This is a genomic window from Pseudoalteromonas ardens, assembly GCF_030125445.1.
Taxonomy (GTDB): Bacteria; Pseudomonadota; Gammaproteobacteria; order Enterobacterales; family Alteromonadaceae; genus Pseudoalteromonas; species Pseudoalteromonas ardens.
Genome location: NZ_JASJUV010000006.1, coordinates 230,686 through 288,356, shown reverse-complemented (window position 1 = coordinate 288,356; position 57,671 = coordinate 230,686). Strand labels below are relative to the sequence as shown.

Below are 57,671 nucleotides of genomic sequence, written 5' to 3'. Positions count from 1 at the left end.
GGGTTGTGACCGGTTGCTGTGTAAAATGTTCGTGTGACCAGTGCCAGTCTGCAACAAGGAATTTGTAGTCTGGATTCATCGGTACTCCCTCAGCAACCAGGGCCTGACAGTACTCTAGTTTATCGACATTTAATCGTGAAGTATCGACTTTGACTTGGATAAAAAACGGAGAAGGATCACCTTGCCAGGCAGAAATATTGCAAATATCCGAATGACTGTTTATCGCCTCGCGTAATTGCGTCATAGCACGGGTTCTATCTGTGATGGTTTGGTCCAGGCGCTGTAAAGAGGCCAGCGTCACCGCACAGCTGAAATCATTCGTGTTCCAGTTTAAAGCAGGGAATAAGTGCTGTGCCGGATTACGCTCGACATATTCATCAGACCAGAGCGGTTTGCCACGGTCAGAATGGGCAAGTGCACTATGGTATAAATCCTGGTCGCGACAAAATACCAGACCTCCGCTGCCAGGCGAGGCGATATTTTTTCGGTACATAGTGGATGTAGCCATAATGTCACCAAAGGTGCCGACTAGCTGGCCATTTAATTTGGCACCGGGCGCTTGTGCACAGTCTTCCAGTACTTTTATGCCCCGAGCACGCGCTTGTGCCACAATAACGTCAGTGTCAGCAACAGGCAGGCCGCCACAATGTACCAGCATGATACAACGTGTTTTTTCTGTTAGTTTTTTTTCAATTTGTGGCCAGCTGGTATTGAAGCTATCTGGCGCAGCATCTGCTACAACAGGCACCAAATTCTGCATGATAATTGAATTGAGAGGGCCCGCGTCAGTCACAGGTGAAATAATGACTTCGCTGCCTGCAGGCAGCTCAAGTGCTGCCAATGCAACATAGACGGAAGCAGTGCCTGTCGCTACCGCGACGCTGTAGCCGCCACCCATATAGTCAGAGAAGGCGCTACACAATTGGGCCTCGAACGGACCCCGGTAACAGGGATCTTCATCTCGTTCCCGATAGTAGTCAAGCACCGCCAGTACCGCTTGTTCTTCACCTGGACCAAAGGCTTTCCTCGCAGGAAAGGGGGCGCTAATAGCGGGGCTTCCACCATACAAAGCCAGTTCATTGAGGTTATGACTCACAATTTTACCTCTCTTCGTTCGTCAAGTGCGCGATCTGCGGCTTCCAGAATTTCAATGACCCTGACGCCCTCAGAAAAATCTGTCAGGCTGTTGTTGCCTGTGCGTACTTTGTTGACAAAGTGGGTCAGAGATTTTGCCAGAGGCAGTGTCGGATCGACCGCGATTTCTTTATTATTTTCTTTTAGTGGAACGGCATCTCGGTCAACGAATTCGAACTGCTGATTGGTCGCAGAGACTGTTAGCATGCGCGTTTTGTTGATCATACCGTTACCAGCCTGGATGGTCGCTTGTGCTCCATTTTCGAAGCGGATAGCGACAGTGACCAGCTCCCTTTGCTCCTGGTCTTGTAGCTCAGGCGCTATGTTATCGTAACAGGCTGATATACTTATCGGCCGAGACGCGATAAGTTTGAGGCTGGCGGCAATAAAGTGTGGGGAGTACTCCCAAAGCGGGCGCATAATCGCACGACGCGGATAGGCTGCGCCTATCTTGCCGCTGACAGAAGTGACAGGCGAGTTCAAGCGTGCCGCAATCTCAACCACTGCCGGGTTATACAAATCTATGTGGTCAATATGCACAATGCTCTGATGGCGTGTCGCCAACGACAAAACTGTGTGCGCGTCCTGTGCAGACAATGCGAGCGGCTTCTCCATAAATAGTGGGATACCCAGAGGCAACAGCAACTGCGCGAGCGGCAGATTAAGGTGCGGTGGCAGTGCTGCGACGACACAATCGAATTCATCACTGTAGGTCACCAGCTCATCCCAGCTGGCCAATATCTTAGTCTGCTCCGGGAGCAGGGGGGCAACTTCGCTATTACTGGTAACAACATGGGAAAGCTGGACATCAGACACTTCATTACGCAGTGTTTTTACGATTGCTTTTCCCCAGCTGCCAATCCCAACAACAGCCACTCTAATGGTTTTAAACTCGGAACTCATTTAACTCTCTGATAAATTTATCCACGGCAGCACGGTCTTCCGGAGCAGGTGAAAAAGGCGCTGTCTGGCTTGTATAGTCTGGGACCCACGGGCCTGTCAGTACTTCATGATAAATAACGTATTCGCTCCTGGGTACCACTGTATGATAACAAGGGCTGGTAACTTTATGAAAGAACACTTTATTTTCATCTGAAGCATGTACAGGTGCGAGGGCCGTTTTGCCAATGATGTTTCCTGCATCATCGAACGTAAATACGTCCATCTGACCCTCAATCATGTGATAGGACTCCACGACCCCGGTAGGGTGACGATGAGGAGGAAAGTAACTCATGCCATGCAGGCAGATGATCATCTCCTGAATGGCTGCTTCATGGCTTTCATGAAGGCAATATCTGAAGCGACCATTGTGCGCGTTGGCTGCTAGCGTTTTTAGTTCCGCCAGGTGCTTTGTTGTTAGCTGTATAATGGGAGCCTGAATGTACTGAGCACCGGCGCTGGTCGCAGAGTGTGGTTGTTTCATAGTGTATTTTGCATATATGAGTGACAGGGCAACGTCGCCAGTGGTGAGCGTTCAAACTCGGCCCGGACAACCTCTGACAGGGCATGTACTTTGAGCAACGTAATTGGGGTGTCGCCGTATAGAGCAACTGTTAACGCGTTCATGTTATGCAGTGCGTTACCAAATTGATGAAAATCCCTGACGCTACGTGTGTGACGATGCAAGTTGTACTCAACTACCTCTTCATTTGTTTGTATCAGTCGATAATGCTCAGTCTTACTTTGCAAAAACGCATCAAAGTTAAAGTGTTCTTCAAAGTAATGTATATAGGTGCAGCTCTCAAGCGCTACCCCAATGAGCAAAATATATGCGTCGTCTTTTAGTGTGGAGTTTTCTATCAAGCCATAGGGGCTTGAATCGGAGCAGGGTCCAGGGTTGAGGTGATGTCCCTGCGTTAAATGCTCTGCGTCAGGTCCAGCAATTGCAACTGAATGAGTTGGGTGTAAACTTCGGTGTGTCGCAAACTGTGTTCTGAATAGCTCTGACAATATGCCCGTATGTGACGGGGTTGCTTTAACATCGAAACAATTTTGTGTTTTCGTGACAGTGCGCCAGGTCATTGTTGGCATAATGACGTTGCCCTGATGTATGTAATTGAGCAAAGACTCACATAACGAAGCAGCTTGAACACCTTGTTTACTCAAGCCACTGAATGCGCTGTGTACCATGAGTGTACTTGAGGATTTGACACCCATAGGTTGCAATAGAGTTGTAATTAACCACTGCTCAAACGTCATTGGTATTGCACTCCAACATCTGACATTGGTGATTAAAGGCTTGCTGTATTGACTCGAATGTTTCGACTTCAAAAGGGATCTGGTGAAGCCCATTTTGTGCAAAAAACTGTTCTTCTCCGATTTTAAACCCTGCCGTTTCCAGCGTATTTCTGGCCGTTGCAAAGTGATTATCATCGATCGGTGAGTAACGTATCGAGGAACACCCTTTTAAAAAGTAATACGCAAAACTGGGGCCACCAGAAGAGCTCAGGTTGATGTAAGCTGCATCGTACAAAGCGATACGCAATGCAAAGCTGATTGTTGCTGCTGGCACTTCAAAAGCCAACTGGCTAAGTGGCGTTGCATTGAGACATTCAGAGGTATCTCGTAGCAGCACAGGGAAGTAGGTGTCAGTGTCGAGCGACTGGAGGAATTCAACCCAGGGACCCACAGGGGTATTTCGCTCAGGGTGTGTGGGCGTGTTTCTTAAGGTGAGGGTGACCAGTTTTTTGTTCTGTGCATGACAATGATCCAGCAGTGTTTGGACCATACTCGCCGCTGCGGGTTGCACCTTAAGTTCAGGCATCGGGATCCCATCTTTATAGTATTCCTCAAGCTTAAGCAAGCCATGGGCTACACCTGCTTGGGTGGTCAGAATATCCTCGGGAAACAGGTTTAATTTGCCCGCCATTGTGGGGTTAAGGTCTGCTCGATTGATAATGTCACTGCAACCAATATACGAAGGCAGACTCTCAAAAATGGGCTTGACGATATTGGCGATACGCCAACTTCTGTCATCTTCTGTGTAGTTGGCATCGAAAGATAACTTATTGCCGCCGGGGTTAGCGGACAGCATATAAAAATGAATATACTTGAGTTTACGCTTAATCCTTTCTGCCTCGGCGACTGCGGCAAAGCTCAGCGCGTCATAGCAGGGCAGGTTTACTTTCATATCGTACACGACATGTAGCGTCTGCTCTGTGTCACCCGACTTTCGAATGGTGTTTTCACAGCTCAATACCTTACAGTGAGTGATATTATAAAAATAGATTGCTGAGAGTGAGAACCCATGCTCTACCAGAGCATTGACAATGTCGTCCACAAACATAGAGCAAATGATGATTTGGATGCCCGGGGTGTTGTACTGTGCACTGAGCGCTTCGAGGCTAAGGATAGGCTTGTCGTTATAGGTGCCACCACCCTGAGTGGTTGCAAAAATAGCATCCGGGTAAGACTGTAGTAACGTGTCCGTTACGCTATTGATGCCATACAGGACAACCTGTGGAGAGTTCATAATCAAATGCCTCGAGTAAATGCGTTGTAATGAGTGTGTTTATAGCGGCACTGCATACAGCACCGTTTCTACCAGGCCGCCATCATGTTGTCTTAAATAAAACTGGTAACGACCTGGCGCAATGTCTTCGACTTGCTTTTGTAATGAAAAAATATGTTCAGGCTGGTGGTAGACGGAAATGGCCAGCAGCGGCAAGTTACGCTGGATAGTGTGTGTGGCGCCTTCCAAAGCAAAGGGCTCGAATGCTTCGATGTTCATTTTTATCATGCTTGGCGCGAAGTCAGTTAGTTCACTGTCTAACGTGGTGATATCAATGCTTAATTCGCCCGTTTCTGAAAATAGTGAAGCCCTGTCTTTATTTGCTGAGAAGCCCAGTTTAGTCACCCTGTTGCCGACGCCCTTATTGACACACTCAACAAAGCCAAAGTGGGCCATATTTTCGCTCAGCCGTGCAAATGTGGCGGGGTCGGGTTCAAAGGCATATGCGCCTTTCACTATGTCTGGATAGCGATTGATGTGCAAGGCAACACTGTCGCCGTCGAAAGAACCACAATCTACATAGTGGCTGGCAAAACGAGACAGATCGATCCCCGTTGGCAGATACAACTCCCAATCAATGTGGGGCTCCATGACACTGGGGTCGCCATGCAGGCGATAATCCAAGCAAGAAGCCAGCACGCCAAGAGATAAATCATCAGCCAGTTTGCCTTGCAACGCTTTGAGTGCTGATACATTGTTCAACAGGGTTTCGAGCATGTTTTCATGGAAAAAGTGCGGCTCGAAGGTTTGTGGGTAAAGCAACTGAAGATGCATAAACGTGTTCACTGAGCTGGCATGCATCTCTTTACAGGTGTTGTAGGCTTTACAGGTTCTGTGTGTGGCCAGGATCACGTGGCGCGATTCGATGTTGCTTTTACAAAATGACTGAACCCGATGCTGCTCATGCGCCAGCTGGCCTATCTTTGCCTGGTTCATATCTACAATCTGGACATCTTGTGCATTGAGTGACTCAAAGATACTCAATAATCGGACCCCTTCATCAGCCGCACCTACGATAGTGACAGGCTGAGAGAGGAGTTCATCAAGTGTGACATTCTGCGCTCTGAGTGTTTCACGCAATGTGTCGCTGTGCTTACCATCAAGCTCACACAGTAAGGATTCTAAATATTTCGTATTGTCCATAGTAATCTATTTTTTCCACGTATTTAATCTGTCCAGGCGATTATAAAAAGTAAACTCGGCAGACTTACGTATCAGGAGGTTACCTTCCGTTCGCTCTTCATACTGGCTCGAAGCCCAACGGTCGCAATTTTTGCAAAACGGCACCTTGTCCCAGTCGCCATTCTCGTGGTGTCTACGAATTTCATTGAGCTTCTCGCCTTGCCAGACGTTTTTGACACCTTCCTGGACCGCATTACCGACCACTACATCTTTAAACCCATCAAGGCAGCATATGGAGACATCACCATTGGTGTGGATTGTCATTGTTTCGTATAGTTCAGCACAGGGAATGCGTTTGCTTTGGTCTATTTCTATATTCGGAAATTTACCTTCCTCAAATACTTCTCCAATTCTCACGAAATCAACGATCTGGGTCCACTTTTCAATGAACTCGGCTTCTTCGTGTAGATTTTCAGCCTGCTTTGTAAACGATACCCCAATTCTGGGTGACGGCGCATCTCCTCGGATCGCCAATAATTGTTTAACATGCTGTTCAATCTTTTCTAGTTTCTCGACGCCACGAATCTTGCTAAGTGTCTCATTTGTTGTAGAGTCGACACTGACCGTAATGCTATCAACGTCTATTTCAACCAGGTTTGCGGCCATTTTTTTGTTGAGCAGCAGGCCATTTGAGTTCATTGATATTTTAAAACCCCTGCGTTTCATGCTGTTAAGGTGCATCAAAATATCACGGCCCATGAGGGGCTCACTCCACAGTCCAGGCCCAATAGTTTCTGTATGGCCCTCAATTTCATCGAGAATTTGCTTGGCGTCCGTTACCTTCATATTTTTCTTGATGATTTCCAGTACCTTTGGGTCATCTGTGTTGCCATGAACGACACACATGGGGCACTTTAAGTTACAGTCTGAACTCAAATCCATCAGTACTCTGTTGGGGTAGGGTTTCAGTGGTAGCTTATATTTGCTCATCTTTACCTCCGACACGGATCACGATTAAATCTCTATCAACGCGCGTATGATTTTTTTGTTGTGTAAGTCGTCCAGTGCGATATTGACGTCCTCTAACGGGTATGTGCGCGTTATCAGGTCATCCAGCTCAAGTTTTCCTTCGTTGTACAGTGCAATAAATTTGGGAATATCGACATCCGGTTTGCTGGCTCCGCCCCAACTACCACGAATAGACTTCCCTCGATGGAATGCGTGAGGCTCCAGTGAGATTCTCTCATCATCACGTGGATGAGAAGCGAAAATACACTGTCCGCCACCATCTTTGACCGATTCAAATGCTTGCTCGATTGTGCGGGTTTGGCCAGACGCTTCGATACTGTACTCGACTCCCTGGCCTTCGGTAAGTGACTGAATCGCCGCAACGGGGTCTTGTTCTAATGCATTAATGGTATGTGTTGCGCCAAGTTTCTTCGCCATTGCCAGCTTTTCTTCCGTTACATCAACGGCAATCAGCATGCGAGGCTGACCCAGCTTTGCTGCGATCAACGCGCTCATACCTATCCCGCCGAGACCAAAAACGGCCAGAGTACTGTTTGGCAGAGGCTGCAACTCATTAAAGACTAAGCCTAATCCGGTAGGCAGGGCACAGCCCAGCAGCACAGCTAGCTTTTCCGGGAAGTCGTCTGGTAAGGTCACCAGTCGGTTTTCGGCAACAATGGTTTTTTCGCATAGCGTGGTGGCACTGCCTGAGTTAATCAGGTAGTCCTCATGGGGGTACTTGCCACCAGGTGCATCCAGCCCGTCACCCTTGATCCAGCCAATGACGACTTTGTCGCCGGGTGACACTTTAGTGACACCTTCACCTATGGTTTCGACAATACCCACTCCTTCATGGCCGAGTAAGTGAGGCAAATACTTGTCTTCACCTCTGCCACCTTGCACTTCCATTAGCTGTGAATGACACAGGCCGCTGTATAAGAGTTTAACTTGCACTTGCCCTCGCGTTAGCGCGGGCATTTGAATGCCGTTGATGATTTCCAGAGGTTCACCGGTATTGAATAAAACAGCGGCTTTCATGACTTCCCCTTATTGGCAATTTTTTTAAAATAGTAATAGTTGCTGATTGGCTTGTGTGCCTCGAAGTCTGGGACATCCGGGAAGGCATATTCGAGCAGTTCATAATCGGTAGAAACAAGCTCAAAGCCAAAATCGGATACCAGATCTATAAACTCTTGTTTGGTCCAGGCATTTTGATGATTGAATTGAAAGTCGCTTTCAGTCGCACGGACTTTCTGTGTCAGAATCTTTGAAATCTCATTAATCGATTCTATCTTAAGAATCTCAGCGTATTGCGTACTGGAAAGCTTAGCTGGTCCGCAGTAACCTGCGCGACTGGATGTTTGGTTTTTGTATAGGTGCCCGTAGTCAGCATCCCAGAAACTGGTAATGACATTGGCAGCATGAGAGAGCGCGCATTCAGGATCAACACCATACTTTTGCCAGCACTGCAATAGCGCTTTTGACTGTGAGAATTGCTCGAAATATCCCATATTGCCATTGAGACCTGCCTCCCTTGCTGAATCAAAGTCCGGGATCTTGATTAACAGATCGCCATCGTGTTGCAGGATCCGCCAGCTTTCTGTCAGCAAATTGGTCAGTGTTTCATGGTTGATATGCTCAAAGAAGTGTGACGAGTAGACTAAGCTACAACTGTGATCTGAGTTGGGCAAACGGGTGTCTGGTGTAAAGCTAATTGGCTCAATGTTGGCTCCGTCGCATTCGTCGTAGCAAATCCAGTTTTCACCATTAAAGTTAGCGCCGCCCCCCAGGTTGACTTTGTATGCCCCGCATCGTTGCCAGGGTTTGTAAGGAAACTCAGACACCAAACCGACTTTACGGACCTGAGTATCTTTGTATTGATTGGTCGCCACAGTGAGTTCGCACACCAGTCTGTTCAGTTTATCTGTAGACAGTCCACGGTGCTTGAGACGACTGTTTTGGAAGAGTAAGAAGGTCCCTTGTGGACCCTCAACCGTCACCTGACTACCATCCTCCAGTTCCATCATGGTTGAGCCTGTGTCAGCAGATGGAGGGGTAATATAAAGCAAAATCTTTTTCACTGGCTTTGGCATGTTGTCCAGGTGTAGTTTGTTTGAGCCGACATTGGAATTTAATACTTTGGCAAGTTTAGTGATACGGCTATTGACTACTTTCCAGTGGCTTCCGAGTTGTTCTGCGATTTCATCATAATGTTGTTCCAGAAACTGTTGGATCAAGGTTTGTGCTTCAGTGGTGATCTCAAGCCGTTGTAAATCTGAGTTTTGCTCTCCTAACGCGTTAGAGAAGTAGTCAAAATCTTGTCGGCTTGACTCCAGGGTATGATGTTGTTGCGGCAATGTGTCACATAAAACGCGAAAGTTGTCGGCAAATGCTTTGTCTGATACCCCGATATAGAACCCCTGTTGCTGCAATTGAGAACCTGTCCAGGCCTGCTTTTTTCTGTATGAGGATTCTGCTAATGATTGATATTCAGTCCAGGCAGACTCTGAAATATAGAGCCTGTTCGTCACATTCTCGCTGTAGGGCATGAGTGGGATCAACTGAGATTTAAACTGCGCGTTGTGCTTAACAAGGGCATGTTTAATCTCGCTGTAAAAAGAAATGGAAGATACCACAACAGGGTGTGTGACTTCTTTTAACTCATAAGCACTAAGTACTTCTAGTGGCTCAGTTTTTGCCTCTCTGTCGAGGACTGCAAGCGGGGCTCTCAGGCCTTTTTCTTCTACATAACGCAGGATATCCAAGCCGCCGCCGCCCGATCCGTAAACATAATAGTCTTTGTCTGATAAATTGTTTTCTCGATAGACGATTTCAAATCTCGTGGTAATTTCAGACATAGTGTTCCTCATTTTCTCGATAGGGCAAGTATCAATGCCTTTGCGCACGCTCAGTACTGTGACGCATAGCTTGATGCATTTCAGTCACACAAGCTGGCTGCTGACTCGATGTTTGATGCAATTGATGTAAAGTATTTTTGGCTTTTAATCAATTGCATGGCCTTTATTTCTTCTAGTTCACTAGGTTTTAAGCAATTTCTGTTCCATGAAAACTGACGGCGACTTTGCACATCGCCAAGAAACTCATTTAACATGATTAAACACCATTTCAATTGAGTCAGTTCTAATATTGTCAGGAAAGTATCCTTTTGGTTCGGGACATGTTCAAACAAACGACTGGCGAAGAAGACATCCAGGGAAGTCATATCTACAGGCACTGCTGGCTGTGAGAAAAAATCACACAAGAGTTTCCAGCTGGTATCTATGCCTGCATATTCAAAGTCGAAGAAGACTAAGCCCTGGTTCGTTTGCAATGCATTATGAAAGCCGAAGTCAGAAGGAGATAAGACCTTTCTTGTTTGCTTGTTTTTCGCATCAGCGGGCAAGCGACAGAGCAGCTTGTTCGCCCGAGTCTGGATTTGCAGCAGCAGAGTGTTCAGGGCCTGGTTATCTTGCTGTGGCTGAAATCTGGCCAGTCGTTTCTCAATGATGCTATAAAACCCATACAGGGAGTCAGGACTCTCCGAGGCGATATTCAAGTGTTCTCGGGACTGAGGAATGGCATTAATGCGCTCAAGAAATTGCAGAGCGCTTTTGACTGAATCCGGTTTGGCCTCAGCGATGGGCTCACCGTGAATAAAACTAAAAAGGCTGACGTACGCTTGTGGGTTGTAAGCAATGGGCTCTGGCACAGATGTGACAGCGTTTTGCCAAAGGTATTGCGAAAAGCCAAACTCGTTAGCGAGTTTGTGAGCTGAGTGCGAGTGGTTGGGCGAAAAAGACTTCAAAAACCAACTTGCGTCATGCGACACAATCTTATAGCCGCGATTATTTGCACCGCCAGAGAGTGCCGAAATAGTAAAGTTTTCCGTACCTAACTCGTCTTTTATCCAGTAGCGAACAGCATCATTTATCATAGCTTATCCGGAATATCAGACCAGAGCTGAACGGGTACCAGAGTCGGATCATTAGACCTGGTATTAAACAGCACCTTTTTACACTGAGCAGGGAACAAAGCATGATTGAATATGGATTCAAGATCATCGACAAATATTTCACAGTCAAGTGTACTAATGCGTAAAAGCTTGTCTTCTTTGGTCTCGTTGAAAAATAGGTCTGTTTTTTCGAACGGAGCATCGATTTTACCGACAAAGCCATTGGCCTCTAACCAACCGGTGGCAGCGACATGAAAATCTACGCGTTCGCCTATGATAGGGTAGCGTGTTTTGTGTGAAATCAGCTTGAGAGTATGCCCCTGTTTTCGCCATTGTTTGAGTGTGTCGAGGCAATCCGGGTAAGGCCGTGCCTGAGTAATTTCTTTACCGTAAACGATGCCTTGTAGCTCAGTCCATTTGGCTTCGTTACCCAGGTCAATAAAGTACTGTTTTACTTCATTTTTGCTTTGACCTACAGACTCTGGTAACCAGCCCAGTGCACAGCCGACGCGATAAAACACGCCGGTGTAATCGGCAATGGTGTTATCAAAATCAATACCGATGATCACACCACACCTCGCTCTGATAAGGTACCCATAATATCAGCCACAGTCAGGCCTGCTTTCGCTCTGGCATCCGCAGTGGAATGCACCTGATCAATAAAGCGGTCAGGGATCCCGAAACGGTGAACCCGTGGCCAGTTTGCTTGTTCGCTGAAGTATTCCAAAACAGCGCTACCAAAGCCCCCGCTGACATTGTGCTCTTCAAGAGTGATCACATGGTCAAACCGTGTCATTGCGTCGTTCAGGTATTCTTCGTCGAGCGGTTTTACGGTGTGGAAGCTCACCAGTTCCGGTGACACACCACGTTCGTTCAATGTTGTAACTAACTCTTGCGCCAGTGGCATAATGGTACCGGTACTGAGTACCGCAATGCGTTCACCGGGGTGCATGATATGCACTTTGCCAAAGGTAAGGGCTGGTTTACCCTCGTGCACTGCTGGCTCATTCTTTTTCCCAATTCTGAAGTAACAGGGGGCATTGAGCTCGATCAACTGTGGCATGAGTTGCTCTAGTTCGTAGGCATCAGCCGGGCAGATCACGTGCATATTTGGCAAGGCGCGCATCAGGGCAATGTCTTCGAACGAGTGATGCGTCGGGCCCAGGTTAGCATATGATAAACCGGATCCTGTGCCGACGATGATCACGGGCTGATTTTGATAGGCGATATCAATTTTGATCTGTTCAAAGTTCCGTGATGTGGTAAACGGGGTAATAGTATAAATAAAGGGTTTATGGCCCATCATCGCACTGCCGGCGGCCATTGAGGCCATATTGGCTTCGGCTATCCCGGCATTGATGGTACGATCTTCGGCAAACTCCTTTAAGGGGTTAAATAACCTATTGCCGATATCAGCGTAATAGAGCAATAGCGATTCGTCGTCTTTAGCAAGCTCAGTCAGGACTCGTGCAAATGCGTTTCTCATAATACTCCAAGCTCCTGTTTAGCTTCAGCAACTTCCTCTGCTGTTGGAATACGGTAGTGCCAGTTGTTGTCGTTTTCCATGAATGACACGCCTTTTCCTTTGACTGTGTCGGCGACAATGCACACAGGTTGTTGAATGGGTTTTGCCGCTTCGAGTGCCTGCTCCAGCGCATTGAGATCATGACCATCGACGCGTATTGTGTGCCAGCCAAACGCGCGCCATTTCTCTTCAAGTGGTTCAAGGTGCATTATTTCAGTACTTTCACCTGTGCCTTGTAGCTTGTTAAAGTCAACAATCGCTACCAGGTTACTTAAGCGCTTACCGGCTGCAAACATCGCAGCTTCCCAAACAGTACCTTCATTGAGCTCACCGTCACCTATAAGCACGTAAAAGCGGTTTTTAGCGCCCTTGAGCCGGGTGCTCAGTGCCATTCCGGTTGCCAAAGATAATGCATGACCCAAAGAGCCAGAGACCGTTTCTACACCAGCGGGGGCATGTATTCCCGGGTGCTCTTCAAACTGACTGTCAGTCTGGCCATGTTCATACAGAGCGGCGGGAGAAAAGTAATCACGATAGGCTAGGGTGGTATAAAGTGCACTGGCGGCATGCCCTTTACCGAGTAAAAAGTAATCTCGTTCTGGGTTGTCTGGGTCGCTGGGCGTGATGTGCATTGTACGCCAGTACAATACGGTTAGAATATCAACGCAGGACAAACAACTGCCCAGATGCGGTGTTTTAGTCTGGCTGGACACGTCACACAAGGTGTAACGTATCTGCGCTGCGATGGAGTTCAAAGTCATAATATGCCTAAGGAATAAACCAATAAAAATCGCCAGTGTAACCGTTGTCACGGAAGAACTGCTTCCAGTCATCCACATGCATAATCGTCTTGGCTGTCAGTGCCCATTCCATCATGCGCTCTTTTTCTTCGTCGTTGCGATAAGCATCAACGGTAATAAAAGACTTGCCACGGCTGACGCGCTCAATTTCACGCAGTGCCATGGCGCACTCATTTTCTTCCAGGTTATGAATGGTGTTGATTGACATCACAACGTCAAAGCTATTGTCTTCATAGGGCAGCGCTTTGGCATTGCCCTGCGTCAGCAGATCTTTGACTTCTTCTTTAGCATGTTCCAGTGCGTATTCTGAAATATCCAGTCCGCGCAATGTCATACCTGGGATCAGTTGCTGCAGGTCGTACAGCATAAAGCCTTTTGCACATCCCACGTCTAGCAGGCTAGAGTCTGCATCGAGGCCGAAGTGTGCTTTGAGATCCGGTACCACGGGTTGCCAGAAACGGGGGAAGTAACTAAAGCCACCATAACCATAGGTACGATCGCCATCAAAGAAGTCCTTGCCGTATTGTCTGGCAATTTCACGGTCCGCTTCGGTGATCACGTTGGCGCGGCCTTTGGTGTCGCGCTTAGATTTAGGGTAATTTCTTAATAAATCGATTTCTTGTCCGGACATGGGGATCTCACGCTTTATGAATGTAGTCATGGGGTAATGTGCTAAGTTCGCTCTGATACTGTTTCACCCAGGCGATGGTGCGCTCCAGGCCATTTTCCAGCGAGACTTGATCCTGCCAGTTGAGTTCTGAGCGGACCTTGTTGCTGTCAAGCAGGTAAGCTGCATCTTTGCCGAGGCGGTCTTCTGTGACAGCGCAGACCTGTTCAAAGGGCACTTGCAGCATATCGCAGATAAGCTCAACCAATGCGCGAATGGTGATCATGCGCTCGGTCGAAATATGATAGGTCTCACCCAGTGTGCCTTGATTGCCTATTTTTAGTGTGGCATCTGACACATCATCGATATGAATAAAAGAACGGGTTGAGTGACCGCCGCCGTGCAGGGGTAATACCTTACCTAACAAGGCAAACAAAATGGTTCTGGGGATGATGCGATAGAGTTGCTGACCTTCACCATACACATTCGCTGCGCGGGTAAATAATACCGGGAACTTGTAGACATCAAAAAACGTATGCAAGCTCATGTCTGCCGCAGCACGCGACACCGCATAAGGGGTGCTGGGTTGGTAGTTACGGTGCTCTTGTACCAGGCCTTCGCAGCTACCGTAGACCTCTGGCGTGGAGATATGCACGTACTTGTCCAGGTGGTCCAGATCCTTGAGTTGGTTATGCAGTTTGATGGTTGAGACCGCATTGGTCATAAACCAGTGTTCCGGATATTGCCAGCTTTGTCCCACCATACTCTGTGCAGCAAAGTTATAGACAGTACTGACTTTATGGCGTTTGATGAGCGCCATGATGTCGTCCAGCTGGTGGTTCAGGTCGAGCTGATGAAAGTCTGGCTGGTTTGCCTGCCATTTGTAGGGCAACAGCGCGTTATGGGGTTCTGCTGAGCGGCTGACAGCCAGCACTGAATGTTCTTGTTTTAGTAAATGGGCGCAAAACGATGCGCCCGAAAAGGAGTTACTACCGAGTACAAGGATTGGCGCATTAGCCATGATTGAGCTCCTGATAGAGGGCTTTCATTAATATGTGTCCGATCACCACCTGGGTATCCTCGGAGATTTGCATGTCCTGGATAGAAAAGTGAAATGCCTGGTCGACCAGTGGCTTGGCTTTACCGCCATCAAAACCGAGTATCCCGACTGTATGCATACCCAGCAATTGAGCTTGCTCTATGGCACGAATGATGTTGCCAGAATTGCCGCTACCAGAGAGCACCAGCAGGACATCGTGTTTACTTGCTTTGACTTTGAGCTGATGGGCAAAAATGTTGTCGTAGCCGATGTCATTGCCAAGGCAAGTTAACACTGAACTATTTGCTGCCAGCGCTTCAACTTTGAGGGCATCTCCCTGGGGGTGAACACCAAATGTAAAGTCGTTCGCAAGGTGGATGGCGTTGGCCGCAGACCCGCCATTACCACATAAATACAAGGTACCGCCTTTGGCTTTCATATCCAGTAAAGTACTGACCAGCTGTTTGACTTCATTGCCATCGAGCTGAGTGAGCACCTGACTCAGTGTATGCACATAGTCTTCGGTCAGGGCGACAATGGGATCCCGGCGTGGGATTGGGGCGACGATGCCTTGTTGCTTGCTCATAATACTTCCCGCTGCATCCATTTAAGGTTATAGAAGCGATCTTCATTTTTTAACTGGCCTGCGCGATACGCGGCGATCAGCTCTTCAATCGCAGTGGCGACATTTTTAGTTGGCTTAAAGCCAGTCTCAAGGAGTTTGTCTGAGTTGATGCGGTAACATCTTGGGTCGTTTGAAGGTGTCACTTCAATGTCGCACTCAACCTGAGCTTTTACCATGTTCGCGATATCCATGATGGAGATATTCTCAAAGCCTGCATTGAACACCCCACTGGTTTTCTCTGGGTTTTCCAGCATATAGATATACAGGTCAGTAATATCGTCGATATGAATGTTTGGCCTTACTTGCGCACCACCAAAAACGGTGATTTTACCATTCTCAAGTGCCTGCATTGTCAACATATTGACGGACACATCAAGTCTTTGGCGGGGCGATAAACCACACACAGTGGCAGGGCGAACAATTTGTACAGCCATATCGTCGGCATAGCTTAGTAGCACACGCTCGGCGACCATTTTGGTTTTGTTATATTCTGAGATGGGCTCTAAAGTTAAATCTTCAGTGACCTGCTCTTCATCTTTCACACCATAAACACTGCCTGAAGAGGCGTAAATGAATTGCTTGATACCGGCACGTTTCGCTTTGTCTGCCAGCTGCATTGTGGCCAGTGCGCTTACTTCCCAGGTCAGTTTAGGGTCCAGGTCTCCACAGGGGTCATTGGCAATCGAGGCCAGATGAATAATGCTGTCTACACCACCCAGTTCAATGTCTGAGGTATGACGCACGTCACCTTTAATCACAGTGAGGTTTTCGTGTTCAGGCAGGAAGTTACCGAACCATTGGGTGTCCAGCGCGATAACCTGGTAGCCTTTGGCGAGCAGCTTAGGTACTAATACCGTGCCTTTATATCCGGTGGCACCGGTCACTAAAACGGTTTTATTGCTCATTTTTCTCTCTTTTTGAATATTTTAATCACCCGGTATGACAATGCTAACGCAAATATCGTGCCTAAAGTGCAGATGTCAAAGACCTACTCTGTGCTAAACAGTTTTCTGTTCAACGTGCTTATTTATATCGGCAAGGTGGGGGTAATTCTTTAATGTTTCTAATAACTCGCTGTAACCAAAGTCGAGGCGATTATCCAATTGCTGATAAATTGCCTGAATTGCGGTGTAATCATCCGGCTCATCTAATGTCAGCCGATAATGGCTGTGGTCGTCGCCTGCACTGATGATGTGGCTATTCATGGTATTGAACTTTGCCATACCTAAAGTGACATGCTCTCTGTCTGGTGCGCTGGTGGCGAGCTGGTGCGTGCGTGCCAGCAAGCGAAATGCGAATACACAGGTGTCCAGACCGCGAGGAAAGCCGCTATGTGGGCCGAGGCTGACCATATCTACATCATGATTGTGGTAGTAGGTGATGGCTTGACGAACCAAATCAGCATCAATGAGAGGACAGTCACTGGTTAGGCGTACAATGGCGGTATTGTCTTGTGCACCAAACTGACGGGCTGCCAGATAGTAGCGGCTCAGTACATCTTCCGTACTGCCCTGAAAATACTTCACTCCAAGGCGCTGACACAGAGCAACAATAGGATGTTCGCTGCCATCGTCGGTCGTTGCAACGATCACATTTTCCGTCAAATCTTGAAGTCGCTCCAGCATCACTTGCAGCACAGTGCTATTACACAGAGGCAACAGCACTTTGCCGGGTAGTCGTGTTGAGGTCATTCTTGCCTGAATAATGATCTGAACTTTATTCATTGAAGTCATTGTTATCATTGTAATTGAGATCAATATAGCAAATGATTACACTCAAAGACAGAGACAAAGTGGCGTTGAAGCGCGCGAACCTATTGACTTTGGACAATGTTTACTCATTTTTTCAAAAAGGGCGCACTTTTTGCTTAATTTGATAGAGATGCCAGCGTAAAACAAGAAGGCGCACAGTGAATTTTCAGAAACAGATTACCATAGCAGGCAAGCAAGTCGGTCATGATCAGCCCTGCTACATCATTGCGGAAATGTCTGCAAATCATGGCCAGTCATTAAGTAAGGCCAAAGAGCTGGTGCATGCGGCAAAAGAAGCCGGGGCCGATGCGATAAAGCTGCAAACCTATACGGCAGACACCCTGACCATGGACTGTAAACTGCCGCATTTTGAGGCCACGGGCCCATGGCAGGGGCAATACTTGTACGACTTGTATAAAGGGGCCTATATGCCCTGGGACTTTCATGCCGAGTTATTTGAGTTGGCTGAAAAAATAGGTATTACCTGCTTCTCTTCCCCCTTTGACAAAACGGCAGTTGATTTACTCGCTCAGTTGAATGCGCCGGCCTACAAAATTGCCTCGCCGGAGTTGATTGATCATCAACTTATCCGCGATGTCGCAGCAACCAACAAACCAGTGATTATGTCGACGGGGGGAGCGACTTTGGTTGAGATTGCTGAAGCCGTAAAGGTGGCTGAGGAAGCGGGTATTAAAGAGCTATGCTTGATGAAGTGCACCAGTACTTACCCGGCGCCTGCTGACAGTATTAATCTGCGTACCATTCCGCATATGCGAGAGGCCTTTGGCTGTCCTGTCGGCTTGTCTGATCATACTTTAGGTAATGATGTGCCTTTGGCATCCGTGGCTGTGGGCGCTTGCATGATTGAAAAGCACTTTGTGATGAGCAAAGAGGACGATACCGCCGACAGCTTTTTCTCAATGACACCTGATGAATTAGCCGCTCTGGTGCATGGCGTGCGGCAAATAGAAATGGCAATGGGGCAGGTTCATTACCCGAGTGAAGCGTCCAAAGCACGCCGCTGCGTTTACATCGTTAAGGACATTCAAGCAGGTGAACGGATCACGGCAGAGCATGTGGCACAGATGCGCCCAGGTGGCGGCGAGATCATGCCCAAATCGCTACCAGATGTGATTGGCCGCACGGTAAATAAGGCGATGATACGTGGGATGCAGTTAAGCTGGGGAGATATGCTATGAGCACACAGCGTGAAGCCGTACTGGTTTTGTTAAAAGAATTTTTCGAAGCGCGCGCTGTGGTTGTAAGCGAAGCGGACTTTGAATCCTTCGACTTTATTGCAGCCGGTGTGCTGGACTCTTTCGAAGTATTGTCGATGATCATGCACATTGAAGCGCATTTGGGTTTGTCTGTCCCGCCAGAGTTACTGCTTGAACCACGAAATGCACAAGTGGGTTGTTTTGTTGATGCCATAGTGGCGCTGGCATGATAGCCATTCGTGTGGATACGCGCTGTGGCTTAGGTCACTTTATGCGCATGAAGTGGTTGGCCAAAGCACTGATTGAGCAACAACAGCAAGTGATAATGCTGGTGGATGAGCATACGGTGCCGGTGCGTTTTTATCATGACGTGGATATTGAACTGATCGAAGTCCCGCAACAACCTGATGCTGTTAGTGACGCGCAGTTTGCGCTGGATATGCTGGCGCAGCGAGGCGATAAGGTGAGTGGCTGGGTAGTTGATGGATACGGCTTTGATGTGCAATGGGAAACACATATTCGGCAAAGTGGTGTACCACTATTGGCTATGGATGACTTAGCCCGGGAGCATGTTGCTGATTTGGTGGTTGATGCCAAATGGCAGGGGTCACAAACCACCTTGCGCTATGATGGTAAACTGGCTGGACACAGCCAGACTTTATTGGGGCCGGATTACTGTATTTTGGCACCTGAATACCATAACCCAGAGGCACAAGTGCGTGATGGTGGGCTACTCTTTTCACTGGGTGGGGGTGGCGACTGGCGTGTGCCGGCAAAGTGGATTGCGCGTTTGCTCGACGCACCTCCAGAAGGGCTGGAGACCACAGAAATTCAGGTTGTGATTGGACCTAAAGCGACAAGTACTGAGCAACTGCATATTCTGGCAGCACAACACCCGCGGCTGACTTTAATTGAACAGGCAACTAGTCTCGCACCTTATTATCAGCGCTGTGGCCTGTTTGTGGGGGCGCTCGGGACATCTTTGTATGAACTGGCCGCAACACAAACGCCTGCATTGAGCTTTAGCCTGGCAGTCAATCAGGATAGTGCATTAGCGGACCTTGAGGCGCTGGGGCATTACCTTCATATTCCAGACTTGCTGGCACAAGACACACATAAGGTTATCGAGCTAATTGCAACTTTGTATCATGAGCGTAAACGGGTGCACCAACTTTGTACAAAAGCGGTTATCAGGGTGGATGGACTGGGCGCGCAGCGTATAGCCTCTGCGCTGTTAAATGGAACCGGAGCAGGGTTGACAGAACTTAGAGACGTCATTGAACAGCCACAAATCAGCTGGACACTGGCAAATAATTTGCGATTGACTGCGGTGACAGATGCCCACATCAATCGCTATCTCAGCGCCCGTAACCGCAGTGATAACGCCTGGCGCATGACCATTACCGATCGAATTAATGAAGTGGATCACTATCGCTGGTGGTTCCGCCAAACACGTGACTCATTTGTGCTGTTACAAGACGAAGAACCATTACTTTATGTCTGGCACCAATGTACCACAATAGATGGACAGGCTTATCTGTTTGGTGGCTGGTTTGCAGCCAGTGATGCGGTAAACTTTGTGCATGCTCAGCTTATCTTGCAGTGGCAGCTAACTCATACAGCTGAGGTTTACCCTGACGCTATCTGGGTTGCTGTGATCAACAAGCAAAATCGGTTTGTTAACTTGCTGAATGAGCGCGCCGGCTTTGTAGCACTGGCTGATAATGAGCCCGGTCATGACGCCGCGCGGCGGCTTTTTCCCAATGCCAGTCCTACAGACTTTAACTTTGTTGGCAAATATCCACCGAGGACAAACTGTGAGTAATATCTATCAAATTTTTGCACAGCACGTGCAGTCTCAGCCAGATAAAACCGCATTGGTGTTTGAGCAACAAACCTTGAGTTATCAGGCCCTGAATGTCGAAGTATTAAAGCTTTGTGCGCATTTTAGCCGGTTAGGGTTGCAACCAGGTCAACGGGTGGCGTTGTTTGCCCCGAATGGCCTCGAATATCCGGTTGTGATGCTGGCGGCAGCCCGTCTGGGTCTGGCTATTGTGCCTTTGCCTATCAGTCTGAAAGGGGATGCACTGTCGGTGGCGCTAAAAAAAACGCCTGTTGCGGCAGTGATTGCCTGGCCTTCTATTGGTCGAACCTTACTGGCAGACGCCGTCATTGAGCCCACAAATCTGATTAGCTTGTCACAGCCGGTTGCGGATGAGCCCTGTTGGCAGGATATTATGTCAGAAGAGCTAACCGTGCAGTCGATGAATGCGCCAGAGCAAAAGGTGGATGTTAACAGCCCCTATATACTAACTATGACATCCGGATCCACGGGTCAGCCCAAACCCATAGTGCTTAGCCAGCAGTGTAAAATCAGCCGCGCTTTTGACGCCACGATAAATTACTACGGGTTATCCCCGGATGAAGTGGTGTTGGTCGCTACACCACTGTATCATTCTCTTGCCCAGCGTGGGGTACTGATGCCCCTGATGTTAGGCGCGACCAGTGTGATCCTGCCAAAATTTACCTTATCAAAATGGCTCGCGGCTATAGAGACGCATCGCGTGAGTTTTTTGTTTGCTGTATCAGCTCAATTAGAGAGTTTGCTCAGCAGTAATGAAGAAGCTGATTTGAGCTCATTGCGTTGTGTGGTGTCGTCTTCTGCGGTGCTGTCAGCTGAGTCTAAGCAGGCTTTGTTGAGCAAATTACCCTGTCGCTTTCATGAGTGCTATGGCGCTTCTGAAGTAGGGGTGGTCAGTGACTTTTGTGTTAGCGAGCGGCGTGATAAAAACGGCGCGGTCGGTGAGGCTATGCCGTTTGTGCAGGTTAAAATCCTGGATCAGCAAAGACAGACTATGAGTGCGGGGGAAATTGGCGAAATTGCCTGTCAGACGATAACCGGTTTCAGTGGTTATTTGAAAATGCCCCAGCAAACCCAGGATGCATTTGATCCACAAGGTTACTTTCTGACCGGAGATTTGGGTTATCTGGATGAAGATGGCTTTTTGTATTATGTCGGGCGAAAAAAAGAGGTGATCTCCAGTGGGGGGATCAATATTTTTCCTCAAGACATTGAGGCGGTTTTCAGAAAGCATCCGAAAGTGGTGGATTGTGTGGCCTTTGGTTGTGCAGACAGGCAGTTGGGTGAATACATCAAAGTGGTCTATGAGCAACAGGATGACACGGATATCAGCCGTGAGTTAAGGCTTCTGTGTTTGTCTGAGCTGACGGACTATCAGCAACCGCGCTCGCTCGAACGCATTAGTGCGCTGCCAAGAACGCCAATGGGCAAGGTCCTCAGAAATGACGTGAAAACACGTTTTTCAGATGTGTGATTTGGGTGTCAGGCTTATACCTGACACCAACTGTGTTGCTCATTAGAGGTCACTGCAGCTTCAAAGAGTGCCAGCCCCGCCTGAGCCTGCGCAAATCCAAACACATACTCATTTGTTGGGGCTGTGTCTGTCTGATAAGCACAGAGCGCCTGATGAATATCGGTGTACAGATTCGCAAATGCTTCAACAAATCCGGTCGGGTGACCGGGCTTCATTCGATTGTAACGGAACTGGTTGGCATATTGACACTGACCTGCGCGGTCCAGTATCTCGCGCCTGCCATCACTGTATTGCAATTGTAATTCATCCGGGTTGAGCTGCACCCAGGTGGCACTGCCTGCTGTACCATACACTCGGATCTGCAGGCCGTTACGGTGGCCGATAGCGGTTTTCGACATCCACATACTGCCGTGGATCCCATCGGGGTATTTAAGGAGCATTTGTACATCGTCAATCAACCCCGGATAATCTGAGTGATTGGCAAACTGAGCGCAGGTTTCTGTCGGTTCCCGTTCCAGCAAGTAGCTCGACAAGTGATGTAAATGGACGCCCAAATCAAGGCAGATAGTGGGGACCTGATAGTCCTGAAGTCGCCACGCCTGCGGCTTGGCAGGTTTACCCGCGATATCAGGTGGACGCTTGAAGCCTTCCTGGGGCATCTCCAGATGGATTTTTTGGATCTGACCTAATCTCCCTTTATTAATCAGGTGTTTGAGCTCCCGAACCATAGCGTAACCGCTGTAGTTATAGGTCACAGCCAGGAAGTGTTTGGCAGGATCATACACGGTCGCTAAAGCCTGGGTTTCAGCGGTACCGCAGACCAGTGATTTTTCGCAAATGATCGGAACATTCTCGTTCAGTAACGCCGTCAGTACTTCCAGATGATGAGGCGTGGGTGTGAGCACGACGACAGCGTCTACAAGATCTTTTTCTTGTTTGATAAGCGTCCGCCAGTCGCTGTAGGTCCGCTCAGGAGCGATATCCCACTGCTGTGCGGTCGCTGCGTTGGCATTTTGATCGCGACTGAAGGCACCTGCAACCACTTTGAAGCGATTGTCCAGTTGTGCAGCGGTAAAGTGGACGTAGCCAACGGCCGAGTTCATCCCTCCGCCGATAAAGGCAAGGTTTAAAGGCTTAGTTGTCATGGGCTGCTACTCCTTGTGTGCTGTGTGAGTATGTTGCCAGTCGCTGAGTAGCTGACAAAGGGTTTCAACGACCTGTTGTTGCTGTGGTGCGGTTAAAGACGGAAACAAAGGCAAGGTGATGGCACTATGGTAATACGCCTCACTGGCCGGGCAATATCCGGGCTTAAACCCCTGTTTCTGATAGTAAGGTTGTAAATAGATAGGGATATAATGCACATGCGCAAAGACCCCTTGGGCTCTCAATTGAGTGACCAGATACTCATGTAGTTGCCGGGTACTATGAGCAATTCTGACGACATACAGGTGATAGGCACTGTACTGATCATCAGACTGGGCCAAAGGGGTTACGCCTTCAACCTCTGCAAACAGGGTGTCGTAGCGTTGCGCCAGCTGGTTACGGGTGGCAACAAATTGATCAAGCTGCGTTAGCTGGCTCAAACCCAGCGCTGCATGCAGATCGGTCATACGATAGTTGAATCCCAATGCGTGCTGTTGATAGTACCAGGGACCATGACTGGGCTCAGTCAACAAAGTGGGATCCGCCGTAATGCCATGACTACGCAACGAGCGCATGCGCTGCGCAAGCGCCTCATTTTGCGTGACGGCCATACCGCCTTCCGCCGACGTAATAATTTTAACCGGGTGGAAGCTGAACACACAAATGTCCGAATAGTCGCAGTGACCAACGGGGGTATTCTGATAGCGTCCTCCGATGGCGTGGGACGCATCTTCGATGACTTTAAAGTCATACTGTCTGGCCAATTTCGCGATGGCTTGCATATCACAACACTGACCTGCAAAGTGTACGGGGATCACAACATCTGGCAACCGTCCTGCTTCGTATGCGTGTTGTAACTTTTCAGCTAAGGCTCCGACACACAGGTTGCCTGACGCCTCATCGATATCCACGAAGTCGACGGAGGCACCACAATACAGCGCACAGTTTGCCGAGGCAACAAATGAATTTGGTACCGTCCAGACCAGACTGTTCTGTGTGACATCGAGTGCCATACAGGCAACATGTAAAGCTGACGTAGCGCTATTTACTGCGACGGCATGAGATGCCTGGCAGTATCTGGCAACGGCTTGTTCAAACTGAGGTACAACCGGTCCTTGGGTCAGAAAATCAGACTGTAACACCGCGACTACCGCGTCAATGTCCTGCTGCGCGATGCTCTGTTTGCCATAAGGGATCATGTTATCCTCCTGGCGTATCAAACCAATGCCTGAGCATTGAAGGCTCTAATTTCTTCTACAGAGAGGTATTGCGGGTTACTGAGCGAATTGTATTCAAAGCCAGGTGCCACAGCATGGCCTTGCTCATTCAGTGCATTGGTATCGAAGTCATTACTGCGACTGCTAAACTTGATACCGGGCGCAATCACAAAGTGGTCACTGAATTCATAAGTGTCAAAGCACAAGTCTTCTGGGCACATCACTTCGTGTAATTTTTCTCCCGGGCGGATCCCAATGATTTTATGTGGGAGTTGTGGCGCCATTGCAGTAGCAAGGTCAACGATACGAATGGAAGGGATTTTAGGGACGAAAATCTCGCCTCCCATCATACGTTCGAAATTTTTCAGTACAAAGTCAACACCTTGCTGAAGGCTAATCCAAAACCGGGTCATGTCGGCATGGGTGATAGGGATATGGTCGCATCCTTCATCAATAAAACGCTGAAATACCGGAACGACTGATCCACGAGAACATACTACATTGCCGTACCTGACTACAGAAAATAAGGTTTTGTGGCCACCTGCAATGTTATTTGCAGCAACAAATAATTTGTCAGAAGCCAGTTTGGTTGCACCGTAGAGGTTAATCGGGTTGGCGGCTTTGTCTGTTGACAGGGCAATGACTTTTTCGACATTGTTGTCCAGCGCTGCTTCAATGACGTTTTCAGCCCCATTGATGTTGGTTTTAATACACTCCATGGGATTGTATTCAGCAGCTGGTACTTGCTTGAGTGCCGCAGCATGGATCACATAATCTACACCTTGCATCGCGCGATAAAGGCGGCTTTTGTCTCGCACATCACCAATAAAGTAGCGCATACAGGGATCATTGAATATTTGCTGCATCTCAAACTGCTTTAGTTCATCACGAGAAAAAACAATAATTTTCTTTGGCTTGTAACGGGTTAAAAGCGTTTTGACATACTTTTTACCGAATGAGCCTGTGCCGCCTGTGATGAGAATAGTCTTATTGTCAAACATAAAAGTCCACCTAAAGGTGCATTGAATTCTTTACAGTATAGAAAAAGGTATGACTGTAACAAAATTCGCTTAAAAAGATAAAAAAGCGATTACTCAATACTTTATATCAGATATTGATAATTTGCAGTAAATATACCGAGACTGCTATTCAATTTCTGACAATAGATGACTTTTTGAACACAAAGGAGTAGACTTAGTGCTAATAACACCTGATGGGGAGGCGTTATGCAGATAAATTCTCAAAGTACTAATTTTTTTAACCGGGTTGATCAAACCAATAACAAGCTTAATCAACAGCTTGCAAGTGGTAAAAAGGTCAACTCAGCAGCCGATGATGCAGCGGCCTTGCAGATAATTAACCGTCTGACATCTCAGCAGGAAGGCTACAATCAGTCTATCCGCAATGCCTATGATGGTATTTCTTATTCGCAAACGACCGACTCTGCATTGTCTGGCGTCAATGATGCAGTATCGCGGATCCGCGAATTGTCACTACAGGCTGGCAGCGGTGCGCTGACAGACAGCGACAGGCAAGCTTTGCAAGACGAAGTGTCGCAGCTTCAGTCTCAGATAACAGACACCTTCGCTAATACAACCTTTGGTGGACAGGCACTGTTTGATGGTAACCAGACCAGCTTCCAGGTGGGGCCTGATGCGAATACAACGCAAGGTTTTACGGCGTCTGATGGCAGTTTCGCTAACCCGATCCTGAGTGTAGACATTTCGACTCAGGCTGGTGCACAAACAGCGATTGATGCAGCAGATCAGGTGTCGGAAGATCTCAATACGCAGAGAACTCAATTGGGTGCGTTTGAAAACACACTCAATAGCACGATACGTGGCCTGGGAACACAAAGAGACAATATCGCGGAAAGTCAGAGTCGTATTCAAGATACAGACTACGCAAGTGCGGTTGCCGAGCAAACGGCCAATGATATCTTATCTCAGGCGTCTATCGCATTGCGCGGACAGGCAAATCAGTCTGCTTCATCAGTACTGGGGCTGCTGTAAAAAATTGGTAAGTACAATACGTTAAAAGAGCCAGCAATTTAATGCTGGCTTTTTTATTACCTCCGTTGCGATTGATTCGCTGTCAGCGCTTCTTTGCCTATATTGTTGTATTCAAAAGAGTACCAGGATCCAGACCACAATGTTGCGACGCCACAGGTTATTCTGAAGCGTTAATTTCGTTCCTCATAAAAGTACAGCCCTCTGATTTTTCTAAATTTTAATCCTTAAGTATTGATTTGGCGCATAGGCAGCGGCGTTTTTTTGGCGTTGATGTCAAAAACTTGCCACTTAGGTATTGCATCCCCATGTCACTGACTTACAATCATTACTATTGATATATACGAAGAAGTTGGATCTTGCGGGCATGATTACGATCCTGGATAACAATAATAACAGAGCAGCCGGGCTGGCAGCGGCATTGAGTTTCGTTGGACAGCCGGCACAGGTGATTGCGGAGTCGGAATTTTCCCCCGATCTGTTGAATAACCTACAAGAGCCAGTGGTTATCCTGGGGGCTCTGTCACAACTAAATCATGAGGCGTTGATCAAGTCTTTGCCCGCAGTGCCGTTTTTGCTGATTGGAGAAACCCTAAGGCCGCTACTATCGTTGGCAAACGTGATTGGTCTTATCACGGAGCCATTTAGCCAGGAAGTGACCATGCAGTTATTGCATGATTGCCAGCAATACCAGCGCATGTTGCCGGGGAAATCAACCCAGCTGAATGATGCTAAGTCGTTTGACGGCCTGGTGGGAGATACAAAAGCCGTCAAAGAAGTGCGCTTTTTGATTTCTCAGGTTGCAAAAACAGACGCCAATGTCCTGATCCTGGGCGAATCCGGAACCGGTAAAGAGGTAGTTGCGCGGAATGTACACTTGCTATCTAACCGCAATGCCGGTCCTTTTGTGCCTGTTAACTGTGGCGCCATTCCCGGTGAGCTACTAGAGAGTGAGTTGTTCGGACACGAAAAAGGTGCGTTCACTGGCGCGATTTCTGCGCGTAAAGGGCGTTTTGAGTTAGCGCAAGGTGGCACATTATTCCTTGATGAAATCGGCGATATGCCTTTGCAAATGCAAGTTAAGTTGTTACGTGTCTTGCAGGAGCGCAGTTATGAGCGTGTTGGTGGTACCAAGCCTATCCAGGCGGATGTACGGGTTATTGCAGCAACGCACCGTAACCTGGAAACCATGATCGAAGAGGGCAAATTCCGCGAAGATTTGTTTTACCGTTTAAATGTGTTTCCCATTGAGAACCCCTCTTTGCGTGAACGTGCTGACGATATTCCTTTGCTATTAAAAGAGTTGTTACGTCGTGTTGCAGAGCAGGGCGGCAGTACGGTGAAGTTCACCGATCGCGCGATTGACAGCCTTAAAGCACATAGCTGGCCCGGGAATATTCGTGAGCTGGCGAATTTGGTGGAGCGCATGGCCATCATGTTCCCCGAAAAAGTGGTCGATGTGACCGACTTACCTGGTAAGTATCGTTATATCGAAGTGGAAGCCTATGAGCCGGAATATCCGGAAGAGTTGCTTGAAAAAGACGTCTTTAACGAGCTATTCAGTGATGGCTTCAGTGATTTTGAGGATGAAGAAGACACACTCGATCAGGGTAATGCTGAGTCTGGTCTGGGATTGCTGCCTGATGAGGGGATTGAGCTCAAAGAGTATCTGGCTGAGATGGAGATTAGTCTCATTACTCAGGCTCTGGAACGGTATGACTATGTGGTTGCCAGAGCGGCTGAGATCCTCGGCGTGCGCCGCACGACCCTGGTCGAAAAAATGAAGAAGTACAATCTGAATCGCGATTAGAGTTACTCAATACGTAATTACGGCACCCAGGCGGTGCCGTTTTTTATGGTTGCACAAATGCAACGTGCTACACACTTATGTATTCGTGGGCAAAACGCAAAGTACCTGACTTGCTGTTTTAACGATAAGACGCCAGGCATCACTGCTTGCTAAGTTGCGCTTTAATATCCAGCGTCTTATTTGCTTCTAATATGGGTAACTTGCAAAAACAGTCATCATGATGATCGTTGACCATGCCACAGGCCTGCATATGCGCATAGACTGTGGTGGGCCCAAGAAATTTAAAACCACGCTTTTTTAAATCTTTAGCAAACTGTTCGCTTATCTCTGTGGTTGCCTGATAGTCTTCGGGACTGTGAATGGTGTTTACGATTGGCGTAAAGTTGACAAATTGCCACTGATAGTAAGCAAAGCTGCCAAACTCCTGCTGAAGTTCGATAAATCGTTTTGCGTTATTAATGGTGGCCTGGATCTTCAATTTATTGCGGATGATCCCGGGGTTGTCCATCAGCCTGATCACATCGTCTTCTGTCATTGCAGCAACTTTGTGTGGCTCAAACTGATGAAACGCCGCGCGATAGTTATCACGTTTTTTTAATATGGTATACCAGCTGAGCCCGGCCTGAGCAGATTCCAGGGTAATAAACTCAAACAGCTTATTATCATTCAGCACGGGCTTTCCCCATTCTTCGTCGTGATACGCAACGTAATCAGGTTTGCTTAAATCGACCCAGTGACAACGTGTGGTCATGATATTGTCCTTAATGTGACAGTGATTAGACTTAGTGTAGCGCATTATTTATTGCTGTACAAATAAACAGTGTCAAACTTTTGAATGCGTCTTTATGTTTTTAACCTATTGAATATTATAGCTTTTAAAGTTGGCATGGCAGTTGCATTTTATGAGTATCTAGATTTATGAGAGCAACGTCATGGCATTAGCAAAAGTGATTAATCCACAATTTGTGCCAACCACTCAATACAACCCTTGCTTATTACAAGAAGCGTATATGGGGGAGCTGAGCGATTTGCGGCAACAGGCCAGTTGGCTGAGTCATCTGGTCGATACCATGCCTGCGGGTGTGGTGGTATTAGATGGGCAGGGTATGATAGCCAAGGCCAATCAGATAGCCATTGATATGCTGGGTGAGCCACTGGAAGGTGAAAAGTGGTTTACTATTATCCAGCGTTCCTTTTGTCCGCAGCAGGATGATGGCCATGAAGTGTCTCTCAAAGACGGACGTCTGATCAAACTCGATATTACCGCCCTGACGCCGGAGCCTGGCCAACTGATCCTGATGACGGATCTGACGGAAACGCGCCGTCTTCAGGCACGTGTTGCACACATGCAGCGTCTCAGTGCATTGGGAAAAATGGTGGCGTCTTTGGCTCATCAGGTACGTACACCTTTGTCTGCAGCGATGCTGTATGGTGCAAATCTGGGTAGCAGCAAGCTACCTGCACAATCACGAGATAAATTTCACACTAAACTGATGTCGCGTCTTAAAGATCTTGAAAATCAAGTTAACGATATGCTGTTGTTCGCAAAAAGTGGCGAACAACAGGTCATTGAACGTGTGTCGATGCAACAGCTATTGAGCGAAGTCAAAGCCGGCGCAGATGCAATGGTGTCATTGCACAAAGCCGAGTTGACCGTGACTTTACCTGAGCCGGATATTGAAATTCTGGGCAATAAAACGGCACTGGCGAGCGCCATTCAGAATCTGATCCACAACAGCGTGCAACACATTGGTGCCGGGGCCCAAATAGAGATTTGCGCCCAGCGCGATGCCGGAACAGACACTGTACGCATCAGTGTGTCTGACAATGGTCCAGGTGTTGACCTGAGCCAGGCAAGCAAACTATTTGAACCTTTCTACACGACTAAGTCACAAGGCACAGGCCTGGGGTTAGCCGTTGTGAATTCTGTCGCCCATTCCCATAAAGGTCGGGTTGACGTTAGCAATAATGAAAGCGGAGGCGCATGTTTTTGTATGTTATTGCCTATTTCCAGCGAACATTCATCATTACAGGAGGCCGTATGAGCAACAAAATTTTAGTTGTCGAAGACGATGCCGGATTGCGCGAAGCACTTATCGACACGCTTGAAATGTCGGGGTTTGAGTGCGTCGAGGCGGATAGCGCTGAACAGGCAGTGATATTGTTAAAACAACAAGTGTTTTCACTGTTGGTCAGTGACGTACAAATGGGCGCCATGAGTGGCTTAGACTTGCTCAGGACAGTGAAACTTAATTACCCAGATTTACCTGTGCTGATGATGACGGCCTACGCCACCATAGACGATGCGGTTGAAGCGATGCGCCTTGGGGCGATTGATTATATGGCAAAACCTTTTGCACCTGAAGTATTGCTGAATATGGTTAGCCGCTACATGCCGGAAAAAGCGAAAGAGACCGATGGTCCGGTGGTGGCAGACAGTAAAAGCCTGGAGCTGCTTGAGCTCGCCAAAAAAGTGGCGCGCTCAGATGCCAGTGTAATGGTGCTGGGTCCGAGTGGTTCAGGTAAAGAGGTACTTGCTCGTTATATTCACGACCGTTCAGAGCGTGCTGATCAGCCATTTGTGGCAATTAACTGTGCTGCCATTCCCGAAAATATGCTGGAAGCGACTTTGTTTGGGTATGAAAAAGGCGCTTTTACCGGTGCGATTACAGCCTGCCCAGGTAAGTTTGAGCAAGCACAGAAAGGAACAATACTACTAGACGAAATTACTGAAATGGATCTGGGCTTGCAAGCCAAGTTATTAAGGGTATTGCAGGAACGAGAAGTCGAGCGACTGGGTGGTCGTAAAACCATCGAGCTGGATGTTCGGGTCCTGGCAACCAGTAACCGCGACCTCAAAGAGGCGGTGAATGACGGAGTTTTCCGGGAAGACCTTTATTACAGACTGAATGTCTTTCCACTGACCTGGCTGCCGTTGGCTGAGCGCAGCGGAGATATTGTGCCACTAGCAGCGCATCTGTTACAGCGTCACTGTGACAAAGCCGGTAAAGTGACGCCTGTATTGTCTCAATGTGCTAAAAACAAACTCATGAGCCACGCCTGGCCTGGTAACGTCAGAGAGTTAGATAATGTCGTGCAGCGGGCGCTTATTCTGCAGCAGGGGGCGACCATTGCTGCTGACGATATTTTCATCGAAAATTTTGCGCCGGTGCTCACAACTGCTGCACAACCGCCACTGACGGAGCCTGCTGAATTTGCCTCAAATGATAGTGAGCCTGCTGATCAGATCACCGTGAACATGAGCGAGGATGCAGAGGGGCTGAGCTACAAAGAGGAGCTTCAGGATAAGGAACACCAAATTATTCTCGATACGTTGAACCGCTGCAATGGCAAACGTAAAGATGTTGCCGAGTTACTCGGGATCAGTCCCAGAACACTCAGATATAAGCTGGCAAGAATGCGCGATTTGGGTTTACCTGTGCCAGCCTAAGCATTTAACCACGACATCCGGGCAACCATTTGCCCGGATTAATGACCTTCCTGTGATCGGTTAGTATAACTGTCAAAAATTCGACCCTCTAAAGCTGCTTGTAACTCATTGTTTCTACTTTGTTTTATATTGGCATGCTTTGTGCATTATTCAAGTTATGTATAACTCACAAAGTGAGCCAGACCATGAAAATTCAATCTACCGGACTTTATCAGGAAATGCAGGCAATGGCCTCCGAGGCCGGCCGTGTCAGACCCCAGGATCCGAACAAATTGCCTGTCCAGGCAACGGCGGCAACCTCAAGTGCCCAGTTTGGCGATCTACTCAGCGATGCACTCAATACGGTTGCAGGACTACAGCGTGATGCCAAAGAGAAAGTGACTGCGGTTGAAATGGGTGACCGCAGCGTCTCTCTGGCGGAAGCAATGATAGCCAAAAATAAATCATCAGTGGCCTTTGATGCGACCATGCAAGTCAGAAATAAGCTGATAGAAGCATATAAAGACATCATGAGCATGCCGGTATAAACAGAGTTTAGTGGAGAGTAATCGTGGCTACCAATCAATCAACCGATCTGGCACTTGCTGACGGACAATCCGTTCCGGGAGCCGGTGCTGATACAGATACGCAACAAGAGCAAAAATCAGGCTACTTTAGTGCTTTGAGCGGTGTTGATATGCTCCGCCAGATTACTTTGGTGATCGCACTGGCTATCTGTCTGGCAATCGCTATCTTCATCATTATCTGGGCTCGTCAGCCAGATATGCGTCCATTAGGTCAGTACCCAACTGAAGAGCTGGTTCAGACACTGGACTTTCTGGATGCGCAGAAAATCGAATATGACCTGGATGGCAATACCATCATGGTTGCAGAGTCTGACTATCAGGACATTAAACTGAGAATGGCGCGTGACGGATTCAGCCAGGCACCAAGCAGTGGTACTGATATTCTGATGCAGGACATGGGGTTTGGCGTGAGCCAACGTCTTGAACGTGAACGTCTTAAACACAGCCGTGAGCAACAGTTAGCGCGTACTATCGAAGAGCTACAAGACATCAACCGTGCTAAAGTTCTGCTGGCGATTCCGAAAGAAAATGTTTTTGCACGACGTGAAAAGCAGCCGTCAGCGACTGTGGTGCTGACATTAAAACGTGGCCGTACACTGGACAGTGAAGAAGTTGATTCCATTGTAGATATTGTTGCTTCAGCGGTGCAGGGCCTGACGCCGGCACGTGTTACTGTGACAGATCAAAATGGTCGTCTGCTTAATTCCGGCTCACAGGACTCTCTGGCTGCGCGCTCTCGTAAAGAATATGAAATCGAGCGTAAGCGTGAGCAGGAATATCTGGAAAAAATTGACAGCATCATGATCCCAGTAGTAGGACTGGGTAAGTATACCGCTCAGGTTGATCTGACGATGGACTTCAGTGCGGTTGAAGAAACCCAAAAACGCTTCAACCCCGACTTACCCGCGGTGCGCAGTGAGACGACCTTTGAAGAAAATAATGTCGGTGGCCTGGCTGTGGGTATTCCTGGTGCACTCACCAATCAGCCACCGGTGAATTCCAATATTCCTGAAGTGGCAGGTCAGGGCAATGGTACGGGCACGACACCGTCACGTGTTCACAAAGAGGCCACACGTAACTATGAACTGGATACCACCATTTCACACAAGCGTCAGCAAACTGGCGTGATCCGTCGCATCAGTGTTTCAGTGGCGGTGGACTACATGAACAAGCCAGATGCTGAAGGCAATATGGTAATGACTGCGCGCTCACAGGAAGAGCTCAACAATATACGTCGTTTATTGCAAGGTGGCGTAGGCTTTGATATGCAGCGTGGTGATGCGCTGGAAGTGGTGACTGTACCTTTTGTACGCGAAAATATTCTTGAAGAGAGTGACTTGCCACTGTGGGAGCAGGAATGGTTTATGAAAACCATCCGTCTCGTCATGGGCGCTCTGGTTATCATTGTATTGATACTGGCGGTTGTCAGACCTATGCTGAAACGTCTGATTTACCCAGAAGATACACTGGAAGAGTATGATGAAGATGCGCTAACCTCAGGTGTAGACCTTGGCGACAGTACTTTAGATATGCTAAACAATGACTTTGATGAATCAGCAGTTGGCTTCTCTTCCGATGGTACATTACAATTGCCAGACTTACATGGCGATGAAGATTTGCTTAAAGCTGTCCGTGCACTGGTTGCCAACGAGCCAGAGCTGTCTTCTCAAGTAGTCAAAGCATGGTTAACTGAAGATGAGTGATGAAGAACAAAAACAACTGCCGCCGGCGTTTGATGTAGACAAACTGGATGGGGTCGATAAGGCCGCCATCCTGCTACTCAGCCTGACGGAAGAAGATGCCGCCCAGATCCTGAAGCATCTTGAACCAAAGCAGGTTCAGAAAGTGGGTATGGCAATGGCGGCACTCGATGACTTATCGCAGGCCAAAATCAGTGCGGTACATAATCTGTTTATCGAACAGATCCAAAGTTTCAGTACCATAGGCTTCCAGTCAGAGGACTTCATTAAGAAGGCACTGACCGCTGCACTCGGTGAGGACAAAGCCGCTAGCCTGATCGACCAGATTGTAATGGGCTCCGGCGCCAAAGGTCTGGACTCTTTGAAATGGATGGATTCTAAGCAGGTGGCGAATATCATCCGTAACGAGCACCCGCAGATACAAACCATTGTACTGTCTTATCTCGAACCTGAGCAGTCTGCCGAGATACTGTCGCAGTTCCCCGAAAAAGTGCGGCTCGATTTGACAATGCGGATTGCAAACCTTGAAGAGGTTCAACCTGCGGCACTGCAAGAGCTGAACGAAATCATGGAGAAACAGTTCGCAGGTCAGGCAGGTGCGCAAGCTGCGAAAATGGGCGGCCTGAAAGCCGCTGCAGATATCATGAACTATCTGGATACCAACATCGAAGGTCAGCTCATGGACTCTATCCGTGAGCATGACGAAGAAATGTCTCAACAAATTCAGGATCTGATGTTTGTCTTTGAGAACCTGATGGATGTAGAGGACAGAGGCATTCAGGCTATTCTGCGCGAAGTACAGCAAGATGTCCTGATGAAAGCCATTAAGGGCGCCGACGATTCGCTGAAAGAGAAGATCATGAAGAACATGTCGAAGCGTGCAGCTGAAATGATGGCTGACGACCTGGAGGCAATGCCACCCGTACGGATCAGTGAAGTGGAAGCGGCGCAGAAAGAGATCCTGGCAACAGCCAGACGCCTGGCAGACTCGGGTGAAGTCATGCTCGGTGGTGGTGGTGGTGAGGAGTTCTTGTAAGCCATGGCTGAGAAGAAGTTATATCGTGGTAAACCGGTGAGCTCAGAAGCATTGGATGAGCTACTTGAGAATTGGCCAATCCCAAATGTGGATGAGGATCTGAGTAAGTACTCCGGGCGTTCGACCGCCATGGGTACACCACTTGAAGAGCTCTATCAACAAAAAGTCAGCAAGCCAGAGCCAGAGCCTGAAGCAGAAGAAGTCCCCATGCTCACACTCGAAGAGTTGGAGCAGATCAGGCAGGATGCCTATGAAGAAGGCCTGAAACAGGGTCATGAGCAGGGCTATATTGAGGGATTTGATAAAGGTGTCAGTGAGGGTAAAGAAGCGGGCTATAAAGAAGGGGTAACGCTTGGTAAAGAGCAGGGTATAGAAGAATCAAAGCCGCTGATTGAAGAGCGATTACATTCTTTGTCCGCGTTACTTGAAGCCACTCAAAAACCCCTTCGTCAGATAGATGAAGCTGCCGAAAAACAGTTGCTGCAACTCGTCAATTTACTGGCAGAGCAAGTGATCTTTGAGCAAGTTAAAACCCGTCCTGAGCTGATTTTACAGGCCCTGAAGAAAGGCATTGATGCCTTACCGCTGCATGATACACAGATGCGGATTAACCTGCACCCGGAAGATTTAGCCCTGGTTAAAGAAGCCTATGGTGAAGAAACCATCGCTGAGCAACACTGGCAGTTAGTGCCAGAGCCTACGCTTGAACGCGGTGGCTGTCATATCAGAACACCAGAGTCGTCAATTGACCTGAGTCTTAAAAATCGCATCGCTGAAGTGCTGGGCAGCTTTCTGCAAGCCAGTGGGGCTGACAGCTGAACTTAAGCACAACGCGGCGTACTGATTTGGTCGCCGCAAAAAATGTTGGAGAGATTTTTGCATAAGTGAGTTATCTGAATTTATTCACTGACAGCAAATGACCGTATCCAGTTCGACAGAGCAACCCTTGGCTGAGCGCCTGCAAAAATTTCAAAAACATATCCAGCCTTACGGTGTCGCCGTTGCAGGCAGTTTGACTCGGGTCGTAGGTCTCACGCTTGAAGCTAAGGGCCTTAATGCCCCGGTCGGCAGTCAGTGTAAAATCGAAACCATTCGTGGCTTTGTCGATGCCGAAGTTATCGGGTTCAATCATGACACCCTCTATTTGATGCCCAATGATCATATATCAGGTGTGTTACCTGGCGCCCGTGTTATCCCGCAAATCAAAGAGGCAGGCTTGCCCGTTGGGATGACCTTGTTGGGCCGGGTTGTAGATGGCCTGGGTCGTCCTCTTGATGGGCTCGGACCGATTGAGGCTGAAACCCACCTTAAATTTGCACAGGCGGCGATTAATCCTCTGGCCAGAAGGCCAATTAAAGAACCAATGGACGTCGGCGTGCGTGCCATTAACTCCATTGTAACGGTTGGACAGGGGCAGCGAATGGGTCTGTTTGCAGGCAGTGGTGTCGGTAAATCCGTGCTGCTCGGCATGATGACGCGTGGCAGTGAGGCAGACGTCATTGTGGTAGGCCTGGTTGGCGAGCGGGGCCGGGAAGTAAAAGAATTTATTGATGAAATCCTCGGTGTTGAAGGGCGACAGCGCTCCGTCGTCGTCGCGGCACCGGCCGATGCATCACCCTTGATGCGATTGAAGGGGTGCGAGAGTGCGGTCACAATTGCAGAGTATTTTCGTGATCAGGGGCTGAATGTGTTATTGCTGCTGGATTCGGTTACTCGTTATGCCATGGCGCAGCGTGAAATCGCGCTGGCGGTGGGGGAGCCACCGGCAACCAAAGGTTATCCGCCCTCCGTATTTGCCAAACTGCCGGCTTTGGTCGAGCGGGCGGGTAACGGTGGGGAAGGTCAGGGGTCGATCACGGCGTTCTTCACGGTATTGAGTGAAGGGGACGATATGCAAGACCCGATTGCAGACTCTGCCCGGGCAATTCTGGATGGGCACATTGTTTTATCGCGGGAGTTGGCTGACAGTGGCCACTATCCGGCCATTGACATTGAGAAATCCATTTCACGGGTCATGCCGCAGGTGGTATCAGACAGTCACATGCAGCAGGCGCGTGTGCTCAAGCAGGTTTATTCTATGTATCAGCAAAATAAAGATATGATCACATTGGGTGCCTATCAGCAAGGGAGTGACCCCATGTTGGATCAGGCCATCAATATGATGCCTAATATCAACGCCTTCTTGCAGCAAGGCATGAAAGACGTGTTGCACTATGACGAATGTCTGCAAGGTCTGGCACAACTTCTGGGACAGGGCTAATGGCAAATAACAAACTTGACTTACTGTTCAAACTTGAAAGCGAGAAAGAAGAAAAATTACGCCTTAATTTTATTCAGGCGGAGCAAAACTTTCATGCGAATCAACAAAAGCTCAATGGCCTGAATGATTTTCGTCTTGAATACAGTCAACAGCTTCATCAAAAAGCGCAGCAAGGCCTGTCGAGTGCGGGGTTTGGCCAGTATCACGCTTTCATCAGTAAGATTGAAGAGGCCATTCGGCAGCAGGCTAATACCGTTGCCACCGCTAAGCGGGTGGTAGATCAGCGTCGCAAGTTGTGGTTAGAGCAGCAAGTGAAAGCCAAAGCGATTGCCAAGCTGATAGAGAAAAAGGCGTTAGAGGAGCAACAAAGGCTGGCCAAAGCAGAGCAGAAAATGCTTGATGAGTTTGCGACCAATATTTTCATGCGTCGTAAGCTCGCACAATCATAAAAGGTGTCAAAAATAATCCATTAATGGCGTACTTTTTGCAGTGATAATCCAGTATATCAATTTAATCCGGTTAGCGGCGCAAACTTGCCGCACATAAAGGTGAAAATATGGTCAATGTTTCGCTAGAAGTAGCAATCAATAACGGAGTTTCGGCGAAGGGAAAAGATCAAACGGAACAAGCGGAAGAATCAGGGTTTCTTGCCATGCTTGCCCAGGCAGAACAAGACAGCGGTGATGAAACGCCTCAGTCTGATGCGCAAAGCGCGGGCGACTATGCCCCACTGCCAGAGGGCCTGGACCGCCGTTTAGGTCTCGATGATAGTCATTTGCCGAAAAAACAAAAAACCGCGCCGGATGAACCTTTACGGCTTGATGATTCTGAGTTACCCGGCAAGGGGAGTACGGCAGCTGGTGGTGGGGCAAACACCAGTGATGCTGATGAGCTGCTTGCTCAAATTACTTCCTCCAATGCGCAAAGTACGGAGGTCGCTCACAGTTTGGCACCCGTTCCCAAAGCGCTAAAAGATTATTTGGGTAAAGAAACTCTGGTGACGCCACCTGAAACGAAAAAACCGCTCGACAACATTGGGCCCGGACCAGTTGTACCTGCTCCTTTGGGTCAGGGGGATTTGAGTCCGACTGACGATGTTGTGGATCCTCAGCTACAAGAGGCGACAGCTAAATCTGTCACCGCAGGCGCAAATACGCTACCCGATGGTAACCATATGAAAGGCAAAATCCAGGTGGAGAGTGTGGATGAGCTGGTTATTCATAAACGGATTGATCGCGTGGGGCCTGGTATCACACAACCCAGCGATTCATCTGGACCTGTGACTGATGAGCAGCTTGCCAAAGGCGAGGGAAAACCCGCCGGGATCCTGGATGCGTTAAAACCTGACAATGCTGAAATCAATTTGAAAGACAGTGGCAAAGCGCAGGCCCAGGCTAAGCCTTTAAATGCAGAGCAACCGCTTCCAGGTGCTAAACCGGTTACTACGGAAGCCTCGTCTGTACAAGCGAATTCAGTGCAAGCGAACCCTGTAAACGTTAAAGAAGCGTCACTGCATCACGAACAAACGCCTGAACAGGTTACCGTGCATAAATCAGTGACTGAAAAAGTGCTACTCGACGGTAAAATCGTTCAGCGCCCGGTTGATCAAGTAGGCCCTGTGATAACGGCTCCTCAGGGCGACCAGAATGAGACCAAGCTCAGTGAGCAAGCGCTGAATGAACAGAGCGAGCAGAGCGAATTCTTGCGCACTAACAAACCTCAGGTGTCAGCCGCTGATAATGTGACTAAAGCACAACAACCTGCGCAACCACCTCAGGGCGCCAATGTGAACAGCACTGTGGACTTGAAAGCTATGGTTGACACACTCACTCCGCAGCAAAAGCAAACGCTTGCGGCTAATTTGCAGTCACAGCTGGATAGCAAAGAACTAAGTGATCCTGAGCATCGTGCAAAAGCCGAGCAGTTGTTGCAACAGTTGGGTGTCAAACCGTCCGGGACGATGTCCGGCAAGGCTGAAAATGTAACAGCACCGGTTGTGTCGAATGCGGAACAACCCGGCCAGGCTGAACAGGCCAAAGTGTCTGATAAAGATAATAACACCGCCAGAGTAACTGATCCGATAGCGCCAGAGAAGGTCAGCAAACAGGCGGCGACAGTGAGCCAGTCTGGAGCAAATAGCGTAGATCAGAAAGCGCAAAGTAAAGATGCTCAACAGCAAACTACTGTCACCGAGTTACAAGACAGTGAACATGCTGAATTAGCCCAGCTTAAAAAAGAGGGCGGGCAGTCCGAACAGCAAAATTCACAACAGCGCAGTGCTATGCCCGCACCGGTAGAGAATATTTTTAAAGCCATTCGTGGCGAGCGCATGGATGATGGATTGAAGCATGAATTTAATGAAGTGCTGGCGCAGGTAGAGCAGGTTCGCCAGAATCAACAGGTGAATCAACAAAGCGCCGTGAATCAAAAAGCCATGCAAACCGATCCCGCTGTTAGTCAGGCCATCAACATCGCCCGCAATGATGCTGTGAAAGCATTACAAGAGCGTGTGAACATGATGTTGAATATCAACAATAAAGAAGCGGAAATTCGTTTGGACCCACCCGAATTGGGCAGTATGCAGATCCGAATTCGTTCTGAAGGCGAGCAGGCTCAGGTAAACTTTGTCGTGCAAAACCAACAAGCCAAAGAGCAGTTAGAACAGTCCATGCCTAAGCTCAGAGAGATGCTTGCTGAGCAGGGGATCCAGCTTGGAGAAAGCAATATTCAGCAGGGTCAGGGGGGAGAGCAGCAGCAACAGGAATCATCCCAAGGTCATGGAACACTTGCTAATAATGGCAGTGAAGCGCAAAATAACGGCCAACAATCAACGACTAGCAGACGGCAAAGTGATTCAGCAATAGATTACTATGCATAACAGCTGCTATGATTAAGGTTAAAGTGATTTAAAGAAGCGCGGATATGGCAGAAGAAAGCGATTTAGAAATAGAAGAATCTGGTGGTTCCAAGAAAAAGTTGATCATCATTATTGCCGCTGTGGTTGTTGTTTTAGGCGCAGTAGCAGGCTACTTTTTATTTGCAGGGTCAGATGACGCGCCCGAATCGCTGGCAGAAGAGACGACTGAGCAGCAAGAGCAGGCATCACAGGAAAATGCGGCGCAAACAGGCAGTGCACTGTATGTTGCCATGCCTCGTCCCTTTGTATTTAACGTACCAGGCGCCAGTCGCGACCGCATTGTACAAATTAAAGTACAATTATTGGTGCGCGGTGACGTCAACGAAGAGGTAGCAAAGAAGCATATTCCTCTGATTGAAGGGACACTGCTAAGTGTGTTTTCGACCACAACCGCTGATGAATTGAGTACCAGCGCGGGCAAAGAGACTCTGCGTCTTGGTGCTCTGGACAAAGTTCAGGCTGCAATGGAGAGCGTTGAAGGCAGCAAGGTGGTCGAGCGCGTGTTATTCACCGGTTTTGTAATGCAGTAGGAAGAGTCAGTGAGCGACTTATTATCACAAGACGAAATCGATGCCTTATTACATGGTGTCGATGAGGTCGAAGAAGAAGAAGTCCCCGATAGTGACGATGGCGGCACCAGTAACGCCTTACAATACGACTTTTCGTCACAGGACCGTATCGTCCGTGGTCGCATGCCGACTTTGGAAATCGTTAATGAGCGATTCGCGCGGCACATGCGGATCAGTTTGTTTAACATGATGCGTCGTACTGCCGAGGTATCAATCAATGGCGTGCAGATGCTCAAGTTTGGTGAGTACATTCACACGCTTTTCGTTCCGACCAGTTTGAACATGGTACGATTTCGTCCGCTCAAAGGGACTGGATTGATCACCATGGAAGCCCGCCTGGTGTTTATTCTGGTGGATAACTTCTTTGGCGGAGATGGGCGTTACCACGCGAAAATCGAAGGGCGCGAATTTACACCAACAGAGCGGCGGATCGTTCAGATGCTGCTCAAAATCATTTTTGAAGATTATAAAGAAGCCTGGGCTCCGGTTATGGATGTGTCGTTTGAATATCTCGACTCGGAAGTGAACCCGGCAATGGCGAATATCGTCTCTCCAACTGAGGTTGTGGTGATCAGCTCATTCCACATTGAGCTGGATGGTGGGGGAGGAGACTTCCATATTTCCTTGCCTTACTCAATGCTCGAGCCTATTCGTGAACTGCTTGATGCGGGTGTTCAGTCTGATACTGAAGACACGGATCTGCGCTGGAGTAAGGCGCTGCGTGATGAAATTATGGATGTTGAAGTGGAGCTGTCTACACAATTACTCGAAGTAGACTTATCGCTTGACCAAATTATGCAGTTAAAAGCGGGTGATATTATTCCGGTTGAGATGCCCGAGCATATCACAGTATTTGTGGAAGAACTGCCGACCTTTAGGGCTAAAATGGGGCGTTCTCGTGACAATGTGGCGCTGCAAATCAGCGAGAAGATTAAACGTCCGGAATCTGTGAAGTCAGAACTTCATGTGTTTACGAAGGGCGGCAAGAAGCTGGACTCGGATGCTGAGTTGGCAGAGTTAGAAGAAGATCTGCATCTGTCTGAAGGTGTGGATTTAGATTGGTGATGAAGAAGTTAATTAAGGTAGTCAGTGCATGAGTGATGATCAAGATACAATGGACGAATGGGCGGCTGCACTCGCAGAGGCCGAGGAAGCTGACCAGGACGGTGCTGAAGCCGAGGTTGCTGAACTGGAAGAGTTGCAAGACAGCGGCGCTTCTCTGAGCGCTGATGAAAAGCGTAAGCTCGATACGATTTTAGACATCCCGGTCACCATTTCGATGGAAGTTGGGCGCTCTAAGATCAACATACGGAACTTGCTTCAGTTGAACCAGGGGTCTGTTGTTGAACTGGACAGAGTGGCCGGTGAGCCTTTGGATGTGCTGGTCAATGGCACCCTGATTGCGCATGGCGAAGTGGTTGTTGTTAACGATAAGTTCGGTATTCGCCTGACTGACGTTATCAGTCAGGTTGAACGTATCAAAAAGCTTCGCTAACAGATCGCTAATGAGTGCTTTGATATTCTCCAGTGTGGCTGCGGTGCAGCCACCAGGCGGGCTCAGCAGTGAGTTATTGTCAGTGGGCCTGTCTTTAGCGTTTGTAGTGGTGGCAATCATTGGCCTTGCCCTGCTGGTAAAACGTTTCAACCCCAATCTGGGTAATAGCCAGGATTTTAAAGTGATCCGCAGTCTGCCGCTTGGCAGCAAAGAGCGTTTACTGATCATTGAAATAGACAACAAACAACACTTGCTGGGCGTAACACCGCACAGTATTAATTATTTATATCAGTTAGAGTCGCCCTTAGAAGTGACACCCACAGCCCCGTTTGCTCAAGAACTCAGTCGCTTAATGTCTGGCGCAAATAACAATAAGAAATGAACCTATGATCCGATTTTTACTCCTTATCACACTGTTGTGCTTTGCTCCGGGTGCTTTAGCAGACGGCATTGAGGCACTGAGTGTGACAACCAATCCGGATGGCTCTCAGGAATATTCAGTTACGCTGCAAGTGCTGGCCATAATGACGGCGCTGAGTTTTATCCCTGCCGCTGTGATTATGATGACCTCCTTTACCCGTATCATTGTGGTACTGGCGATCCTGCGTCAGGCGATTGGCTTGCAGCAATCGCCGTCTAATCAGGTATTGGTGGGGATGTCTTTGTTTCTGACCTTTTTTATTATGGCACCTATCTTTAACCAGATTAATGATCGTGCGGTACAGCCTTATCTGAATGAAGAACTGACGTCAATTCAGGCGCTTGAGCAAGCCAAGGAACCGATCAAAGCGTTTATGTTATCTCAAACGCGGATAAAGGATTTGGAAACATTCGCTAAAATAGCAGGCTACGATAAGCTGGATAGCCCGGAAGATACCCCGTTTGTGGTCATTATTCCGGCATTTGTGACCAGTGAACTGCAAACCGCTTTCATCATTGGCTTTATGTTTTTCATCCCCTTCCTGATTGTGGATCTGGTAGTTGCCAGTGTACTGATGGCGATGGGTATGATGATGCTATCACCTATGATAGTGGCCTTGCCTTTTAAGATTATGTTGTTTGTGCTGGTCGATGGCTGGTCTCTGATCATGGGTACCTTGGCTCGCAGTTTTGGCTTAGGAGTGTGACATGGAACCAGAAGTTTTTGTCGATATTCTGAGTGATTCGCTTTTTATTGTGATTAAACTGGTGACCGCCATTGTACTGCCAGGCCTGATGATAGGTCTGGTTGTGGCGGTTTTCCAGGCGGCAACCTCGATTAACGAACAAACCTTAAGTTTCCTGCCCAGACTTATCGTCACCATTGTGGCCCTGATTTTCGGTGGCCACTGGATGACTCAGGTACTGATGGATTTTTTCAACCAGTTGGTGCTTCAGATCCCTGAAATCGCAGGATAACGTGCCATGGAGTACCCCTTCGAACTCATTATTCAGGTGCTCAGTGACTATATGTTGCCGTTCATCAGGATCAGCTCAATGATTATGATAATGGCTGGTTTAGGGGCACAGAGTGTCCCAACCCGTATCAAGCTTGCTATGTCAGTTGTTGTGACTGTAGCGGTTGTTCCGGCTATTCCTCAGACCCAGTTTACCGACTTATTTTCTTTCGCCATGGTCCTGGTGGTGATGCATGAAATCATAGTCGGAGTCTCAATTGGGTTTGCTTCTATTCTGCTGTTAAATACGTTTATAGTCGCGGGGCAAATTCTGGCAATGCAAACGGGATTAGGTTTTGCCTCAGTGGTCGATCCGGCCAATGGCCTGAGTGTACCGGCGGTCGGTCAGTTTTATCTGATCTTAGCGACATTGTTGTTTTTTGTTTTTAATGGCCACCTGATGATGATCAAGATGGTGGTGTATAGTTTTCAGAGCTGGCCTATTGATGGCAGCTGGTGGGTGGTTGATAATTATTGGCAGATTGTGACCTGGGGCAGCTGGTTGTTTGCGACTGCGTTGGCATTATCTTTGGCACCGCTAACCGCGATGCTATTGATCAACCTGTCATTTGGTATCATGACGCGTGCAGCACCGCAGATGAATATTTTCTCTGTGGGGTTTGCTTTTACCATGGTATCGGGTTTGTTGATCATCTGGGCAACGATGGGGAACTTTGTGATCCAATACGAGTTTCAGTGGCTGAAAATGACAGAATTAATGTGTAACCTGATTGGTTGCACGGTGTAATCGAGTAGCGGGAGCAAAACGATGGCGGAAGATTCTGGTCAGGAACGTACGGAAGAACCCACAGACAAAAAAATTTCAGATGCTCGTAAGAAAGGCCAGGTTGCCCGCTCAAAGGAGCTGGGTACAACATTTGTGCTTATCTTTTCTGCTGTGTCATTGCTGCTGTACGGCCCGGATATCGCCAAAGGGTTGTACAATATGATGGGTCGAATGTTTACGCTGAATCGTAACGAAACCTATGACACCACCAAAATGTTTTCTGTCTGGGGGGATGCTTTTTCCGAAATCATTTTTCCGCTGAGTATGTTTGTATTGATCATTATGGTTGCAGGGATCATTGGCAATACTCTGTTAGGCGGCTTTAACTTTAGCTGGCAAGCCGCGGCACCCAAGCCAAGTAAAATGTCGCCAATGAAAGGCATTAAGCGGATGTTTGGGCCTCAGGCCGCGGTGGAATTGGTTAAGTCGATCCTCAAGTTTGTGCTGGTGGCCGGGTTTGCGATATTGCTTATTAAGGTATTCTTTTACGAGATACTGCACCTTAGCATCGAGCAAATCCCGGGCAGCATTATGCACTCCCTGGAAATTCTGGCCTGGATGTTTCTGGCGCTGAGCTGCACCATGATCATTATTTCAGCGATTGATGCGCCATATCAGAGTTACAATCACCATAAACAGCTCAAAATGACGCTACAAGAGGTCAAAGATGAGTATAAGAACTCGGAAGGTGATCCTCAGATTAAAGCCCGTATTCGGCGCACACAGCGTGAAATGTCACAACGACGGATGATGCAGGAAGTGCCTGATGCCGATGTGGTGGTCACCAACCCAACGCATTACTCTGTGGCGTTAAAATACGACACGGAAAAAGCGGGTGCACCCATGGTGATTGCCAAAGGCGTTGATGAACTGGCGATGCAGATCCGTAAAATAGCCAAAGGGAATGAAGTCCCGATTGTTGAATCACCTGTTTTAACCCGCTCTTTGTATCATACGACCGAAGTGGGCGACCAAATCCCGCAAAAACTATTCACCGCCGTGGCCCAGGTGCTGGCCTACGTATTTCAATTGAAAAAGTTTAACAAGGGTCGCGGTAAGCGCCCGGTTGAATTAAGAAAAGACCTGCCCATTCCTGATGAACTGAAACACTAGTCTAGTTGGTATTAAACTTGCTTTAATGTAACTGCGTCAATAATTTGTGGTTTGTAAGTTATGGATTTTAAAGCGGTTTTACAACAGATTAATCGAGATAAAAAAGAATATGCCAAAGGGGTCGGTACACCGGTACTGGTTCTGGCTGCATTGGGCATGGTGGTCCTGCCTATGCCGCCATTTTTGCTCGATATCTTATTCTCATTCAATATCGCACTGGCCCTCGTGGTGCTGTTGGTGACGGTTTACACCATGAAACCGCTTGAATTCGGTATGTTTCCATCGGTGCTACTGATTGCGACCATTTTGCGATTGGCACTGAACGTTGCCAGTACCCGGGTGGTATTGTTGGAGGGTCATAACGGCGGTGACGCAGCCGGTAAAGTGATCGAAGCATTCGGCTCCGTTGTGATTGGCGGTAACTATGCGGTTGGTCTGGTGGTCTTCCTGATTCTAATCATCATTAACTTTGTGGTTATCACCAAAGGTGCCGGTCGTATCTCCGAAGTATCTGCACGTTTTACCCTGGATGCAATGCCGGGTAAACAGATGGCGATTGACGCAGATTTGAATGCCGGATTTATCTCCGCAGACGAAGCGAGAGCCAGACGTGAAGAAGTAACTCGTGAGGCCGACTTCTATGGTTCGATGGATGGTGCCAGTAAATTCGTAAAAGGGGATGCCATCGCAGGTATCGTTATCCTGGCAATTAACATCATTGGCGGTTTGTTTGTCGGTATGGTGCAGCATGATCTGTCATTTGGCCGGGCTATGGAAGTGTATACCTTGTTGACCATAGGTGACGGCCTGGTTGCCCAGCTTCCTTCACTGTTACTGTCGATTGGTACCGCGATTGTGGTGACCCGTCAGAATGAATCGCACAACATGGGTGAGCAAATGACGCAGCAGCTGGGCAATGAGAAATCTCTGTCTATCGCTGCGGGGATCCTGATTGTCATGGGACTCGTACCTGGCATGCCTCACGTTGCCTTCCTCGGTCTGGGTGCCCTGATCGGGTATCTGGCATATTACTCACATCAACAAAAAATTAAAGCACAAGAGCAGGAAGCTGAAGAATCAAAAGGTGGCGCGGTTGCCTCTCAGCAGCAAGAACAAAAAGAGCTGGGCTGGGATGATGTACAGCCCGTCGATGTGATTGGCCTGGAAGTGGGCTATCGCCTGATCCCGCTGGTTGATCAGTCGCAAGGTGGTGAGCTGTTAAACCGCATCAAAGGGGTACGTAAAAAGCTATCTCAGGAACTGGGCTTTTTGGTTCCGCCTGTCCATATTCGCGATAACCTGGAGCTGGATCCAAATGCATATCGTATCACTTTAATGGGTGTGGGTTCCGGAGATGGTGAGCTGAAGCATGGTGATGAGCTGGCCATCAACCCAGGTCAGGTGTTTGGTCCAATTAATGGCGTGGCGACTAAAGATCCAGCGTTTGGTCTGGAAGCGGTATGGATCAAACCAGAACAAAAAGACGAAGCTCATTCTCTTGGCTACACAGTGGTTGATGCAGCGACGGTCGTAGCGACACATATCAGTCAGCTGTTGACCAATAACGCGTCTTTACTACTGGGGCATGAAGAGGTGCAGAACCTGCTTGATATGCTTGCTAAGAGTCACCCTCGTCTGGTTGAAGGTCTGGTACCAGATATCCTGCCACTCACTACGATTGTGAAAGTACTGCAAAACTTGCTGAATGAAGGTGTTGCAATTCGTGATATGCGCTCCATTGTTCAGACCCTGGTTGAGTATGGGCCACGCAGTCAGGACCCGGATGTACTGACGGCTGCAGTGCGTATTTCATTGCGTCGACTGATTGTTCAGGATGCGGTAGGAGGGGCTGAAGAAATCCCTGTCATAACATTGGCGCCCGAGTTGGAACAGATGTTGCATAAGTCTCTACAGAACGCAGGTGATGAGGGGGCAGGCATAGAGCCAGGCCTTGCAGAGCGGCTTCAAGGTTCATTAAGAGAAGCCCATCAAACGCAAGAAATGCTCGGCGAGCCGTCCATCTTATTAACCTCAGGTATGTTAAGAAGTGTGCTGTCAAGATTTGTAAAACACACCATACCGGGACTGAGAGTGATGTCATATCAGGAAGTACCGGATGAGAGACAAATCAAGATAGTGAGCTCAGTTGGACAGTAGAGGACTAGAAGGGGCTGACCATGAAAATTAAACGTTTTTTTGCAAAAGATATGCGTACCGCTTTAAAAGAAGTGAAAGAAGAGCTAGGTGCAGATGCAGTGATCATGTCAAATAAGAAATTAGCAGATGGCGTTGAAATCGTTGCTGCTGTGGACAATGATCGGACACCTGCTCCACAGCCTCAGGCGGCGCAGTCAGCTCCTCAGCAAAGCGCAGCGCAGGCTGCACCTCGACAGGCCGCCCCCGGGCAAAGTGCTCAGCACAGTTACAGCCAGCCTGCCAGAATGGTTCGTCCTCAACCGCGTCGCGCAGAGCCTCAGAAGCAAGCGCAGGTTGCAGACAGTCTTGAAGCCTTGCTTGAGCGCCAAGCCCCTCGTCCTAAGTCGCCCGAGCTTGCTTCTATGTTTTCTCAGTCTGGCATTAACACCGATGACATGTTCGGCGCTCAGCAACGTAACGAAGCTCCTGCAAAAGCTGCGCCCCAGGCTACGCGTCAACCGCGTTATGAAGCACAAAGTCATGATTTTGATGGCCGTGATGCAGCTACTTCCTGGGAATTTGGAGATGACCTTGATCAGGGCTTTGGTGACGAACCAGCGGCACAGAAAAAAGCCAACGACGATGAAATGTCTTCCATGCGTGATGAAATGAACGCTATTCGTCAGCTACTTGAATTCCAGTTGTCTGGATTGATGAATCAGGAAATGGCACGTCGTGATCCGACCCGCGCTTGTCTGGTTGAGCGTCTTAAAGGTATGGGAATTGGTGCGGAAGTCGCAGAGCAGATGGCTTGCTTTATTCCTGATGACGTTTCTCGTAAAGAAGCGTGGAACGCACTGCTGAATATGGTTGTCAATCAAATGCATACAACGAACAACGATATTCTGCGTCAGGGCGGTGTATATGCCATGGTCGGACCAACAGGGGTTGGCAAAACCACGACAGTTGCAAAATTGGCAGCGCTGGGCGCACAGAAATATGGTGCCGATAATGTAGCACTGATCACAACGGATACCTATCGTATCGGTGCTTACGAGCAACTGGCAACCTATGGTCGGATCATCGGCTGTCCTGTTAAGCAAGTAAAAGATGCCAATGAACTTGCAGAGGTTCTTTATCATTTACGCAATAAGCGTCTAATATTAATAGACACGGCGGGGATGAGTCAGCGTGACTTGCGTCTGACGGAGCAGTTAAACACCCTGATGCGCAGTAGCCGTGTTGACATTCGCAGCTACCTGGTATTAAGTGCGACTGCTCAGATGCATGTACTGCAAGAAACCGTAAACCACTTCAAAAAAGTCAATTTAAGTGGTTGTATTTTTACAAAACTTGATGAAAGTCTAAGTTTAGGTGAGATAATTAGCATAGCGATTCAAAATCGTCTGCCAATAGGGTATCTTACCAATGGTCAGCGAGTGCCTGAGGACATTCGCGTGGCAAACGCTCAGAAGTTAGTCAAAAAGGCTGAGCAATTGTATTTAAAGAGAACAAAAGCACAACATTCGCGACGTGTACCAGTGGCGTCCCAGACAGTAGGAATGTATGATTAATACAGTTTTAGATCAAGCAAGTGGCCTGCGGAGAATGAACCAAAAAAATAACCACAGTGTAAAAGTAATCGCAGTGACTGGTGGTAAAGGTGGAGTAGGTAAAACCAATGTATCCCTCAACACTGCCATCGCATTAGGACAGCAGGGTAATCGGGTCTTGGTGCTTGATGCTGACTTAGGTCTGGCTAACTGTGATGTCATGCTAGGCTTGAGGGTCGAGAAGAATTTATCTCATGTATTATCTGGCGAATGCGAGCTAGACGAAATCTTAGTTGAGGGTCCGGCTGGGATCCGTATCGTGCCTGCAACGTCAGGTTCACAAAACATGGTCGAATTAACGCCTGCCGAGCACGCTGGCCTGATCCGTGCCTTCAGTGAGCTTAGCAGCGAATTTGATATTTTAATCGTCGATACGGCGGCTGGCATTTCAGACATGGTGCTGAGCTTCTCCCGAGCTGCCCAGGATGTACTGGTTGTAGTGTGTGACGAGCCGACTTCTATTACCGATGCGTATGCGCTTATCAAAGTATTAAGCCGTGAACATGGCGTCTACAAATTCAAAATTGTGGCCAATATGGTGCGGAGCTTAAGAGAAGGGCAGGAGTTATTTGCAAAGTTGTCCAAGGTTACAGACCGATTTTTAGATGTCGCTTTAGAGCTGGTTGCAACGATCCCATTTGACGAAAATATGCGTAAGTCTTCACGCCGTCAAAAAACCATCGTTGAGCTTTATCCTAATTCACCTGCTGCTGTGGCATTTAGAGGCCTGGCAAGCAAAGCTGTCAAGTGGCCCATTCCCCACCAACCTTCAGGTCATTTGGAATTCTTTATTGAGCAATTGGTAAACGGTTAAAGATGGCTTCACCGGTCAACCGCATGGCGGGATATAAAACGACAGACCACCTGCATAAGGTGGTGGAACGTCATACGCCTTTAGTGAAAAAGGTGGCCTGTCATTTGTTAGCCAGATTACCAGCCAGTGTTCAGCTCGATGATTTAGTCCAGTCAGGTATGATTGGACTGATAGAAGCCTGCAAAAATTTTGACGCGAGCAAAGGGGCGAGCTTTGAAACCTTTGCAGGAATTCGAATTCGTGGCGCAATGATTGACGAGATCCGCCGTGGTGACTGGGCGCCCCGCTCGGTACACAAAAACGGTCGCATGGTTGCAGAGGCCATTGCTGAGCTAGAAGCACAGCTTGGACGGGAACCAAAAGATACTGAAATCGCTGAAAAACTTGATATTACGCTAGATGAGTACCATCATATTTTACATGATGTCAATGCAAGTAAAGTGATCGGCATCGAAGACTTGGGGGTAGATGAAGACGTAATTTCTCCCGCAGGCAACGATTTTGCGCTAGACAAACCATTCAATAATGTTAAAAATGAGCGCTTTAACGAATCGTTAGTCAATGCGATCAAGACTTTACCTGAGCGCGATGCTTTGGTGTTGTCTTTGTATTATAACGATGAGATGAATTTAAAAGAGATTGGTGCGATCTTAGAGGTCAGCGAATCTCGAGTGAGTCAGATTCACGGTCAAGCAATGATCAAGCTTCGTGCAAAGATCAATGACTGGATCAATTAGAGTTAGTTTTACAATATAGGTTCAAACCTCACCGGAGGAAGTTTTGGATAAGAACATGAAAATTCTCGTGGTTGATGATTTTTCTACGATGAGAAGAATAATCAAAAACCTGCTAAGAGACTTAGGCTTTACCAATGTTCAAGAGGCTGATGATGGCAGTACGGCACTTCCAATGTTGCAAAATCAGGAATTCGACTTCGTCGTAACTGACTGGAATATGCCAGGCATGCAAGGTATCGATTTGCTTCGTGCAATTCGTGCTGATGATAAGCTTAAACACATCCCAGTACTCATGGTTACAGCGGAAGCGAAAAAAGAACAAATCGTTGCTGCTGCCCAGGCTGGAGTTAATGGTTATATCGTTAAACCGTTTACGGCAGGCACCCTGAAAACCAAACTAGAAAAAGTGTTCGAACGTTTAGGCTAGTATTGAAAAGGGTAGGCTTATGTCAACATCTTCTGTGCCACAGATAACTCTGGAACAGGCTAAACTGCTCGTTGAATACCTTGAACAAGGTGAGCAGGAAAAGGCTGATGAGATATTAATTGAGGCCACCAATAAAGAACAATCAGAGCTTTTTGCTGAAGTGGGCAAGCTAACTCGACAACTTCATGAGTCGTTGAAGAACTTTGAGTTAGATACCCGTTTATCTGATCTCACGACAGAAGCCATTCCAGATGCCAAGCAGCGCCTTAATTACGTCATGGAGATGACCGAAAGCGCTGCCAATAAAACCATGGATGCCGTAGAAGCAAGTCTTCCCTTAGCCCAAGAACTAGCCGATGAACTCTCTGAAATTAAGCCCACCTGGGACAGATTAATGAGCCGGGATATCCAGCTTGGAGAGTTCAAATCCTTGTGCCACGATCTTGACAGTTTTATGCAGTCGTCAAAAGGCCGTACAGATGAATTACAAAATCTGATGACCAATGTGTTGATGGCACAAGATTATCAAGATTTAACCGGACAGGTTATCCGGCGTGTCATTGAGTTGGTTCGTGAAGTTGAAGACAGCCTAATTCACTTGTTGACCGTATTCGGCAGCGCAGATGAAAGTCAACAAACTGCAGCCCAGCCACAGGCACAAACTACAGCCCCCGCCGTTACTGATGAGTTATCAGGTCCTGAGGGTCCAATTTTGGACGCTGAGTCTCGAGATGATGTCGTATCCGGGCAGGATGAAGTTGATGACCTGTTGTCTAGTTTGGGCTTCTAATAGGAGAGTATGCGAATGAGCTTTGAAGTCGATGAAGATATCTTACAAGACTTTCTTGTTGAAGCTGGGGAAATACTCGAACTGTTATCTGAGCAGCTTGTCGAACTAGAAAACAACCCGGAAGATAAAGAGCTGTTAAATGCGATTTTCCGTGGTTTCCATACCGTTAAAGGGGGCGCTGGCTTCCTGAGCATGACTGAGCTGGTAGATGCTTGTCACGGTGCGGAAAACGTGTTTGATGTCCTGCGTCAGGGGCAGCGTCAGGTAACACCAGAATTGATGGATGTGATTTTACAATCACTCGATACCATCAATGAGATGTTCTCGTGTATTCAAAACAGAGAGCAACCAGAGCCCGCTGATCCACACTTACTGGAAGTTTTACATCAGCTCAGTCAGCCAGAATCAGAAGACGAAGTGATTGCAGCCCCCGCTGCAGCAGATCCTGAGCCTGAACCGGTTGTAGCGACACCCAGTGCGGATGACGTGCTGTTTGACGCACCTGCGGCTCCCGTTGATGAATCTGCAAGTGATAGCGCGGACAGCATAGACGAGATTTCTGAAGAAGAATTCGAGAGCTTGCTCGATGAATTACATGGCTCAGGTAATGGACCTTCAGTTGCATCGCAAGAGCCTGCCGCACCAAGTGCGACACCAGCTCCATCAAGCAGCGATGATGGCGACATTACCGATGATGAATTTGACAGCTTGCTGGATGAGTTGCACGGAGTTGGGAAATTTGGTGCAACTGCAGAGCAAGCGCCAGCTGAGCAGCCGAAGGCGCCCGCCCAACCTGCTGCGTCAGAGCCGCCAAAAGCATCTGGCGGTGATGACGATGAAATCAATGATGACGAATTTGAAGCTTTACTGGATGAGTTGCACGGAAAAGGGCAAGCACCAAAATCAACGGAAGCAGAAGTAGCAGCGCCGAAAGAAGCGCCTAAAGCGCCACCTAAACCTGAACCTAAGCCAGCTGCACCTGTTGCTAAAGCACCCAGTGCGCCGGCTGCCAAACCGGCACCTGCGAAACCAGCAGTTGAGAGCAAACCTGCGGCCGACAATAAAGCCGCCGCTAAGAAACCAGCAGCACAGGCGGAAACAACCGTTCGGGTTGATACTAAGCGCCTGGATGAGATCATGAACATGGTCGGTGAGCTAGTGTTGGTGCGTAACCGATTAGTTAGTTTGGCTAATAACTCTAACAGCGAAGCCATGGGTAAAGCCATTTCTAATCTTGATGTGGTGACCGCAGACCTCCAGGGTGCGGTGATGAAAACCCGAATGCAGCCAATCAAGAAAGTATTTGGTCGTTTCCCCCGGGTGGTTCGGGACTTGGCTCGTAGCCTTAAGAAAGACATTAGCCTGGTGCTGGAAGGGGAAGACACCGATCTGGATAAAAACCTGGTAGAGGCACTTGCGGATCCTTTGGTTCACTTGGTTCGTAACTCAGTGGATCACGGTATTGAAATGCCGGATGTTCGTGAAGCCGCAGGTAAATCAAGAACCGGTACTGTGACCTTATCAGCCTCTCAGGAAGGTGATCATATTCTGCTGACCATTCGTGATGATGGTGCAGGTATGGACCCAGAGAAATTGAAGAAGATTGCGATAAGCAAAGGGGTTATTGATTCTGACCAGGCAAGTCGCTTGTCAGATAATGAAGCCTACAATCTGATCTTTGCGCCAGGTTTCTCAACAAAAGAACAAATTTCTGACATCTCTGGCCGAGGTGTTGGTATGGATGTGGTCAAAACTAAAATCACCCAGTTAAATGGTTCCGTCAACATTCAGTCAGAGCTGGGTGTGGGTACCATACTGGAAATTAAAGTACCACTGACATTGGCCATTCTGCCAACATTGATGGTGATGATTGGTCAGCAAACATTTGCACTGCCGCTGGCTGGGGTAAGTGAAATATTCCACCTTGATTTGACCAAGACCAACGTGGTTGATGGTCAATTGACTATCATAGTGCGTGAAAAAGCAATCCCACTGTTTTATCTTGAGCACTGGTTAGTGAAAGGTGCCGACAGAGGCGCCCGAAAAGCAGAAGGGCATGTGGTAATCGTTCAGATGGGTACCAAGCAAGTAGGCTTTGTGGTTGACTCTCTGATAGGCCAGGAAGAGGTGGTAATTAAACCGCTAGATGCCTTATTGCAAGGTACTCCGGGTATGGCTGGTGCGACTATCACATCTGATGGTGGCATCGCGCTGATTCTGGACGTCCCCAGCATGTTAAAATATTACGCCGGCAAGTAATTGCCCGGCGCATTTATACCGACAAAGTGGTGTCTTTGACACCACTTTTCGGATCTGTAACGAATAAAAGAGCAATGCCAATGGCAGTTAAAGTATTAGTTGTAGATGACTCGAGCTTCTTTCGTCGCCGAGTGAGTGAAATACTAGAAAAAGATCCAGAAATCAAAGTAATTGACTTTGCTGTGAATGGTCAGGAAGCGGTCGATAAAGCCGCTAAACTGAGGCCAGACGTCATCACTATGGATGTGGAAATGCCAGTAATGGATGGGATTAGCGCAGTTAAGCAGATTATGCAGAGTTCCCCCACTCCGATTCTGATGTTTTCGTCATTAACTCGTGAAGGTGCCAGCGCGACACTCGATGCGCTGGATGCCGGTGCGGTCGATTTCTTACCGAAGAAGTTTGAAGATATTGCCCGTAACAGTGAAGAAGCTATCCGCTCTTTACAGAACAAGGTCAAAGAAATAGGGCGACGTCGTGTGAGTCGCTTTACTCGGCCTATTGGCTCGTCACCAGCACCTGCGTCTGCGCCGACACGTAGCGCGCCAAGTGCATCTTCAGGTCTGCGTCCTGCGGCTAAGCCAATAGCACAACCTGATCGAACATTTTCACGTCCTGCATCTGACACACCAAGTTCTGGTGCGTCGTTCAAAGCGTCTGGCAAAAAGTATCAAATCGTTGCTATCGGCACATCGACGGGTGGCCCGGTGGCACTGCAAACCATTTTAACTCAGCTGCCTGCGAATTTTCCGCATCCTATCTTGTTGATCCAGCACATGCCAGCAGCATTTACGCCAGCGTTTGCACAACGCTTGAATAGTCTGTGCAAAATCAAAGTAAAAGAAGCAGAGCAAGGGGATCGCTTGCAACCAGGTGTTGCATATTTGGCACCGGGGGGCCAGCAGATGTTGGTTGAAGCCAGGGGCGGTAGCAAAACTTTAAAGGTGTTTGAAGATGACAGCCCTCGTATTACCTATAAACCCAGTGTAGATGTGACTTTTGCCAGTACAGCAAAAGCATATAGCGGAGATGTGCTCGCGGTAATACTGACTGGTATGGGTGCGGATGGGCGAGACGGTGCCAGAATGTTGAAACAAAATGGTGCGACTATCTGGGCACAGGATGAAAAAACCTGCGTGGTGTACGGCATGCCACAAGCTGTTGCAAGCGCGGGAATTTCAACTGAAGATATCGCTTTGCAGGATGTAGCACTGAGAATAAACAAAGAAATAGGCTGTGCATAATTGATGTTAGCCTGAATGCGATCTGTGTTTGGCCGAAGGAATAAAAAAATAACGTGAAAATCTGGACGGTAGCGAACCAAAAAGGCGGGGTGGGTAAAACCACCACCACAGTTAGTCTCGGCGGGATCCTGGCGCTCCAGGGGAAACGTGTATTATTGATAGACACAGATCCGCATGCCTCATTAACATACTACTTTGGCATTGACTCGGAAGAGTTAGAAGTCAGTGTGTACGATATTTTTATTCGCGGTTCAAATATGGCCAGCGAAGAAATTCTTCAGGCGCTTTGCCCTTCAACTATCGAGAATCTGGACATATTGCCGGCGACTATGGCTATTGCGACACTGGATCGCAGTATGGGCAATCGCTCGGGTATGGGGCTCATCCTGAAAAAGGCGCTTGCCAAGATCAGTGAGCATTATGACTATGCCATTTTGGATTGCCCGCCAGTACTTGGTGTGCTTATGGTGAATGCTCTCGCTGCAAGCGAGCGCATTCTCATCCCGGTACAAACAGAGTTCCTGGCGTTGAAAGGACTGGATCGCATGATGCGCACAATGTCATTAATGCAAAGTTCGCATTCCAAGCAATATCAATATACTATAGTGCCAACTATGTATGATAAGCGCACTAAAGCATCTCTTGAAGCCTATAAGTCTTTGGTAGAGACTTATCAGGATAAAGTTTGGCCTGGTGTGATCCCGGTTGATACCAAGTTCAGAGATGCCAGTTTAGCGCAGCAAGTGCCGGTGCAGTATTGCCCTAAATCGCGTGGCGTCTATGCATATCGTGCCTTATTAGAACACCTTGCAGAAGTTGATAGAGGTAGTAATGAGTAAGCATCTGTTTGCCAATGAACAGGTCATGAAACAGTATCTGGGTGCCTTGTTACGCGAAGAAGAGGAAGATGAAGTCGCACTTGCACCTGTGGCTAAGTTGTTGGAGTCTGTGCCTGAAGCACAGGAAGACAATGCCGCAGCGCTCAGTGTTGTTGAGCGCTCAGAGACTGCTCATACTGAAACAGTCGCGGAGCAACCCATTGCGGAGCCTCCGGCTGAACCCGTTGTTGAGCAGGAAACCGTTCAGGACGTGCAGGTAATAACCCCGGCCACTGATCTTGAGATAACTGAAAATACTACTATTATCAAAGAAGAAGCAGAGCAGGCTGTGCCAGCTCGCGCGCGTGATGCTTATCTAGAAAATGAATTTCAGGCGCTGTTTTTCGAAGTTGCCGGGCTTACTTTGGCTGTGCCATTGAAGTCTCTGGGTGGTATACATCAGCTTACTGAAGTTAATCAATTGTTTGGTAAGCCAAAATGGTTTAAAGGTGTGATGCTTAACCGCGAAGAAAAACTCAACGTGGTGGACACTGCCCGGTGGGTGATGCCGGAGAAATTCACACCTGAGCTGGAAGAGAATCTGGACTACCAGTACTTGATCATGCTGGGCGATAGTCAGTGGGGTTTGTTAGCCGAAAATCTGGTCAATAATATTACGTTGAAGCCAGAAGACGTGAAATGGCGAACAGCCGATGGGAAAAGGCCATGGCTGGCGGGCGTCATTAAAGAAAAAATGTGCGCACTGATAGATGTTGAGAATTTAAATCGATTGCTAGAGCATGGCCTCGATAGCCGAGAGCAGTAGCTAGCATCTAACTGGAGTAAAATCATGAGTCAAGAGAGAATACTTTCGGCTGATAAAAATGCAGATAGTAATGATGAAGTCCTTCAGTGGGTTACCTATAAGCTAGAGGATGAAACCTACGGCATTAACGTAATGCAAGTGCAGGAAGTATTACGCTATACCGAGATTGCCCCTGTACCAGGTGCACCAACCTATGTGCTTGGTATCATCAATCTACGTGGTAATGTTGTGACTGTCATCGATACCCGCTCTCGTTTTGGGCTACCAAGCTCAGAGGTCACAGACAACTCTCGTATCGTGATCATCGAGGCAGAAAAGCAAGTTGTTGGTATTCTGGTCGACAGTGTTGCTGAGGTAGTGTATCTGCGCAGCTCTGAGATTGACAGTGCACCAAATATTGGCACAGAAGAAAGCGCTAAATTCATTCAGGGTGTTTCTAACCGTGAAGGTGAGTTGCTGATCCTGGTTGATTTGAACAAACTACTCAGTGATGATGAGTGGGATGAGTTGAGCCATATTTAACCCGTGCAAGCAGTAACCCAAAACGAGATTTTATTGCTCCTAGTAATCGCCTCAAGCCTGCTGTGTTTAGTGTGCTTGGGGTTTATTTTTGCGCTAAGCAAAAAAGTACAACAGCAAAATAACGAACATGGTAAGTTGCTTCAGCACCTCAAGCGTGAAAATGAACAAGTTGCTATCCTACGTAGCGAAATTGCAGAGGTTCGCGCCAGTGTCCTGAGTATTGGTAAGCGTCTGGTTGCCTGTGAGAACTATGCCAAGGATCTTGCCCAGCAGCAGGCAGCTCAAAAGTATGACGATCCTGATGCGAAGATTTATTCCCGTGCAGTCAAGATGGTCGAACTGGGCGCCGA

General features: G+C 48.1%; 57 protein-coding genes (2 of these 57 only partly in view). 35 read left to right on the top strand and 22 right to left on the bottom strand.

What is annotated here, in order from left to right; genetic code table 11:
• From QNM19_RS18550 to QNM19_RS18465, 18 genes are all read right to left on the bottom strand, one after another.
• Positions 1-1,096 carry the 5' portion of a DegT/DnrJ/EryC1/StrS family aminotransferase gene (locus QNM19_RS18550; RefSeq protein WP_284027065.1) on the bottom strand. Its footprint begins 125 nt before the window's first position, so 1,096 of the gene's 1,221 nt are visible here — the first part of the coding sequence; it begins with the start codon at positions 1,094-1,096; its stop codon lies off the left edge, out of view.
• Entirely contained in the window at positions 1,093-2,037 is a 945-nt protein-coding gene (locus tag QNM19_RS18545; RefSeq protein WP_049863691.1) for a Gfo/Idh/MocA family protein, read from the bottom strand. The genes QNM19_RS18550 and QNM19_RS18545 overlap by 4 nt, the downstream gene beginning before the upstream one ends.
• Positions 2,021-2,557, bottom strand: a complete 537-nt coding sequence (locus tag QNM19_RS18540) for a WbuC family cupin fold metalloprotein (RefSeq protein ID WP_049863690.1) — start codon at positions 2,555-2,557, stop codon at positions 2,021-2,023. The genes QNM19_RS18545 and QNM19_RS18540 overlap by 17 nt, the downstream gene beginning before the upstream one ends.
• The gene (locus QNM19_RS18535) at positions 2,554-3,333 is read right to left on the bottom strand and encodes an AAC(3) family N-acetyltransferase (protein ID WP_049863689.1); all 780 of its coding nucleotides are present in this window, start codon (positions 3,331-3,333) and stop codon (positions 2,554-2,556) included. The genes QNM19_RS18540 and QNM19_RS18535 overlap by 4 nt, the downstream gene beginning before the upstream one ends.
• Entirely contained in the window at positions 3,323-4,606 is a 1,284-nt protein-coding gene (locus QNM19_RS18530) for a hypothetical protein (protein WP_049863688.1), read from the bottom strand. The genes QNM19_RS18535 and QNM19_RS18530 overlap by 11 nt, the downstream gene beginning before the upstream one ends.
• A 39-nt stretch (positions 4,607-4,645) precedes the next feature.
• Positions 4,646-5,788, bottom strand: a complete 1,143-nt coding sequence (locus QNM19_RS18525) for an FkbM family methyltransferase (RefSeq protein ID WP_284027064.1) — start codon at positions 5,786-5,788, stop codon at positions 4,646-4,648.
• Positions 5,789-5,794: 6 nt separating this feature from the next.
• The gene (locus QNM19_RS18520; RefSeq protein WP_049863686.1) at positions 5,795-6,757 is read right to left on the bottom strand and encodes a radical SAM/SPASM domain-containing protein; all 963 of its coding nucleotides are present in this window, start codon (positions 6,755-6,757) and stop codon (positions 5,795-5,797) included.
• Between the two features lie 24 nt (positions 6,758-6,781).
• Complete coding sequence (locus QNM19_RS18515; protein WP_049863685.1) at positions 6,782-7,813, bottom strand: zinc-binding dehydrogenase; 1,032 nt, start codon at positions 7,811-7,813, stop codon at positions 6,782-6,784.
• Positions 7,810-9,633 (bottom strand): class I SAM-dependent methyltransferase, encoded by a 1,824-nt coding sequence (locus QNM19_RS18510; protein ID WP_049863684.1) that lies wholly within the window; start codon positions 9,631-9,633, stop codon positions 7,810-7,812. The genes QNM19_RS18515 and QNM19_RS18510 overlap by 4 nt, the downstream gene beginning before the upstream one ends.
• 80 nt (positions 9,634-9,713) lie before the next feature.
• Positions 9,714-10,709 carry an aminoglycoside phosphotransferase family protein gene (locus QNM19_RS18505; protein WP_284027063.1) on the bottom strand — a complete coding sequence of 332 codons (996 nt, stop codon included), beginning with the start codon at positions 10,707-10,709 and terminating at the stop codon, positions 9,714-9,716.
• Positions 10,706-11,296, bottom strand: coding sequence for a hypothetical protein (locus QNM19_RS18500; protein ID WP_049863682.1), 591 nt, complete (start codon positions 11,294-11,296; stop codon positions 10,706-10,708). Before QNM19_RS18500 ends, QNM19_RS18505 begins: the two co-directional genes overlap by 4 nt.
• Positions 11,293-12,213: a transketolase family protein gene (locus QNM19_RS18495; RefSeq protein WP_049863681.1), complete on the bottom strand. Its 921-nt coding sequence runs from the start codon at positions 12,211-12,213 to the stop codon at positions 11,293-11,295. The genes QNM19_RS18500 and QNM19_RS18495 overlap by 4 nt, the downstream gene beginning before the upstream one ends.
• Positions 12,210-13,013 carry a transketolase gene (locus tag QNM19_RS18490; protein WP_284027062.1) on the bottom strand — a complete coding sequence of 268 codons (804 nt, stop codon included), beginning with the start codon at positions 13,011-13,013 and terminating at the stop codon, positions 12,210-12,212. The genes QNM19_RS18495 and QNM19_RS18490 overlap by 4 nt, the downstream gene beginning before the upstream one ends.
• A gap of 7 nt (positions 13,014-13,020) precedes the next feature.
• Complete coding sequence (locus tag QNM19_RS18485; RefSeq protein WP_284027061.1) at positions 13,021-13,713, bottom strand: class I SAM-dependent methyltransferase; 693 nt, start codon at positions 13,711-13,713, stop codon at positions 13,021-13,023.
• On the bottom strand, positions 13,691-14,680 hold the full coding sequence (locus QNM19_RS18480; protein ID WP_049864844.1) for a GDP-mannose 4,6-dehydratase: 990 nt from the start codon (positions 14,678-14,680) through the stop codon (positions 13,691-13,693). Before QNM19_RS18480 ends, QNM19_RS18485 begins: the two co-directional genes overlap by 23 nt.
• Entirely contained in the window at positions 14,673-15,284 is a 612-nt protein-coding gene (locus QNM19_RS18475; RefSeq protein WP_049864843.1) for an SIS domain-containing protein, read from the bottom strand. Before QNM19_RS18475 ends, QNM19_RS18480 begins: the two co-directional genes overlap by 8 nt.
• Positions 15,281-16,228: an NAD-dependent epimerase/dehydratase family protein gene (locus QNM19_RS18470; protein WP_049864842.1), complete on the bottom strand. Its 948-nt coding sequence runs from the start codon at positions 16,226-16,228 to the stop codon at positions 15,281-15,283. The genes QNM19_RS18475 and QNM19_RS18470 overlap by 4 nt, the downstream gene beginning before the upstream one ends.
• A 93-nt stretch (positions 16,229-16,321) precedes the next feature.
• Positions 16,322-17,047 (bottom strand): cytidylyltransferase domain-containing protein, encoded by a 726-nt coding sequence (locus QNM19_RS18465; RefSeq protein ID WP_082225457.1) that lies wholly within the window; start codon positions 17,045-17,047, stop codon positions 16,322-16,324.
• 185 nt (positions 17,048-17,232) lie between these two features.
• On the opposite strand from QNM19_RS18465, the gene pseI reads away from it, so the two are divergent.
• The 4 genes from pseI to QNM19_RS18445 are packed head-to-tail and all read left to right on the top strand — an operon-like array spanning position 17,233 to position 21,626.
• Positions 17,233-18,273 (top strand): pseudaminic acid synthase, encoded by a 1,041-nt coding sequence (gene pseI / locus QNM19_RS18460; RefSeq protein ID WP_049864841.1) that lies wholly within the window; start codon positions 17,233-17,235, stop codon positions 18,271-18,273.
• Positions 18,270-18,521, top strand: coding sequence for an acyl carrier protein (locus QNM19_RS18455; RefSeq protein ID WP_049864840.1), 252 nt, complete (start codon positions 18,270-18,272; stop codon positions 18,519-18,521). Before pseI ends, QNM19_RS18455 begins: the two co-directional genes overlap by 4 nt.
• Complete coding sequence (locus QNM19_RS18450; RefSeq protein ID WP_049864839.1) at positions 18,518-20,116, top strand: hypothetical protein; 1,599 nt, start codon at positions 18,518-18,520, stop codon at positions 20,114-20,116. Before QNM19_RS18455 ends, QNM19_RS18450 begins: the two co-directional genes overlap by 4 nt.
• Complete coding sequence (locus tag QNM19_RS18445; RefSeq protein ID WP_284027060.1) at positions 20,109-21,626, top strand: class I adenylate-forming enzyme family protein; 1,518 nt, start codon at positions 20,109-20,111, stop codon at positions 21,624-21,626. Before QNM19_RS18450 ends, QNM19_RS18445 begins: the two co-directional genes overlap by 8 nt.
• Positions 21,627-21,640: 14 nt before the next feature.
• Here the strand turns inward: QNM19_RS18445 and QNM19_RS18440 are convergent, their stop codons facing one another.
• From QNM19_RS18440 to pseB, 3 genes are read right to left on the bottom strand one after another with little or no spacing between them, the layout of a single operon-like run.
• Entirely contained in the window at positions 21,641-22,771 is a 1,131-nt protein-coding gene (locus QNM19_RS18440; protein WP_049864838.1) for a Gfo/Idh/MocA family protein, read from the bottom strand.
• Positions 22,772-22,777: 6 nt separating this feature from the next.
• Positions 22,778-23,968: a UDP-4-amino-4,6-dideoxy-N-acetyl-beta-L-altrosamine transaminase gene (gene pseC, locus QNM19_RS18435; protein ID WP_049864837.1), complete on the bottom strand. Its 1,191-nt coding sequence runs from the start codon at positions 23,966-23,968 to the stop codon at positions 22,778-22,780.
• Between the two features lie 17 nt (positions 23,969-23,985).
• Positions 23,986-24,987 carry a UDP-N-acetylglucosamine 4,6-dehydratase (inverting) gene (gene pseB / locus QNM19_RS18430; RefSeq protein ID WP_049864836.1) on the bottom strand — a complete coding sequence of 334 codons (1,002 nt, stop codon included), beginning with the start codon at positions 24,985-24,987 and terminating at the stop codon, positions 23,986-23,988.
• A 225-nt stretch (positions 24,988-25,212) separates the two neighbouring features.
• Between pseB and QNM19_RS18425 the strand changes: the two genes are divergently transcribed.
• Together QNM19_RS18425 and QNM19_RS18420 are read left to right on the top strand one after the other, a co-directional pair.
• Positions 25,213-25,998, top strand: coding sequence for a flagellin N-terminal helical domain-containing protein (locus tag QNM19_RS18425; protein ID WP_049864835.1), 786 nt, complete (start codon positions 25,213-25,215; stop codon positions 25,996-25,998).
• Between the two features lie 364 nt (positions 25,999-26,362).
• On the top strand, positions 26,363-27,805 hold the full coding sequence (locus tag QNM19_RS18420) for a sigma-54 dependent transcriptional regulator (protein WP_049864834.1): 1,443 nt from the start codon (positions 26,363-26,365) through the stop codon (positions 27,803-27,805).
• A 139-nt stretch (positions 27,806-27,944) separates the two neighbouring features.
• On the opposite strand, the gene QNM19_RS18415 is transcribed toward QNM19_RS18420, so the two are convergent.
• The gene (locus QNM19_RS18415) at positions 27,945-28,556 is read right to left on the bottom strand and encodes a DNA-3-methyladenine glycosylase I (protein WP_284027059.1); all 612 of its coding nucleotides are present in this window, start codon (positions 28,554-28,556) and stop codon (positions 27,945-27,947) included.
• A gap of 181 nt (positions 28,557-28,737) precedes the next feature.
• Here QNM19_RS18415 and QNM19_RS18410 point away from each other — a divergent pair, with 181 nt between their 5' ends.
• From QNM19_RS18410 to QNM19_RS18270, 29 genes are all read left to right on the top strand, one after another.
• Complete coding sequence (locus QNM19_RS18410; protein WP_049864833.1) at positions 28,738-29,850, top strand: sensor histidine kinase; 1,113 nt, start codon at positions 28,738-28,740, stop codon at positions 29,848-29,850.
• Positions 29,847-31,256: a sigma-54-dependent transcriptional regulator gene (locus QNM19_RS18405; RefSeq protein WP_010385671.1), complete on the top strand. Its 1,410-nt coding sequence runs from the start codon at positions 29,847-29,849 to the stop codon at positions 31,254-31,256. The genes QNM19_RS18410 and QNM19_RS18405 overlap by 4 nt, the downstream gene beginning before the upstream one ends.
• A 185-nt stretch (positions 31,257-31,441) precedes the next feature.
• Entirely contained in the window at positions 31,442-31,783 is a 342-nt protein-coding gene (gene fliE, locus QNM19_RS18400; protein WP_010385672.1) for a flagellar hook-basal body complex protein FliE, read from the top strand.
• Positions 31,784-31,803: 20 nt separating this feature from the next.
• Positions 31,804-33,525, top strand: a complete 1,722-nt coding sequence (gene fliF, locus QNM19_RS18395; protein WP_156202517.1) for a flagellar basal-body MS-ring/collar protein FliF — start codon at positions 31,804-31,806, stop codon at positions 33,523-33,525.
• Positions 33,518-34,558: a flagellar motor switch protein FliG gene (gene fliG, locus QNM19_RS18390; protein ID WP_010385674.1), complete on the top strand. Its 1,041-nt coding sequence runs from the start codon at positions 33,518-33,520 to the stop codon at positions 34,556-34,558. The genes fliF and fliG overlap by 8 nt, the downstream gene beginning before the upstream one ends.
• 3 nt (positions 34,559-34,561) lie before the next feature.
• Positions 34,562-35,377 (top strand): flagellar assembly protein FliH, encoded by an 816-nt coding sequence (gene fliH / locus QNM19_RS18385; RefSeq protein WP_049864846.1) that lies wholly within the window; start codon positions 34,562-34,564, stop codon positions 35,375-35,377.
• Positions 35,378-35,474: 97 nt separating this feature from the next.
• A complete protein-coding gene (gene fliI / locus QNM19_RS18380; RefSeq protein WP_010385676.1) occupies positions 35,475-36,818 on the top strand; it encodes a flagellar protein export ATPase FliI in 1,344 nt (447 codons plus the stop codon).
• On the top strand, positions 36,818-37,267 hold the full coding sequence (fliJ, locus tag QNM19_RS18375) for a flagellar export protein FliJ (RefSeq protein WP_010385677.1): 450 nt from the start codon (positions 36,818-36,820) through the stop codon (positions 37,265-37,267). Before fliI ends, fliJ begins: the two co-directional genes overlap by 1 nt.
• A 107-nt stretch (positions 37,268-37,374) precedes the next feature.
• Positions 37,375-39,696 carry a flagellar hook-length control protein FliK gene (locus QNM19_RS18370; protein WP_284027058.1) on the top strand — a complete coding sequence of 774 codons (2,322 nt, stop codon included), beginning with the start codon at positions 37,375-37,377 and terminating at the stop codon, positions 39,694-39,696.
• A gap of 44 nt (positions 39,697-39,740) precedes the next feature.
• A complete protein-coding gene (gene fliL, locus QNM19_RS18365) occupies positions 39,741-40,265 on the top strand; it encodes a flagellar basal body-associated protein FliL (RefSeq protein ID WP_049864849.1) in 525 nt (174 codons plus the stop codon).
• Positions 40,266-40,274: 9 nt separating this feature from the next.
• A complete protein-coding gene (gene fliM, locus QNM19_RS18360) occupies positions 40,275-41,369 on the top strand; it encodes a flagellar motor switch protein FliM (RefSeq protein ID WP_010385680.1) in 1,095 nt (364 codons plus the stop codon).
• 28 nt (positions 41,370-41,397) lie between these two features.
• On the top strand, positions 41,398-41,799 hold the full coding sequence (fliN, locus tag QNM19_RS18355; protein ID WP_010385682.1) for a flagellar motor switch protein FliN: 402 nt from the start codon (positions 41,398-41,400) through the stop codon (positions 41,797-41,799).
• Positions 41,800-41,809: 10 nt separating this feature from the next.
• Positions 41,810-42,181, top strand: a complete 372-nt coding sequence (gene fliO, locus QNM19_RS18350) for a flagellar biosynthetic protein FliO (protein ID WP_058797761.1) — start codon at positions 41,810-41,812, stop codon at positions 42,179-42,181.
• Between the two features lie 4 nt (positions 42,182-42,185).
• Positions 42,186-42,926, top strand: coding sequence for a flagellar type III secretion system pore protein FliP (gene fliP / locus QNM19_RS18345; protein ID WP_049864850.1), 741 nt, complete (start codon positions 42,186-42,188; stop codon positions 42,924-42,926).
• A 1-nt stretch (position 42,927) separates the two neighbouring features.
• Positions 42,928-43,197, top strand: coding sequence for a flagellar biosynthesis protein FliQ (gene fliQ, locus QNM19_RS18340; RefSeq protein ID WP_010385685.1), 270 nt, complete (start codon positions 42,928-42,930; stop codon positions 43,195-43,197).
• A 6-nt stretch (positions 43,198-43,203) separates the two neighbouring features.
• Positions 43,204-43,983 carry a flagellar biosynthetic protein FliR gene (gene fliR / locus QNM19_RS18335; RefSeq protein WP_049864851.1) on the top strand — a complete coding sequence of 260 codons (780 nt, stop codon included), beginning with the start codon at positions 43,204-43,206 and terminating at the stop codon, positions 43,981-43,983.
• Between the two features lie 21 nt (positions 43,984-44,004).
• On the top strand, positions 44,005-45,135 hold the full coding sequence (flhB, locus tag QNM19_RS18330; protein WP_284027057.1) for a flagellar biosynthesis protein FlhB: 1,131 nt from the start codon (positions 44,005-44,007) through the stop codon (positions 45,133-45,135).
• Positions 45,136-45,195: 60 nt separating this feature from the next.
• Positions 45,196-47,292, top strand: a complete 2,097-nt coding sequence (flhA, locus tag QNM19_RS18325; RefSeq protein ID WP_284027056.1) for a flagellar biosynthesis protein FlhA — start codon at positions 45,196-45,198, stop codon at positions 47,290-47,292.
• Positions 47,293-47,312: 20 nt separating this feature from the next.
• Positions 47,313-48,845, top strand: a complete 1,533-nt coding sequence (flhF, locus tag QNM19_RS18320; protein ID WP_049864852.1) for a flagellar biosynthesis protein FlhF — start codon at positions 47,313-47,315, stop codon at positions 48,843-48,845.
• Positions 48,838-49,698: a MinD/ParA family ATP-binding protein gene (locus tag QNM19_RS18315; RefSeq protein WP_010385692.1), complete on the top strand. Its 861-nt coding sequence runs from the start codon at positions 48,838-48,840 to the stop codon at positions 49,696-49,698. The genes flhF and QNM19_RS18315 overlap by 8 nt, the downstream gene beginning before the upstream one ends.
• Positions 49,699-49,700: 2 nt before the next feature.
• On the top strand, positions 49,701-50,435 hold the full coding sequence (locus QNM19_RS18310) for an RNA polymerase sigma factor FliA (RefSeq protein WP_010385694.1): 735 nt from the start codon (positions 49,701-49,703) through the stop codon (positions 50,433-50,435).
• Between the two features lie 43 nt (positions 50,436-50,478).
• Positions 50,479-50,862, top strand: coding sequence for a chemotaxis response regulator CheY (gene cheY, locus QNM19_RS18305; RefSeq protein ID WP_010385696.1), 384 nt, complete (start codon positions 50,479-50,481; stop codon positions 50,860-50,862).
• Between the two features lie 19 nt (positions 50,863-50,881).
• The gene (locus QNM19_RS18300; protein ID WP_284027055.1) at positions 50,882-51,652 is read left to right on the top strand and encodes a protein phosphatase CheZ; all 771 of its coding nucleotides are present in this window, start codon (positions 50,882-50,884) and stop codon (positions 51,650-51,652) included.
• 15 nt (positions 51,653-51,667) lie between these two features.
• Positions 51,668-53,911 (top strand): chemotaxis protein CheA, encoded by a 2,244-nt coding sequence (locus tag QNM19_RS18295; RefSeq protein WP_049864853.1) that lies wholly within the window; start codon positions 51,668-51,670, stop codon positions 53,909-53,911.
• Positions 53,912-53,991: 80 nt separating this feature from the next.
• Positions 53,992-55,155 (top strand): protein-glutamate methylesterase/protein-glutamine glutaminase, encoded by a 1,164-nt coding sequence (locus QNM19_RS18290; protein WP_049864854.1) that lies wholly within the window; start codon positions 53,992-53,994, stop codon positions 55,153-55,155.
• 53 nt (positions 55,156-55,208) lie between these two features.
• Entirely contained in the window at positions 55,209-55,994 is a 786-nt protein-coding gene (locus tag QNM19_RS18285; protein ID WP_010385703.1) for a ParA family protein, read from the top strand.
• Positions 55,987-56,799 carry a chemotaxis protein CheW gene (locus QNM19_RS18280; RefSeq protein ID WP_284027054.1) on the top strand — a complete coding sequence of 271 codons (813 nt, stop codon included), beginning with the start codon at positions 55,987-55,989 and terminating at the stop codon, positions 56,797-56,799. Before QNM19_RS18285 ends, QNM19_RS18280 begins: the two co-directional genes overlap by 8 nt.
• A gap of 24 nt (positions 56,800-56,823) precedes the next feature.
• Entirely contained in the window at positions 56,824-57,321 is a 498-nt protein-coding gene (locus QNM19_RS18275) for a chemotaxis protein CheW (protein ID WP_010385708.1), read from the top strand.
• A 27-nt stretch (positions 57,322-57,348) separates the two neighbouring features.
• Positions 57,349-57,671: the 5' portion of a DUF2802 domain-containing protein gene (locus QNM19_RS18270; protein WP_417712662.1), read on the top strand. The gene runs 79 nt beyond the window's last position; 323 of the gene's 402 nt are visible here — the first part of the coding sequence; its start codon is at positions 57,349-57,351; its stop codon lies off the right edge, out of view.

Excerpts from the sequence above, each read along its gene's own strand:
- QNM19_RS18540 (WP_049863690.1), bottom strand. The coding sequence starts at position 2,557 with ATGAAACAACCACACTCTGCGACCAGCGCCGGTGCTCAGTACATTCAG.
- QNM19_RS18455 (WP_049864840.1), top strand. The coding sequence starts at position 18,270 with ATGAGCACACAGCGTGAAGCCGTACTGGTTTTGTTAAAAGAATTTTTC.
- QNM19_RS18495 (WP_049863681.1), bottom strand. The coding sequence starts at position 12,213 with ATGAGAAACGCATTTGCACGAGTCCTGACTGAGCTTGCTAAAGACGAC.
- QNM19_RS18535 (WP_049863689.1), bottom strand. The coding sequence starts at position 3,333 with ATGACGTTTGAGCAGTGGTTAATTACAACTCTATTGCAACCTATGGGT.
- QNM19_RS18475 (WP_049864843.1), bottom strand. The coding sequence starts at position 15,284 with ATGAGCAAGCAACAAGGCATCGTCGCCCCAATCCCACGCCGGGATCCC.
- QNM19_RS18420 (WP_049864834.1), top strand. The coding sequence starts at position 26,363 with ATGATTACGATCCTGGATAACAATAATAACAGAGCAGCCGGGCTGGCA.
- QNM19_RS18310 (WP_010385694.1), top strand. The coding sequence starts at position 49,701 with ATGGCTTCACCGGTCAACCGCATGGCGGGATATAAAACGACAGACCAC.
- QNM19_RS18505 (WP_284027063.1), bottom strand. The coding sequence starts at position 10,709 with ATGATAAATGATGCTGTTCGCTACTGGATAAAAGACGAGTTAGGTACG.
- QNM19_RS18295 (WP_049864853.1), top strand. The coding sequence starts at position 51,668 with ATGAGCTTTGAAGTCGATGAAGATATCTTACAAGACTTTCTTGTTGAA.
- fliP (WP_049864850.1), top strand. The coding sequence starts at position 42,186 with ATGATCCGATTTTTACTCCTTATCACACTGTTGTGCTTTGCTCCGGGT.
- QNM19_RS18530 (WP_049863688.1), bottom strand. The coding sequence starts at position 4,606 with ATGAACTCTCCACAGGTTGTCCTGTATGGCATCAATAGCGTAACGGAC.
- pseB (WP_049864836.1), bottom strand. The coding sequence starts at position 24,987 with ATGTTTGACAATAAGACTATTCTCATCACAGGCGGCACAGGCTCATTC.
- QNM19_RS18280 (WP_284027054.1), top strand. The coding sequence starts at position 55,987 with ATGAGTAAGCATCTGTTTGCCAATGAACAGGTCATGAAACAGTATCTG.
- fliJ (WP_010385677.1), top strand. The coding sequence starts at position 36,818 with ATGGCAAATAACAAACTTGACTTACTGTTCAAACTTGAAAGCGAGAAA.
- QNM19_RS18515 (WP_049863685.1), bottom strand. The coding sequence starts at position 7,813 with ATGAAAGCCGCTGTTTTATTCAATACCGGTGAACCTCTGGAAATCATC.
- fliO (WP_058797761.1), top strand. The coding sequence starts at position 41,810 with ATGAGTGCTTTGATATTCTCCAGTGTGGCTGCGGTGCAGCCACCAGGC.
- QNM19_RS18510 (WP_049863684.1), bottom strand. The coding sequence starts at position 9,633 with ATGTCTGAAATTACCACGAGATTTGAAATCGTCTATCGAGAAAACAAT.
- QNM19_RS18300 (WP_284027055.1), top strand. The coding sequence starts at position 50,882 with ATGTCAACATCTTCTGTGCCACAGATAACTCTGGAACAGGCTAAACTG.
- QNM19_RS18490 (WP_284027062.1), bottom strand. The coding sequence starts at position 13,013 with ATGACTTTGAACTCCATCGCAGCGCAGATACGTTACACCTTGTGTGAC.
- QNM19_RS18470 (WP_049864842.1), bottom strand. The coding sequence starts at position 16,228 with ATGAGCAATAAAACCGTTTTAGTGACCGGTGCCACCGGATATAAAGGC.
- QNM19_RS18315 (WP_010385692.1), top strand. The coding sequence starts at position 48,838 with ATGATTAATACAGTTTTAGATCAAGCAAGTGGCCTGCGGAGAATGAAC.
- QNM19_RS18485 (WP_284027061.1), bottom strand. The coding sequence starts at position 13,713 with ATGACTACATTCATAAAGCGTGAGATCCCCATGTCCGGACAAGAAATC.
- QNM19_RS18370 (WP_284027058.1), top strand. The coding sequence starts at position 37,375 with ATGGTCAATGTTTCGCTAGAAGTAGCAATCAATAACGGAGTTTCGGCG.
- QNM19_RS18525 (WP_284027064.1), bottom strand. The coding sequence starts at position 5,788 with ATGGACAATACGAAATATTTAGAATCCTTACTGTGTGAGCTTGATGGT.
- QNM19_RS18465 (WP_082225457.1), bottom strand. The coding sequence starts at position 17,047 with ATGAATAAAGTTCAGATCATTATTCAGGCAAGAATGACCTCAACACGA.
- pseC (WP_049864837.1), bottom strand. The coding sequence starts at position 23,968 with ATGATCCCTTATGGCAAACAGAGCATCGCGCAGCAGGACATTGACGCG.
- fliN (WP_010385682.1), top strand. The coding sequence starts at position 41,398 with ATGAGTGATGATCAAGATACAATGGACGAATGGGCGGCTGCACTCGCA.
- fliQ (WP_010385685.1), top strand. The coding sequence starts at position 42,928 with ATGGAACCAGAAGTTTTTGTCGATATTCTGAGTGATTCGCTTTTTATT.
- fliR (WP_049864851.1), top strand. The coding sequence starts at position 43,204 with ATGGAGTACCCCTTCGAACTCATTATTCAGGTGCTCAGTGACTATATG.
- QNM19_RS18440 (WP_049864838.1), bottom strand. The coding sequence starts at position 22,771 with ATGACAACTAAGCCTTTAAACCTTGCCTTTATCGGCGGAGGGATGAAC.
- QNM19_RS18275 (WP_010385708.1), top strand. The coding sequence starts at position 56,824 with ATGAGTCAAGAGAGAATACTTTCGGCTGATAAAAATGCAGATAGTAAT.
- fliL (WP_049864849.1), top strand. The coding sequence starts at position 39,741 with ATGGCAGAAGAAAGCGATTTAGAAATAGAAGAATCTGGTGGTTCCAAG.
- flhB (WP_284027057.1), top strand. The coding sequence starts at position 44,005 with ATGGCGGAAGATTCTGGTCAGGAACGTACGGAAGAACCCACAGACAAA.
- fliE (WP_010385672.1), top strand. The coding sequence starts at position 31,442 with ATGAAAATTCAATCTACCGGACTTTATCAGGAAATGCAGGCAATGGCC.
- fliI (WP_010385676.1), top strand. The coding sequence starts at position 35,475 with ATGACCGTATCCAGTTCGACAGAGCAACCCTTGGCTGAGCGCCTGCAA.
- QNM19_RS18480 (WP_049864844.1), bottom strand. The coding sequence starts at position 14,680 with ATGGCTAATGCGCCAATCCTTGTACTCGGTAGTAACTCCTTTTCGGGC.
- fliG (WP_010385674.1), top strand. The coding sequence starts at position 33,518 with ATGAGTGATGAAGAACAAAAACAACTGCCGCCGGCGTTTGATGTAGAC.
- flhF (WP_049864852.1), top strand. The coding sequence starts at position 47,313 with ATGAAAATTAAACGTTTTTTTGCAAAAGATATGCGTACCGCTTTAAAA.
- QNM19_RS18450 (WP_049864839.1), top strand. The coding sequence starts at position 18,518 with ATGATAGCCATTCGTGTGGATACGCGCTGTGGCTTAGGTCACTTTATG.
- QNM19_RS18415 (WP_284027059.1), bottom strand. The coding sequence starts at position 28,556 with ATGACCACACGTTGTCACTGGGTCGATTTAAGCAAACCTGATTACGTT.
- fliH (WP_049864846.1), top strand. The coding sequence starts at position 34,562 with ATGGCTGAGAAGAAGTTATATCGTGGTAAACCGGTGAGCTCAGAAGCA.
- flhA (WP_284027056.1), top strand. The coding sequence starts at position 45,196 with ATGGATTTTAAAGCGGTTTTACAACAGATTAATCGAGATAAAAAAGAA.
- QNM19_RS18520 (WP_049863686.1), bottom strand. The coding sequence starts at position 6,757 with ATGAGCAAATATAAGCTACCACTGAAACCCTACCCCAACAGAGTACTG.
- QNM19_RS18545 (WP_049863691.1), bottom strand. The coding sequence starts at position 2,037 with ATGAGTTCCGAGTTTAAAACCATTAGAGTGGCTGTTGTTGGGATTGGC.
- QNM19_RS18425 (WP_049864835.1), top strand. The coding sequence starts at position 25,213 with ATGCAGATAAATTCTCAAAGTACTAATTTTTTTAACCGGGTTGATCAA.
- QNM19_RS18290 (WP_049864854.1), top strand. The coding sequence starts at position 53,992 with ATGGCAGTTAAAGTATTAGTTGTAGATGACTCGAGCTTCTTTCGTCGC.
- QNM19_RS18405 (WP_010385671.1), top strand. The coding sequence starts at position 29,847 with ATGAGCAACAAAATTTTAGTTGTCGAAGACGATGCCGGATTGCGCGAA.
- QNM19_RS18410 (WP_049864833.1), top strand. The coding sequence starts at position 28,738 with ATGGCATTAGCAAAAGTGATTAATCCACAATTTGTGCCAACCACTCAA.